43 protein-coding genes (1 of these 43 running past the window's edge) are annotated in these 57,671 nt (G+C 67.1%); 16 read left to right on the plus strand and 27 right to left on the minus strand.

The genetic code is table 11. From position 1 onward, the window contains the following. Positions 1-212 precede the first annotated feature (212 nt). The 3 genes from ACQR1B_RS31030 to ACQR1B_RS31040 are packed head-to-tail and all read right to left on the minus strand — an operon-like array spanning position 213 to position 3,998. Positions 213-1,538 (minus strand): FAD-dependent oxidoreductase, encoded by a 1,326-nt coding sequence (locus ACQR1B_RS31030; protein WP_434834680.1) that lies wholly within the window; start codon positions 1,536-1,538, stop codon positions 213-215. Beyond that, positions 1,535-1,840 (minus strand): 4Fe-4S dicluster domain-containing protein, encoded by a 306-nt coding sequence (locus tag ACQR1B_RS31035; protein WP_434834681.1) that lies wholly within the window; start codon positions 1,838-1,840, stop codon positions 1,535-1,537. Before ACQR1B_RS31035 ends, ACQR1B_RS31030 begins: the two co-directional genes overlap by 4 nt. A 31-nt stretch (positions 1,841-1,871) precedes the next feature. Further along, positions 1,872-3,998 (minus strand): molybdopterin-containing oxidoreductase family protein, encoded by a 2,127-nt coding sequence (locus ACQR1B_RS31040; RefSeq protein ID WP_434834682.1) that lies wholly within the window; start codon positions 3,996-3,998, stop codon positions 1,872-1,874. 357 nt (positions 3,999-4,355) lie between these two features. On the opposite strand from ACQR1B_RS31040, the gene ACQR1B_RS31045 reads away from it, so the two are divergent. Further along, complete coding sequence (locus tag ACQR1B_RS31045; protein ID WP_434834683.1) at positions 4,356-5,261, plus strand: helix-turn-helix domain-containing protein; 906 nt, start codon at positions 4,356-4,358, stop codon at positions 5,259-5,261. Between the two features lie 27 nt (positions 5,262-5,288). On the opposite strand, the gene ACQR1B_RS31050 is transcribed toward ACQR1B_RS31045, so the two are convergent. From ACQR1B_RS31050 to pcaB, 7 genes are all read right to left on the minus strand, one after another. Continuing rightward, positions 5,289-6,182 (minus strand): NAD(P)-dependent oxidoreductase, encoded by an 894-nt coding sequence (locus ACQR1B_RS31050; protein ID WP_434834684.1) that lies wholly within the window; start codon positions 6,180-6,182, stop codon positions 5,289-5,291. After that, entirely contained in the window at positions 6,179-6,595 is a 417-nt protein-coding gene (locus ACQR1B_RS31055) for a carboxymuconolactone decarboxylase family protein (RefSeq protein ID WP_434834685.1), read from the minus strand. Before ACQR1B_RS31055 ends, ACQR1B_RS31050 begins: the two co-directional genes overlap by 4 nt. A gap of 39 nt (positions 6,596-6,634) precedes the next feature. Continuing rightward, positions 6,635-8,095: an aldehyde dehydrogenase family protein gene (locus tag ACQR1B_RS31060; RefSeq protein ID WP_434834686.1), complete on the minus strand. Its 1,461-nt coding sequence runs from the start codon at positions 8,093-8,095 to the stop codon at positions 6,635-6,637. A 170-nt stretch (positions 8,096-8,265) separates the two neighbouring features. Continuing rightward, positions 8,266-9,624: an NAD(P)H-dependent oxidoreductase gene (locus ACQR1B_RS31065; protein ID WP_434834687.1), complete on the minus strand. Its 1,359-nt coding sequence runs from the start codon at positions 9,622-9,624 to the stop codon at positions 8,266-8,268. Positions 9,625-9,786: 162 nt separating this feature from the next. Then, positions 9,787-12,372: an ATP-binding protein gene (locus ACQR1B_RS31070; RefSeq protein ID WP_434834688.1), complete on the minus strand. Its 2,586-nt coding sequence runs from the start codon at positions 12,370-12,372 to the stop codon at positions 9,787-9,789. Between the two features lie 368 nt (positions 12,373-12,740). Then, positions 12,741-14,027 (minus strand): cation:dicarboxylate symporter family transporter, encoded by a 1,287-nt coding sequence (locus ACQR1B_RS31075; RefSeq protein ID WP_434834689.1) that lies wholly within the window; start codon positions 14,025-14,027, stop codon positions 12,741-12,743. A gap of 112 nt (positions 14,028-14,139) precedes the next feature. Further along, complete coding sequence (gene pcaB / locus ACQR1B_RS31080; RefSeq protein ID WP_434834690.1) at positions 14,140-15,513, minus strand: 3-carboxy-cis,cis-muconate cycloisomerase; 1,374 nt, start codon at positions 15,511-15,513, stop codon at positions 14,140-14,142. Positions 15,514-15,627: 114 nt separating this feature from the next. Here pcaB and ACQR1B_RS31085 point away from each other — a divergent pair, with 114 nt between their 5' ends. Both ACQR1B_RS31085 and ACQR1B_RS31090 read left to right on the plus strand, forming a co-directional pair. Continuing rightward, positions 15,628-16,362: a GntR family transcriptional regulator gene (locus ACQR1B_RS31085; RefSeq protein WP_434834691.1), complete on the plus strand. Its 735-nt coding sequence runs from the start codon at positions 15,628-15,630 to the stop codon at positions 16,360-16,362. Between the two features lie 427 nt (positions 16,363-16,789). Continuing rightward, positions 16,790-19,357 carry a spermidine synthase gene (locus ACQR1B_RS31090; protein WP_434834692.1) on the plus strand — a complete coding sequence of 856 codons (2,568 nt, stop codon included), beginning with the start codon at positions 16,790-16,792 and terminating at the stop codon, positions 19,355-19,357. A 7-nt stretch (positions 19,358-19,364) separates the two neighbouring features. Here ACQR1B_RS31090 and ACQR1B_RS31095 read toward each other — a convergent pair whose 3' ends face one another. The 3 genes from ACQR1B_RS31095 to ACQR1B_RS31105 form a co-directional block, all read right to left on the minus strand. Further along, complete coding sequence (locus ACQR1B_RS31095; protein ID WP_434834693.1) at positions 19,365-19,988, minus strand: 2OG-Fe(II) oxygenase family protein; 624 nt, start codon at positions 19,986-19,988, stop codon at positions 19,365-19,367. A gap of 93 nt (positions 19,989-20,081) precedes the next feature. Continuing rightward, positions 20,082-20,381, minus strand: a complete 300-nt coding sequence (locus tag ACQR1B_RS31100; protein WP_434834694.1) for a hypothetical protein — start codon at positions 20,379-20,381, stop codon at positions 20,082-20,084. 140 nt (positions 20,382-20,521) lie between these two features. Next, the gene (locus ACQR1B_RS31105; RefSeq protein WP_434834695.1) at positions 20,522-22,546 is read right to left on the minus strand and encodes a hypothetical protein; all 2,025 of its coding nucleotides are present in this window, start codon (positions 22,544-22,546) and stop codon (positions 20,522-20,524) included. A 260-nt stretch (positions 22,547-22,806) separates the two neighbouring features. On the opposite strand from ACQR1B_RS31105, the gene ACQR1B_RS31110 reads away from it, so the two are divergent. Genes ACQR1B_RS31110 through ACQR1B_RS31130 form a run of 5 tightly spaced genes read left to right on the plus strand, consistent with a single transcriptional unit; the run spans position 22,807 to position 26,490 of the window. Further along, positions 22,807-23,721 (plus strand): peptidyl-prolyl cis-trans isomerase, encoded by a 915-nt coding sequence (locus tag ACQR1B_RS31110; protein WP_434834696.1) that lies wholly within the window; start codon positions 22,807-22,809, stop codon positions 23,719-23,721. After that, on the plus strand, positions 23,718-24,698 hold the full coding sequence (locus tag ACQR1B_RS31115; RefSeq protein WP_434834697.1) for a HupE/UreJ family protein: 981 nt from the start codon (positions 23,718-23,720) through the stop codon (positions 24,696-24,698). Before ACQR1B_RS31110 ends, ACQR1B_RS31115 begins: the two co-directional genes overlap by 4 nt. A 14-nt stretch (positions 24,699-24,712) precedes the next feature. Further along, complete coding sequence (locus ACQR1B_RS31120) at positions 24,713-25,324, plus strand: HupE/UreJ family protein (protein ID WP_434834698.1); 612 nt, start codon at positions 24,713-24,715, stop codon at positions 25,322-25,324. Then, positions 25,321-25,956: a HupE/UreJ family protein gene (locus ACQR1B_RS31125; RefSeq protein ID WP_434834699.1), complete on the plus strand. Its 636-nt coding sequence runs from the start codon at positions 25,321-25,323 to the stop codon at positions 25,954-25,956. The genes ACQR1B_RS31120 and ACQR1B_RS31125 overlap by 4 nt, the downstream gene beginning before the upstream one ends. Before the next feature lie 45 nt (positions 25,957-26,001). Beyond that, on the plus strand, positions 26,002-26,490 hold the full coding sequence (locus tag ACQR1B_RS31130) for a prepilin peptidase (RefSeq protein WP_434834700.1): 489 nt from the start codon (positions 26,002-26,004) through the stop codon (positions 26,488-26,490). Between the two features lie 17 nt (positions 26,491-26,507). On the opposite strand, the gene ACQR1B_RS31135 is transcribed toward ACQR1B_RS31130, so the two are convergent. The 10 genes from ACQR1B_RS31135 to ACQR1B_RS31180 form a co-directional block, all read right to left on the minus strand. Beyond that, positions 26,508-27,059 (minus strand): hypothetical protein, encoded by a 552-nt coding sequence (locus tag ACQR1B_RS31135; RefSeq protein WP_434875144.1) that lies wholly within the window; start codon positions 27,057-27,059, stop codon positions 26,508-26,510. Between the two features lie 74 nt (positions 27,060-27,133). Next, entirely contained in the window at positions 27,134-27,694 is a 561-nt protein-coding gene (gene gspM / locus ACQR1B_RS31140; RefSeq protein WP_434834702.1) for a type II secretion system protein GspM, read from the minus strand. Beyond that, positions 27,691-28,764, minus strand: a complete 1,074-nt coding sequence (locus ACQR1B_RS31145) for a PilN domain-containing protein (RefSeq protein ID WP_434834703.1) — start codon at positions 28,762-28,764, stop codon at positions 27,691-27,693. The genes gspM and ACQR1B_RS31145 overlap by 4 nt, the downstream gene beginning before the upstream one ends. After that, positions 28,761-29,705 carry a general secretion pathway protein GspK gene (locus ACQR1B_RS31150; RefSeq protein WP_434834704.1) on the minus strand — a complete coding sequence of 315 codons (945 nt, stop codon included), beginning with the start codon at positions 29,703-29,705 and terminating at the stop codon, positions 28,761-28,763. The genes ACQR1B_RS31145 and ACQR1B_RS31150 overlap by 4 nt, the downstream gene beginning before the upstream one ends. After that, complete coding sequence (locus ACQR1B_RS31155) at positions 29,705-30,424, minus strand: PulJ/GspJ family protein (protein ID WP_434834705.1); 720 nt, start codon at positions 30,422-30,424, stop codon at positions 29,705-29,707. The genes ACQR1B_RS31150 and ACQR1B_RS31155 overlap by 1 nt, the downstream gene beginning before the upstream one ends. Then, positions 30,424-30,828, minus strand: a complete 405-nt coding sequence (locus ACQR1B_RS31160) for a prepilin-type N-terminal cleavage/methylation domain-containing protein (protein ID WP_434834706.1) — start codon at positions 30,826-30,828, stop codon at positions 30,424-30,426. The genes ACQR1B_RS31155 and ACQR1B_RS31160 overlap by 1 nt, the downstream gene beginning before the upstream one ends. Next, positions 30,821-31,285 (minus strand): pilus assembly FimT family protein, encoded by a 465-nt coding sequence (locus ACQR1B_RS31165; protein WP_434834707.1) that lies wholly within the window; start codon positions 31,283-31,285, stop codon positions 30,821-30,823. Before ACQR1B_RS31165 ends, ACQR1B_RS31160 begins: the two co-directional genes overlap by 8 nt. Continuing rightward, complete coding sequence (gspG, locus tag ACQR1B_RS31170) at positions 31,278-31,766, minus strand: type II secretion system major pseudopilin GspG (protein WP_434834708.1); 489 nt, start codon at positions 31,764-31,766, stop codon at positions 31,278-31,280. Before gspG ends, ACQR1B_RS31165 begins: the two co-directional genes overlap by 8 nt. Before the next feature lie 21 nt (positions 31,767-31,787). Beyond that, entirely contained in the window at positions 31,788-32,996 is a 1,209-nt protein-coding gene (locus tag ACQR1B_RS31175) for a type II secretion system F family protein (protein WP_434834709.1), read from the minus strand. An 8-nt stretch (positions 32,997-33,004) separates the two neighbouring features. Continuing rightward, a complete protein-coding gene (locus ACQR1B_RS31180; protein WP_434834710.1) occupies positions 33,005-34,660 on the minus strand; it encodes a GspE/PulE family protein in 1,656 nt (551 codons plus the stop codon). A gap of 251 nt (positions 34,661-34,911) precedes the next feature. Here ACQR1B_RS31180 and gspD point away from each other — a divergent pair, with 251 nt between their 5' ends. The 8 genes from gspD to ACQR1B_RS31220 all read left to right on the plus strand — a co-directional run bounded on the left by gspD (position 34,912) and on the right by ACQR1B_RS31220 (position 53,031). Then, a complete protein-coding gene (gene gspD / locus ACQR1B_RS31185) occupies positions 34,912-37,212 on the plus strand; it encodes a type II secretion system secretin GspD (protein WP_434834711.1) in 2,301 nt (766 codons plus the stop codon). After that, positions 37,184-37,723 (plus strand): tetratricopeptide repeat protein, encoded by a 540-nt coding sequence (locus ACQR1B_RS31190; protein ID WP_434834712.1) that lies wholly within the window; start codon positions 37,184-37,186, stop codon positions 37,721-37,723. The genes gspD and ACQR1B_RS31190 overlap by 29 nt, the downstream gene beginning before the upstream one ends. 415 nt (positions 37,724-38,138) lie before the next feature. Continuing rightward, positions 38,139-43,637, plus strand: coding sequence for a multicopper oxidase domain-containing protein (locus tag ACQR1B_RS31195; protein ID WP_434834713.1), 5,499 nt, complete (start codon positions 38,139-38,141; stop codon positions 43,635-43,637). Further along, complete coding sequence (locus ACQR1B_RS31200; RefSeq protein ID WP_434834714.1) at positions 43,634-45,583, plus strand: YncE family protein; 1,950 nt, start codon at positions 43,634-43,636, stop codon at positions 45,581-45,583. Before ACQR1B_RS31195 ends, ACQR1B_RS31200 begins: the two co-directional genes overlap by 4 nt. Before the next feature lie 33 nt (positions 45,584-45,616). Then, positions 45,617-49,318, plus strand: coding sequence for a LodA/GoxA family CTQ-dependent oxidase (locus ACQR1B_RS31205; RefSeq protein ID WP_434834715.1), 3,702 nt, complete (start codon positions 45,617-45,619; stop codon positions 49,316-49,318). Positions 49,319-49,335: 17 nt separating this feature from the next. Next, positions 49,336-50,493, plus strand: coding sequence for a tryptophan 7-halogenase (locus ACQR1B_RS31210; protein ID WP_434834716.1), 1,158 nt, complete (start codon positions 49,336-49,338; stop codon positions 50,491-50,493). Further along, positions 50,490-51,596 carry an SCO family protein gene (locus ACQR1B_RS31215; protein ID WP_434834717.1) on the plus strand — a complete coding sequence of 369 codons (1,107 nt, stop codon included), beginning with the start codon at positions 50,490-50,492 and terminating at the stop codon, positions 51,594-51,596. The genes ACQR1B_RS31210 and ACQR1B_RS31215 overlap by 4 nt, the downstream gene beginning before the upstream one ends. A 4-nt stretch (positions 51,597-51,600) precedes the next feature. Continuing rightward, on the plus strand, positions 51,601-53,031 hold the full coding sequence (locus ACQR1B_RS31220) for a cytochrome c/ABC transporter substrate-binding protein (RefSeq protein WP_434834718.1): 1,431 nt from the start codon (positions 51,601-51,603) through the stop codon (positions 53,029-53,031). 156 nt (positions 53,032-53,187) lie between these two features. On the opposite strand, the gene ACQR1B_RS31225 is transcribed toward ACQR1B_RS31220, so the two are convergent. The 4 genes in view from ACQR1B_RS31225 to ACQR1B_RS31240 are tightly spaced (at most 49 nt apart) and all read right to left on the minus strand, a layout consistent with a single transcriptional unit that may run on beyond the window. Next, complete coding sequence (locus tag ACQR1B_RS31225; protein WP_434834719.1) at positions 53,188-54,648, minus strand: aldehyde dehydrogenase family protein; 1,461 nt, start codon at positions 54,646-54,648, stop codon at positions 53,188-53,190. Next, entirely contained in the window at positions 54,645-55,922 is a 1,278-nt protein-coding gene (locus tag ACQR1B_RS31230; RefSeq protein ID WP_434834720.1) for an NAD(P)/FAD-dependent oxidoreductase, read from the minus strand. Before ACQR1B_RS31230 ends, ACQR1B_RS31225 begins: the two co-directional genes overlap by 4 nt. A 49-nt stretch (positions 55,923-55,971) precedes the next feature. Further along, positions 55,972-57,123: a DSD1 family PLP-dependent enzyme gene (locus tag ACQR1B_RS31235; protein ID WP_434834721.1), complete on the minus strand. Its 1,152-nt coding sequence runs from the start codon at positions 57,121-57,123 to the stop codon at positions 55,972-55,974. A gap of 10 nt (positions 57,124-57,133) precedes the next feature. Then, positions 57,134-57,671 carry the 3' portion of a GNAT family N-acetyltransferase gene (locus tag ACQR1B_RS31240; protein WP_434834722.1) on the minus strand. Its footprint extends 332 nt past the window's final position, so 538 of the gene's 870 nt are visible here — the last part of the coding sequence; its start codon lies beyond the right edge, outside the window; the stop codon is at positions 57,134-57,136.

The raw sequence follows: 57,671 nt of genomic DNA on the forward strand, positions 1-57,671 counted from the left end.
GCACAGCCGTCACGTCCATCGCAGCCCACCTCCACGTATCGTGACGACGCGTACGTCCCTCTGCACGAGGCGGGTTGTCGGCATATAAGCATGATTTCCGAAAAACAGCAATCAAAATATTCATCCGCCGATCCGCCGCGGCGCCCGGCGCCTCGTCCTGAACGATGGCCCCCGCGCGGTCGCACCCGAGCCGCCGCGCAATCGGCGACGCTTCAGCCGGCCGCGGCGGCAAACATCTCGTCGACGGCCACGAGCTTCTCGCGCGGCTTGCCGCTCGGCCTGCCGCGCACCACCTCCGCAGCGTCGATGCGGCCCCAGCCACGATAATCGACATGGCGCGGGATGGCGACGCCGCCGAGCAGGCTGTCCGGATGACGCGGCGGCACGGCAAGCTGCGGCAGATCCGACAGCAGATGGGCGATGGTTTCGACGCTGCAGGCCCGGTTGGTGCCGATCGTCCCCTGCGGACCGCGCTTGCCCCAGCCGCAGACATACAGACCGGGCACGGCCGCGCCCTCGGCTATGATGCGTCCCACGACATTGGCATGAACACCGTGGCGGTCGTCGTAGGGAATGCCGCCGATCGGCGCGGCCCGCCGGCCGATGCTGGTGATGACGAGGCCGCACGCGAGGGCCACCCGTCGCGGCGCCCCCCCAGCGGGGTGCTCCGGATGATGATCGAGCCAGATGCGCTCGACACGCCCCGTGCCTTCGATCTCCTGCGGGCTCAGATCGAAGGCGAACACGCAGCGCCGCCGCCTCGTGACCGGGCGCGCGGCAAACTCCCGCAGCAGCGCGAGACTCGCCGCGTCGTCATCGTCCGCGGCGGGGAAGGAGACCGCGGCGAGGTCACCGGCATCGACCACCGGCTCGCAATCCGAAAGGTCGGCAAACTCCGAAAGCTCCTTGGCGGCAAAGCGGGTGCGGTGCGGCCCGCGCCGTCCGATCACATGGATCTCGCGAATCCGACTCTCGGCCAGCACGTCGAGCGCATGCGCGGCGATGTCGGTCTGGCGCAACTCGTCGGCGGTCTTGGCGAGGATGCGCGCGATGTCGAGCGCGACGTTGCCATGGCCGATGACGACCGCCCGTTCGACACCGAGATCGAACTGCAGATGCCGGAAGTCCGGATGGCCGTTGTACCAGCCGACGAAGTCACCGGCCGTATGGCAGCCCTGCAGCGTCTCGCCGGGCACATCGAGGCGCCGGTCGACGGCAGCGCCGGTGGCAAGGACGACGGCGTGATAGCAGGCGCGAAGGGCATCGATCGTGAGCGCCCCGCCGAGTTCGACGCCGCCGAAGAAGCGGAAGCCCGGCATCTCGGCGATGCGGTCGAACACCCGCGTCACCTGTTTCAGCTTCGGATGGTCGGGCGCGACGCCGAAACGCACCAGCCCGTACGGAACCGGCAGACGCTCGAACATGTCGACATCGACCGGCTGTCCGGATCGCAGCAGTGCCTCCGCGGCGTAGAAGCCGCTCGGTCCACCGCCGATGATCGCGACGCGATGGCGCGACGCGGCTTCGTCGATGGTCATGAGAGGATGGCGCGCTTGCGCGCGTCCGCGCCGGGAAGCGGCGGCAACCGGCCGGTGACGACCGGCGTCTCGGCGGCGCGCCGCCGATTGATCTCGATCCATTCCGCCTTGTCGGGCGACAACCGATGCGCCGGCTTGATCGCCCCGACCGGGCACACCGGCACGCAGCCGCCGCAGTCGATACAGTGCTGCGGATCGATGTAGGTCATCGTGTCATCGATGTGGAAGCACTCGACGGGGCAGACGCTGACGCACTCGGTATAGCGGCAGCCGCTGCAGAGATCCGTTACGACATAGGCCATCAATTCATTCTCCGGTTGTAGGTCCTGCGGGCTAGGTCGCCGCCACCTGCACGAGCACGTCGGAGAAGGTCGGCGCGCGGCCGAGATCGGCGAAGGCCGGCGAGGTCACCGCGTGGACGGTGGCGCCCTTGCGGTTGGAGCGGTGCCAATAGCCGGCCGGTGCGACCACCACACCCGGCATGACGTCCGCCGACAGGGTGGCGAAGGCCTCGAAGGCGCCGCGCTCGTTGAAGACGCGGATCGGGCTGCCCGCTTCGATCCCGCGCGATGCCGCATCGCCGGGATGCAGGATCACCATCTGCTGCTCGCCGGCCAACGCCTGCTGCGCCGGCAGATTGCCGTAGTTGGAGTTCAGGAAGGCGTGGCTCTTCGGCGAGATCAGGCTCAGCGGGAACTGCGCGGCCTTGGCCCGCGCCGTGCGACCGCTCTCGTTCGGCGCGATGTAGTGCGGCAGCGGATCGACCGGCTCGCCCGCCTGATCGGCGCCGTAGCCTTGCCGGAACAGCGGCACGACGAAATTGCCGGCCTCGGCCATGCTCGCCTTGAACTCGCATTTGCCGGAGGGCGTCGGAAAATTGCCGTCGCGATGCGGCGCCCAGTCGTCCGCCGTCTGCAGCGCCAGCCGCGCGAAGCCGGTCGCCTTCAGCTGCTCGAGGCTGATTCCCGCGAGCGCCGGATTGCTCCAATCCATCGACGCTTCGATCATCTCGTCGTCGGAGCGGAAGAAGAACGGATCGTCGATGCCGATTGCCGCGGCGAGCCGCCGGAACAGCTCGGTGTTCGATACCGCCTCGCCGAGCGGCGCGATCGCCGGATTGTTGTAGGACAGATAGAGGTGGCCCCAGGAGAACATGATGTCCTTCTGCTCGAGCTGGGTGGTCGCCGGCAGCACGATGTCGGCATATTTCGCGGTGTCGGTCAGGAAGTGCTCGCTGACCACCGTGAACAGATCCTCGCGCGACAGACCGCGCTCGAGCCTGTCCTGCTCGGTGACCATCGCCATCGGGTTGGCGTTGTAGACGAACAGCGCGCGGATCGGCGGGCCCTCGGGCAGATCGCCGGTCAGCGCCGCGCCGAGCCGCCAGCTGTTGATGACGCGCATCTTCGGCGGCTGCAGGTCGGGGCGCATCAGGGTCGGCCAGTTCACCGGGAAGGCCCAGATCGGCAGTTGCAGCAGGCCGCCGCCGACATGCCTCCAGGCGCCGATCAGCGCCGGCAGGCAGGCAATCGCGCGCACGGTCTGTCCGCCGCCGGCATGACGCTCGACGGCGACGCCGATGCGGATCACGGCAGGCGGCGTCGCCGCATAGTCGCGCGCGAGCCTGACGATATCCTCGACCGCAATGCCGGTCTCGGCGGCGGCGAACTCCGGCGTATACTCCTCCACGCGCGCTGCGAGCTCGTCGAAGCCGATCGTGTGGCGATCGATGTAGTCGCGGTCGACCAGCTTCTCCTTGATGATGACGTGCATCATCGCCAGCGCCAGCGCGCAATCCGTGCCCGGGCGGATCTGGATGTGCCAGTCGGCGAGGGCCGCCGTGCGCGTCTTCACCGGGTCGATCACCACCAGCCTGGCGCCGTTCTTCTTCGCCTGGTCGATGAACGGCCAATGATGCGAGTTGGTGCTGAGCGTGTTGCAGGCCCACAGGATGATGTATTTGGAATGCACGAAGCTTTCGGGATCGACGCCCGGCGTGTGGCCGATCGTCATCATGTAGGCGGTGCATGCCCCGGAATCGCAGAAGGTGCGCTCCGAGACCGAGGCGCCGAGCTTGTTGAACAAGGGATCGCCGACATTGAGGCCGTTGATGATGCCCTGGGTGCCGAGATAGCTGTAAGGCAGGATCGCCTCGGCGCCGCTTTCGGCGATGATCGCCTTCCAGCGCGCGGCGATCTCGCTCAGCGCGTCGTCCCACGAGATGCGGCTGAAGCTGCCGCTGCCCTTCGGACCGACCCGCTTCATCGGATACAGCACACGCTGCTCGCTATAGACACGCTCCTCGTAGTTGTTGACCTTCACGCACAGCCGGCCCCGGGTGAAGGGGTGATCGGGGTTGCCCCTGACGGCGACGGCCTTGCCGTCCTCGACCGTGGTGAGGATCGAACACGTATCGGGACAATCATGCGGGCAAGCACCAACGACGATGCGCGTGGCCATCTCGGTTCTCCTCGGGGAACGATCATGTCGAGCCACAGTCTGCCAAACGGCGAGGGCCCGCGATTTTCCTCGCCTGCGGAACATTGTTCCTGTCCTGCGGAGATTGGCGCCGGCTCATCATACCGCAACGCAGCGGCAGCGGGGCTGAGTGCCGCGCAGCGACGCACGATGACGCCGCAACAGCCCGCGATTGCGGCGGGCTGCCGAACTTTGTTGCTGCGGCCGTCGATTTCGCGGCTTGACGGGTCCAGGGCGCGCCCCCAACAATGGGCACGAAAATTGCCCAACGATCATGCTTCGGTATTTCGGCAGTGCGACGTCACGCATCACGCGTGGCGATGCGCAGGGAGGAGTGCGATGGGCCAGCTACTCGGGCACTCGGCCGACAAATACGTCACCGGCCGCATGCGGCAGTCATCACGCGAGCGCGGCTGGTCGAACCTTCTGGTCGAGCGCTGGAGTCACGCCGCCGGCGTGCTGCCGCCGCTGACGCCGCGCGATACGGAGATCGCGGTGCTGCTGCGCGGCCGCGGCCTGGTCGGTCGCGTCGGCAGCGGCCTGCGCCAGGTGACGCGCGGCCAGCCCGGCACGGTCTGGCTCTGCCCGTCCGGCATCACCGAGGAATACATCGACATCGCCGAGCCGATGGAGGACGTGCTGCACATCTTCCTGCCGGGCCGGCCGTTCGAGGACACGATGCTGCGCGATCTCGACATCGATCCCCGGCGGGTGGAGCTGCGCTACGAGGCCGTTGCCCAGGACGCGCTGATCGATCAGATCGCCAGCCAGATCCTGCAGGAACTCAACTGTGAGAGCGCGTCCGGCCGCTTGCTGATGGAGGCGCTGGGCCATGCGCTCTCGGCGCATCTGGTCCATAAATATTCCGCCGTCGGCGCGCTGTCGCCGGCGCGCCCGATCGACAAGCCGCTGGATTCCCGCCGGCTCGCGCGGGTGGTCGCGTTCATCCGCGACAATGTCGACACCGAGCTCACCGTCAGCCAGATGGCGGCCGTCGCCTGCATGAGCCCGGCGCATTTCGCCCGCAGCTTCCGGCTGGCGACGGGATCTCCGCCGCACAAATTCGTCAGCGACGAGCGCCTCGCGGTGGCGAAGATGCGGCTGCTCGACGACGACTGCCAGATCGGCGAGATCGCCCTCTCGGCCGGCTTCTCCTCGCAGGCGAACTTCACCAAAGCCTTCCGCAAGGCGGTCGGCGTCACGCCGGCGCAGTTCCGCGCGCAGAAGTCGCGCGCCTTGTCATAGCGGGGCAGAACCTCGCGACGGGCGGCATCAGGCCTTCAGCGCGATGCCGGCCAGCGCCTCGCTCAGTTTCGCCAACGCGGTGTGGTCCTGGCCCGGTCCGAGCAGGCCTTGCGCGCTGGCGCTCAGCTCGCGGCAGAGGTTGGAGAACGGCGCGGCGACGCCAGTGGCGCGCGCGACCTCGAGCGCGATCGACAGGTCCTTGACCATCAGGTCGAGGCCGAAGCCGCTGTCGAACTTGCGCGACAGCACGAACTGCTTGAACTTCTTCTGCGTCGAATTGTTCATGCCGGTCGAGGCGTTGAGCACGTCGGTCATCAGCGCCGGATCGATGCCGAACTGCTGGCCGATCAGGAGCGCCTCGATGCCGATCAGGAAGCCGCCGGCCGAGACGAGGTTGTTGAGCGCCTTCATCGCCTGCCCCGAACCGAGCCCGCCGATGCGGTGGATCGTGGTACCCATGGCCCGCAGCACGGGCTCGACGCGGTCGAGCGCGGCCGGCTCACCGCCCGCCATGATCGCAAGCTCGCCCGTCACCGCGCGCGGCACGCCGCCGCTGACGGGCGCATCGAGCACGGTCACGCCGAGCGGCGCGAGATCGGCCGCGATCGCCTGCGTCGCCGCCGGCGCGCCGGAGCTCATGTCGATCACGATGTGATCTTTTCTCAGACCGTCGCGCAACCCGGCGACGGCGCTGGCGACATGGGTGCTGGTCGGCAGCATCGTGATGATGACGTCGGCCTGATCAGCAGCGGCGGCGAGATCGCCGGCCTCGACGCCGCCGACCTTGGCGACGAAATCAGTAGCCCGCCCAGCGACGGCATCGTTGACGGCGACCGCAAAGCCGGCGCCGATCAGGCGCGCGGCCATCGGCCAGCCCATGTTGCCGATGCCGACGAACAGGATCGTCTTCGGCGCGCTCATGCGCCGTCCTTGGCGCCGTCTTTCCTGGCGATGGCGCCTTCCGCGACCAGCACCTCGTGCGCGGCCTTGAAGGCTTCGAGGCCTGCGGGAATGCCGCAATAGACGGTGGCGTGCAGCAGGATCTCCTTGATCTCCTCGACCGTGACGCCGTTGGTGAGCGCGCCCTTGACGTGCAGCTTCAATTCGCTCGGCTTGCTCAGCGCCGTCAGCATCGCGAGATTGACGATGCTGCGGGTGCGCCGATCGAGACCGGGCCGGGTCCAGGCATAGCCCCAGCAGATCTCGGTGGTGATGTGCTGGAACGCCATCATGAAGTCGTCGGCCTTGGCGAGGCTGGCATCGACGTAGTCCGCGCCCAGCACCTCGCGCCGGACCTTCAGGCCCTTCTCGAACAACTCGTTGTCGTCACTCATCCGCGCGTCTCCTGGTTCAACGCTTCGCTGCGATCCATCTCAGCCGTGCTTGACGATCAGGGTCTTCATCGCCGCCAGCTCATACAGCGCCTCGAATCCCTTCTCGCGGCCATGGCCCGATTTCTTCATGCCGCCGAACGGCAGCTCGATGCCGCCGCCGGCGCCGTAGCCGTTGACGAACATCTGACCGACCCGGACCTTGCGCGCGACGCGCATCGCGCGCGAACCGTCGCCCGACCAGACGCCGGCGACTAGGCCGAATTCGGTGTCGTTGGCGAGCCTGATCGCATCGGCCTCGTCGTCGAACGGCATCGCCGCCAGCACCGGGCCGAACACCTCCTCGCGCGCCAGTTCGGAGTCGCGCGCGACATGCTGATAGAGCGCGGGCGCGACGTAGAAGCCTTCGCTGGGCACGCCCGCGGCGATCTTGCCGGAGGCGACGCGCTTGGCGCCGCCGGATTCGGCGCGCGCCAGCATGTTCTCGATGCGCTTCTTCTGCACCGCGCTGATGACCGGGCCGAGGTCGAGATCCATCTCCGGCGTGCCGGCCGTGATCCTCTCGAAGCGCAGCGTCAGCTCGGCCAGGAAGCGGTCCCAGATCGTGCGCTCCACCAGCACGCGCGAGCCGGCCGAGCAGGTCTGGCCGGCATTCTGCACGATGGCCGCCGCGACCGAGGTCAGCGCCGCGTCGAGGTCGGCGTCAGCAAACACGATCTGCGGCGACTTGCCGCCGAGCTCGAGCGTGCAGCCGATGTGGTTCCTGGCCGCCGCCGTCTGCACCAGGGTGCCGACCTCGGGGCTGCCGGTGAAGGAGAGGAAGTCGATGCCGTCATGCGCCGACAGCGCAGCGCCAGCCTCCTCGCCGAGACCGGGCACGACGTTGATCGCGCCCGCCGGGAAGCCGGCTTCGGCGGCAAGCTCCGCCAGCCGCAGCGGCACCAGGCAGGCCTCCTCGGCCGGCTTGATCACGGTCGCATTGCCCATCGCCAGCGCCGGCGCGACGGTGCGGCCGAACATCTGGCCGGGATAATTCCAGGGAATGATGTGTCCGGTGACGCCGAGCGGCTCGTAGACCGTGGTGACGAAGAAGCCGTCGAGGAACGGGATGGTGTCGCCATGCACCTTGTCGGCGGCGCCGCCGTAATATTCGAAATAGCGCGCGACCGCGACGACGTCGGCCTTGGCCTGCTTCATCGGCTTGCCGGTGTCGGCCGCTTCGAGTTTCGCCAGCTCCTCCGCATGGTCCTCGACGAGGCGGCCGAGCTTCGACAGCAGACGACCGCGCTCCACCGCCGCGAGCCGGCCCCACGGACCGTCGAGCGCGCGGCGCGCGGCAGCGACGGCGAGATCGATGTCCGGCGCGTCGCCGGCCGCGATCGAGGCGATCACCTGTCCGGTCGCCGGCGCCAGCATCGCGATGGTCCGGCCCGATTGCGCCGGTTGCCAATTGTTGTCGATGAAGACACCCTTGGCGGCAGGCAGTTTGACGTTGGCGTTCATGGCAAGCTCTCCGACTTCTCTCGATTCATCCGCCCCGGCTGTTGCAGCCGCTCCCGCAGCGCAACCATCGTCGAACGATCATCATCGAGACGCATTCCGTCTGGTTATCCGACAATCTGGTGGCCGTCCAGAATGCGCGCGGGCGCCGATGGTCGCGTTGTAGCGCGCCGTCACGCATGCCGGCTGAAGGTCGGCGCATAGAGGGCCTCCTGCTCGCGGCGCAGGCGGACCGCCGGCAGAGTGTCGTCGATCGCGACGTCCGACCAGGTGATGCACGCATCCTTGGCGACGGGCCGGACCAGGCGCACCTGATGAGCGAGCCCGAGTGGAAGATACCCCTCGGCCAACGACCGCTCTGCCGGCGTGAGCTTGCCGAAAACGGTGTAGCCCCCTTCGCCGTCGAGAATGTCGCCGGGCTTCAGATCGCGCTTCGCGGTCGCGGCGACGTCGGCATTGAAGCAGATCGCGATGCCGGTCGGCTCGCGCCGCAACGCGACCGATGCCACGGAGATGCCGAGCTCAAGACCGATCAGATGCCATTTCTTGTAGGAGCACATGTAGCGGCCGCTCGGATCGGTGACGACGTTGTACTCCTCGAAGCAGTTGCGGATGTAGTCGCTGTCGCCTTCGAAACAGACCCAGACGCCCTTGCGGATGTCGTTGGCGATCGGCCGTCCGTCCGGCGTGAGGCAGGACACGACCTCGACCTGCCCCTTGGCCTCCAGCACGCCTCCCTCTGCGCGCGGGCGCATCAAGGTCGGAATGTCGTCGACCGCGCCCGGCGGGAAGGCAAGCCCCTGCGACGGCGCTTCGAGCCCGGTCGCATTCGCGATCGCCGCGGATTCGATCGCCGGCTTGGATCCGTCGAGAAACGCGTTGAACATCTTCGGATTCATGCCGCCGCGCGCCGCCTGATCCGCGGTCAGGCCCCAATGATCCCACACCGTCTCCGGCGTCGACTCCCGATAGTGCGGCAGCCATTTGTGACCGCGCCCGGCCGCGACCACGGGAAAGCCGCAGGCCCGCGCCCAATCGACGAGATCGCAGGCGAGCGCCGGCTGATCGCCATAGGCGAGGCTGTAGACGACGCCGGCTTGCTTGGCCTTGTGCGCCAGAATCGGCCCGCAGAATGCGTCGGCCTCGACGGTGACGTTGATGACCGGCTTGCCGGCGGCGAACGCCGCGAGACAATGTACGACCGCGGCCACGGGGTTGCCGGTGCATTCGGCGATGACGTCGATTGCTTCACATGCGACCAAGGTCTGCCAGTCGTCGGTCAGCAAGGTCGTGCCATGCTTCAACGCGTCATCGAGGGAGGACGCCGCGTAACGCTCCTCGCTCCAGCCTACGCGCCGCAGGTTTTCGCTCGCCCGTGCCGGCGACAGATCGGCGATGCCGACGAGATGGATTCCCGGCGTGCGAAGAACCTGATGCAGATACATGGCGCCAAACTTTCCGGCGCCGATCAGACCCACCTTGATGGGGCGGCACGCGGCGTTGCGCTCCAGGAGCTTGGCGTAGAGATTCACCGGCAGATCTCCCTGACTGGAGCGAATGTGAAGGTCCAGTCAGGTTGTGTGCGCGCGCTTCATGAGAACTTCAAGGTATCCAAGATCAAGATCGCGTCCGTCGCGCGACGATCCGAAGGCACGCACTCCTGAACCGTCGCCCGCGGAAGGGGCGAAGGGGGTTCACCTTTTCGAGCCACCCAGGGCGAACACGATTGCTTCCGACAACTGACCCAGACGAAATGGTTTCGTGAGAAGTTTCGTATTGGCACGAAAATCCTCGGGCACCAGGGAGGGATCCGCGAAGCCGGACATGAAGAGGATGGGCAGGTCGGGCCATCTGCGGCGCACCTCGCGCGCGAGATCGATGCCGGTCATGTCGCTAGGCAACATGATGTCGGTCAGCAGCAGCGAGACCCGGTCCTGCCGTTCCAATTGGGTGATCGCCAAGCCGGCATTGACGACGACGACCGGGCTGTATCCCATTGCGGACAGCATGGTGGTCGCCATGGCGCCGACCAGGGGGTTGTCCTCCACCACGAGAATCCGTTCGCCGGTCTCTGGTCGCGACAGCCGCTCGGCGCCGGCGCCGGGCCGGGCGGACGGTCCCGGTCCCGCGCTCGGCAGATACAATGTGACGCGCGTCCCCTTCCCCTCCTGGCTCGCTATCACCGCGGTGCCACCCGACTGCCGCGCAAAGCCATAGACCATGCTGAGGCCGAGCCCGCTGCCCTTGCCGAACTCCTTGGTCGTGAAGAACGGTTCGAAGGCGCGGCGGGCGACGTGGGGCGGCATCCCGATCCCCATGTCCGACACCGCGATCGTCACATAGTCACCCGGGACGATGCGTTCGTCGCCGTCATCGAGCGGCTGATCGAGCACGGCGTTCCCGGTCGCGATCGTCAGGCGCCCGCCACCCGCCATCGCATCGCGTGCGTTGAGGGCCAGGTTGAGCAGCGCATTCTGCAATTGTGTCGGATCGATCAGGCAGTGCCACAATTGCGGATCCTGCGCCACGTCGACCTCGATGTTCTCGCCGAGCGTCCGCTGCAGGATCGTCGTCATTCCGCCGACCAGCTGGTTGACGTCGGTGAGCTGCGGCTGCAGCGTCTGCTTGCGGGCGAAGGCGAGCAGGCGGCGGTTCAGATCGGCGACCCGCTCCGCCGCCTCGATCGCCCGCTCGGCCATGCCGCGGCAGGAGGTATCGGCCGTCGGCAACGTGTCGAGCAGCATGTCGAGGTTGCCGAGGGTCGCCGCCAGCATGTTGTTGGAGTCGTGCGCGATGCCTCCGGCCAGCTGTCCGATGGCCTCCATCTTCTGCGCCTGGCGCAGTTCATCCTCGATGCGCTTGCGCTCGGTGATGTCGACCGACAGCACGAAATAGCCGCGCACCGTGCCGTCCTGGCCGCGATCCGGCACCCGAATGGTCTGGCACCAGCGTTCACGGCCGTCGGGAAACGCCACCTTCTCCTCGCCGCCGATGGTTCGCCCGGCGAGCGCCGCCGCAATCCGCAGCTTCACCTCATCCGCGCGCACGGGATCGATGAAATTGTCGATCCTGCGGCTGCGGACGGCCTCGGCCGGAGCCTCGGCATACCACTCGCGCGCCACACGGTTGGCGTAGCGGATATGGCCATCGGCATCGACATGGACGATCAGTGCGGGCACGTTTTCGGTGACCAGCTGGTGCTGCTCGAGATTGTCCCGGAGGGCCTGTTCCGAGGTCGCGCGGAGCTGCCATTGCCGCGCAAGTCCGAGGCCGAAGCCGATGATCAGCAGATTGAGCCCCGCGGCGGCGGCGCTGTAGTACAGCGCATTGTTCTTCCAACCGGCCAGATACTCGACCGGATGGCGCGCCACGGTCACCACCAGCGGCAAGCCGGCGACCCGCCGATAGCTGATGCTGCGCGAGACCCCGTCCGTCATTCCGCTTCCTTCGAAGCTCCCGTGAGGCGTTTGGGGAAGAAAATGCGTGAACAGGCGGTTCGATCGAGCGTCGCGACCGGCGAACTCGTCCGCGTTCGGCGTGCGAATCAGGATCGTGCCGTCGTCACGATACAGCGTCACGGTGCCGCGCTGCCCCACGTTCAGCGATAGAAAGAACTGCCGGAGATTCTCGTAGTCGATCGGCACGAAGACGACGCCGCCGAAACGTCCGTCCGCGGTCGAGAAGGCCCGGCTCACTGCAATGAAACGAATCTGGTTGACGCGCGCGGACGTCGGCACATCGATGAAGAGACCGCGGCCTGGATCGTCTCGCTGGACCTTGAAATAGTCGCGATCCGCGAAATTGTTCTCGCGGCCGGGAACGCCGTTCCCCGCACTGTCACCGAGCAGATTTCCCTCCGCATCGAGAACGACGAGTCCGCTCGCGACCGGGTATGGCGCGATCCTGCGCTTAAGCTCGTTGACCAGGGCCGGATTGCCATGCGTGAGCAGGGATGGATTCTGCGCCAGACTGTCGATCGTCGTGCTGAGCAGCACGTCGACGCCCTGGATGTTGCGCAACATGTATTCTTCGAGCGCGCGGGCGAGATCGCCGTTCGCGGTTTCGGTCGTCCGATAGGTCTCCCAATAGTTGACGGACAGCATGTGCGCCACGAAGGCATCGCACAGCAGCGCCAGCACGAGGCCGCTCAGCACGATGATCCGGGGCGTCCAGCGCCGCTCGATGCCGGACGGCCGGTCCAGCCGGGACGAGGCGTCGATGACGCCTCCCTGCCGAGGACCTCGCCCTTGCTCGACTGTCGTTTGGGTTTGGTCCAACATGGCGCCAGTACTTCGGGAGGTGACCGAGCAGGGTCTATCGTGAATGATCGCTGCGCGAGTCCCAGTCGATCTCCGGTCGGCCAGACGTTCGGTGGGAAAGTACCCCGCGGGAAAGTGCCCGTGGGACCATGGTCCCGAAGCCTCGCATGGGCCAGCCCCTCGGCGCCAACGCCTCGCGCGCCATCGCGGTGGCTGAATAGCACGTTCGGCGGGAAGATGTCATCCTCGGCATCCGGTGGCGGCCACGGTCGTCGGACCGGGGCCGCCGCCGCCGAGCGGATGCCACGCTGACGGCCATCCCGCGAAGACGGAGACGAACCGCCCGGCGGAAACGGTCATGAAGCGATTCGGCATGACGGCATTCCCACTCAGGCCATCTCCTCGCGCAGGGTCCGCGACAGCAACGTCTCGTCGAACTCGCCGCAGATCTTCGCCGTCACGACCGTGGCGACGCTGTTGCCGATCACGTTGGTGGTCGCGATCGCAATCGACATGAAGCGGTAGACGCCGAACAGCACGGCGAGACCTTCCAGCGGCAGGACGCCGGTCGCCGCCACCGTTGCCGCGAACACCACGAAGCTGCCGCCGGAGACGGTCGCGGCGCCCTTGGAGGTCAGCAGCATGATGGCGAGAATGCCGAGCTGCTGGCTGAAGTCGAGCGGCACGTTGTAGGCATTGGCCAGGAACAGAATGCCCATGGACATGTAGATCGACGTGCCGTCGAGATTGAAGGCATAGCCGGTCGGCAGCACCAGGCCGACGCTCTGCTTCGAGCAGCCGTAGGCCGGCAGCTTCTCCAGCAGGCGCGGCAGCACGCTCTCCGACGACGCGGTGCCGAGCACGATGAAGATCTCGTCCTTGATGAAGGCAAGGAAGCTGAGGATATTGATCCGGAACATCGCGCAGATGCCGCCGAGCACCACGACGATGAACAGGATGACGACGGCGTAGAAGCTGAGCACCAGATAGATCAACGACAGCAGCACCGCGGTCCCGCTCGAGCCGACGGCAAAGGCGACCGCACCGAAGGTGCCGATCGGCGCAACCCACATGATCAGATGGATGAACTCGAAGAAGACGTCCGAGATGGCGTTGAGCCCGCGCTCGATCGGCAGCCGCTTGCTTTCCTTGAGATGCAGCAGCGCCGCGCCGAAGATCAGGGCGATTACCAGCACCTGCAGCAGTTCGCCCCTTGCGAAGGCGCCGACGAAATTGTCGGGAAAGATGTTGAGGATGAACTCCAGCGTCGAATGCGGCGCGCCGGCGGCCGACGGCGGCTTGACGCCCGACGCCGCCGTCGTCGCCGACATGCCCTGGCCGATACCGAGCAAATTGCCGGCCACGAGGCCGAAGGCGAGCGCGATCGACGACACGATCTCGAAATACAGCATCGCAACCAGGCCGACCTTGCCGATCCGCTTGAAGTCGCCGGCCGACACGACGCCGATGACGACGCAGAGGAACACCAGAGGCGCGACCGCGGTCTTGATCAGCCGCAGGAAGATGTCGCCGAGGATCTTGAGCTGGGCGGCAAAGGACGGAAACAGCAATCCGACCAGCGCGCCGAGGATCATCGCGATGACGACCTGGACACCGAGATTCTTCCACAGCGCCTTCCTCGCCGGCGGTGACGCCGACGCGACAGCAACAGACATTCCAACCTCCCTTTTCGAATTTGGCCATGACTCTGCCATTCCCGGCTCCTGGCCAGGGCCAACAGTGTCGATGCGGCGGACGCGAGCGCTTGATTGCGCTCGTCGTCGATCGTCAGCCCCGGCGCTCGTCGGCGCCGAGCACGCGGTCGACCATCTCGGGCGCAAGGCCGAGATAGTTGCGAGGGGACGTCAGGCGGTCGATGGTGGCGCGGTCGATGCGGCCGGCCACCTCCGGACTCGCGGCAAGGGCGTCGGCGAGTGTGCCGCCGTTTTCGTTGACGACGCGGCAGGCGTCGTAGACGACGTCATGCGCCTGCTGCCGCCCGATCTGCGGCGCCAGGCCCATCATGACAGCCTCGGCCACGATCAGGCCGCGGCTGATGTCGAGATTGTCGGCCATCCGCTTCTCGTCGACGATCAGGCCGCCGAGCGCGAACTTCGCCTGGTGCAGCGCGCCGGCGGTGAGCACGAAGCTCTCGGGGATCGCCATCCATTCGGCGTGCCACGGGCCGGTGGCGCGCTCGAAATCCTGGACCATAGCGTCCAGCATCAGGCCCGCATGCTGGCGCACGCCCTTGCAGGCTGCGAGCATCAGCTCCGAGGAGATCGGGTTGCGCTTCTGCGGCATGGTCGAGGACGCGCCCCGCCCCTTGACGAAGGGCTCGTAGACCTCGGCGAACTCGGTCGAGGCCATGATCATGATGTCCAGCGCGATCTTGCCGAGCGAGCCGGTGACCAGACCGAAGAAGTTCACGACCTCAGCAAGCCCGTCGCGCGCGACGTGCCAGGTCGAGACGGGAACGCCGAGCCCGAGCTCGGCGCAGAGCGCGGCCTGCACTTCGAGGCCCTTGTCGCCGAGCGATGCGAGCGTGCCGGCGGCGCCGGCGAACTCGCCGACGAGAACGCGCGGCTTGAGCTGAGCGAGACGCTCGGCGTGGCGATCGAACATCGCGAGCCAGATCGCCGTCTTGTAGCCGAAGGTCACGGGGAGCGCCTGCTGCAGATGGGTGCGGCCGGCCATCGGGGTGTCGCGATAGCGCCGCGACAGGTCGGCCAGGATGCGCCTGAGCTCGGCGATATCGGCTTCGATGATCTCCAGTCCGGCGCGCACCTGCAGGATCACTGCGGTATCCATGATGTCCTGCGTGGTCGCGCCCCAATGCACGTAGCGGCCGGCGTCGCCGCACTGCTTCACCATCTGGTGGACCAGCGGCAGAATCGGGTAGCCGACGATGTCGGTCTCCTGGCGCAGCAGGTCGAGATCGAACGCGGCGATGTCCGTCAGCCGCGCGATGTCGTCGGCGGCCTGCTGCGGAATGACCCCGCAACGCGCCTCGGCCTTGGCCAGCGCGATCTCGACCTCGACGTAGCGGGAGATCAGCGCATGATCGGAGAACACTGCGCGCATGCGCGGCGTGCCGAAGGCATCGCGAAACAGCAGAGAATCGAAGACGGTGGTGGCTGCAGGGGAGGCCGATCGGTCCATGGGGTGTTCCTCGTGCCGGGTATTATGTCCGGACATAATCCTTCGTAATTTATGTCCGGACATGAAGTCAAGGGGTGATAGCGTGGCAGTCGGATTTGTTTGGGCGGAATGTTCATGAGCGAAACGCGCTATGCCCGGGTCGCACGCGACCTGGCGGAGGGAATTGCCAGCGGGCGTTTTCCAGTCGGCTCGGTGCTGCCGACCGAGTTCGAGCTGTGCGACCATTACGGCGCCAGCCGCCACACGGTGCGCGCCGCCATCAAGGAGTTGCAGGACCTTGGGCTGGTCTCCCGCAAGAAGAAGCTCGGGACCCGGGTCGAAGCCGCCACGCCGGCGCAAGGCGGCTATCGGCCGTCACTGACGTCGGTGGCCGATCTCGTCCAGTTCGGCGCCACGCACACCCGCGTGGTGCAGGAGATTGCGGACGTCGTCGCCGACCGCCCGCTCGCGAAGATGCTCGGTTGCGCGGTGGGCCGGCGCTGGCTGCGCATCTCCAGCCTCCGCCTCGACGGCGACGCAGGATCGGCGCCGATCGGCTGGACGGATGTGTATGTCGATGCCGCCTATGAGAGCCTGCGCGACAGCGTCCGCGCGGCGCCGGACGTGCTGATCAGCGATCTCATCGAGGCGCGCTTCGGCCGCCGCGCCGCGGAAATCCGCCAGGACATCGAGCCGGTGCTGATCCCTGACGAACTCGCACCGCCGCTTCGGGTCGACCGGGGAACGGCGGGACTGCGCATCATCAGGCACTATCTCGACAGCGGCGGCGCCTGCTTCGAGACATCCGTCAGCATCCATCCGGCCGGCCGCTTCATGATGTCGATGCGGCTGAAGCGCGAACGGGAATGACGCCGGAGGCGTAGGTCCCAGACGATAGCGACGGGCACCTGAACCAGCCCGATGGCCGCGAGCGCGATGGACGCTCAAAAGATGCACACTTATAAGTTGCATCGCATCTTCCAACCCTTCCCGACCACCGTAGCCCATGCATGATCGCCCGGCTGACGCTGTCGGCCGAGGGCAAGGCAGCCCGATCCGCTCGCCACGCAATGGGCCGCCACGGTCGAGCCGATCGCGAATGGTCAAACCACCGTCATGAAACGCGACCACAGAGATAGCGTCTCGGCGCGTAAATGGCCGGCGTGCAGCAGGCTCGGTCGAGTGCCCGGCCTCCGCTCGGCGCGTTTGGCGCGACGACGGATCACGAGAACCACAGGCCCGGATATTGACCGAAGCACGTCATGCAGCCTCGCGCGGGGCGGATCTGATCGCGCAGATGCAGAGCGAACGCGCTGGTGACACCCTCGACCGCCGGAGCACGGTTCCGCTTCTGCCGATGAAGCTGCTGATCGCAGCATCCGGTCTGGCCGGGCTGGGCTACGAGATTGTCTGGACGCGCCAGCTCGCCCTCGCGTTGGGCACGGAGATGATGGCAGTCCTGGGCGCCATCGCCGGCTTCTTCGCGGGTCTGGCGTTCGGAGCCTTCGTGTTGGACGGCAGGATCCGCCGCGCCGCCAAGCCGCACCAGGTCTACGCCGTTCTTGAAGCGGTGATCGGCCTCTGGGGTCTCTGCGCGATATGGCTGCTGCCGGCAGGCGCGCGTGCATTGGCGCCGTTGCTGGGCACTGCGCCCTCGCCCATCCTGCTGTGGAGTGCGAGCTTCCTGCTTCCGACGCTGGTACTGCTGCCCGCCACCGTGGCGATGGGCGGCACGCTCACGGCGCTGGAGCGCATGATGTCGGCGGCACGCAGCGGCGGCGCGGTCGGCGCCGGCGTCTACGGCGTCAACACCGCAGGCGCCGTCGCGGGCACGCTGCTGTCGACCTTCGTGCTGATCCCCACGCTCGGATTGGCGACGACGCTGCTGTGCCTGGCCGCCGTCAACGCCGCCTGCGCGGTGGCCGCGTTTCATCTCGGTCGGACGCTTCTCATCGCGCCGCGCGAACCCATCCAGCGCCCGGTCGGAGTCCTCGGCCGACTGACCGCGAGTCTGTTCGTCACCGGCCTCCTCGGCATCGCGTTCGAAGTGCTGGTCGTGCGGCTGGCGGCGCAGATGCTGCAGGACACCGTCTATAGCTTTGCCTGCCTGCTGGCGGCATATCTGCTGGGGACAGCCGCGGGAGGCATGATCTGGCAGCGCATCAGACCGACGGCCGTGCTCGGCAGGACCGAGCTGGTCAGTATCACGGCCCTCGTCTGCCTGGGCACGGCCATCATGGCTCCCTTTCTCGGCGGCCTCGCGGATCGCGCGGCGGGCCTCGGCGTCGGCGGCGAGCTCGGCATCGCGCTGCTTCTGTTTCTGCTGCCGTCGATGGCCATGGGTGCGCTGTTCGGCCAGCTGATGCAGGAGGTCCGCGACATCAACGGATCGGTCGGCTGGGCCGTCGGCATCAACAGTGTCGGCGCGGCCATTGCGCCGCTCGTGGCGGCGCAGCTGCTGATCCCGACCTTCGGCAGTTGGCTGGCGCTGGTTCTGGTCGCGCTCGGATATCTGCTGCTGTTACCCGTCCGGGGTGCAGCGCGGCGCTGGGCCCTTGCACCATGCGCGCTCGGGCTCGCACTCCTGGCAATTCCTGCCCCCACGCTGGTAAAGGTGCCACCCGGCGGCAAGCTTCTGGCGTTGCGCGAAGGACCGATGGCGACCGCGAGCGTCGTCGACGATGCCTCCGGCGCACGCTATCTCGAGGTCAACGGACACTTCCGGATGGGCGGCACCAGTTCGGTGCGCTCCGATTTTCGCCAGGCGATGCTGCCGCTGCTGCTGCATCCGGCGCCGCGCACCGCCCTGTTCCTGGGTGTCGGCACCGGCGCGACCGTGCTCGGCGGCGCCGAGATGCCCGACCTCGACGTGCGGGCGGTCGAACTGTCGGCAGAGGCCGTTGTGCTGCTGCCCTGGTTCGGCAACCCGGCGGCGAAGCAGGCGATGCCGCCGATCTCGATCGCCGATGCGCGACGCTTCGTCGTCGCGGATGACGCCCGCTATGATGTCGTCGTGGCCGACCTGTTCCACCCGGCGTTGGATGGCAGCGGCGCGCTCTACACGACCGAACATTTCGAGGCCGTCAAGCAGCGGCTGGCGGCCGACGGCTTGTTCTGCCAGTGGCTGCCGCTGTATCAGCTCGATGCGCCCTCGCTGCGCGCCATCATCAGGAGCTTTCTCGCCGTCTTCCCTCGAGGCTCCGCCTGGCTGAACCATTACAGCGTGCGCACGCCGATGCTCGCTCTGATCGGATCGCGCAAGCCGCAACCGCTCGATCCCGATCGGCTCGGCGACCGCCTGTCGGACCCCCGGCTTCGCCCCATTCTTCGTCCTCTCGGTCTCGACCAGCCCATCGACCTGCTCGGTCAGTACGTCGCCGGCGCCGATGCGCTGGCGAGCTTCGCCGGTCCTGGACCACGAAACACTGATGATTTCCCGTTCGTCACCTTCGATGCCCGGCGCAACGTGACCGCGCTGACATCAGCGCCATGGGAGTTGCTGCTGACGGTCATCGGTCAAATCAAGACCGATCCGGCTGACCTGATCGATCCGTCACGGCGCGCAGCGTGGACTGAACGTCTCGGCCCGTATTGGCAGGCGCGCAACCGTTTCCTTCGCGCCGGCGCAGCACTCACCGGCGAGCCACGGGGCGCGGCGCTGATCGCAGCCGCGGCACCCGGCCTGCTCGACTCGATCCGCCTCAGCGCCGCATTCGAGCCCGCCTATGCTCCGCTCATGAGCATGGCGCGATCGCTGCTCGCATCGGACCGCGCCGCCGCCGAGCGTCTGCTTCTGGACATCGAGCAGGCCGCTCCCTCGCGTCGCGAGGCGCGCGATCTGCTGGCGCAGGAATTCGGACGATAGGCGTCCTTCAGGAGGCGAAGCTGACGCGGTAGCCCCAGCAATCGAGATGGTCGGGAATCGCGTTGAAGGCGATCGTGATGCGCTGGTCGCCCTGATTGCGCGGCACCTCGTGATAGAGATAGCTCGGAAACAGCACGAGATCGCCGGGCTCCGCTTCCGGCAGCACATACTTGCCGGCGTTGAAGGGACCGACCGCGGCGCTGCGCGTATGGTGACGGAATGAAAAATCGTTGCCGCCAGGCGGGCGCACGAACACGGTGCGGCTGCCGGGATGCGACGGCGTGAGGTAGAAGATGCCGGAGATGAAGCTGTTGGCATGGGCGTGCAGCGTCTGATTGCCGCCGGTCTCCAGCATGTTGGTCCACATTTCCTTGACCGTCCAGCGCAGCTTGTCGCCGAACAGCAATTCGCCGAAATCGACCAGCTTGGGCACCGCAAGTTCGGCGATGCTCTGAAACAGATTGTTGTTGCTGGGATCGGCCACTTCGGTGTGGAACAGCTGACCGGACCGCAGGTTGCTCTCGATCTTCGAATTGCGGATCGCCGCCACCGCAGCGTCCTTCAACTCGGCGCTCAACAGTCCGGGTGAGCGCAACAGCGGAATCGGGAAAAGCGCTTCGATCTGGTCCATGCCTCACTGCCCTGCACATGTCGGAACGGAGCCGACAATGTGCCGACTTGCGTGACAGAGCGATGACGCGGCCCGCGATCGCCTTTGCGCCGATCAGCGTGGTGGCACTTCGTGCGCGCCGAGAATGTCGAGCCGCTCTCCCGGCTTCAGACGGTGGGGCCGCTCGCGTAATTCCAGCATCGCCCGCTCGGCCTTCTCGAGACAGTCGTCGAACTCGCCGTTACCGGCCTCGACCAGCGCCTGTTGTATGTCGCGCTCGGCGAAATAGCGCGCTACATCCTCGGCCGGCAACGCGGCCGCCTGCGTGCGCGCCTCCGCAACGGCCGCATCGCAGGCCTCCTGCGTCGGCTCGACGTCATGCGCCAATGCCTCGCCAGCCAGTGCGAGCAGCATGAAAGCAGCGGCGCACCCGCCCTGCATCCGACGGCTAAAGTCCAACGAAAAACCTCCACGAAAAAGCGCCGGTTCGCAAACCGGCGCCGATGGTGAAAGGTGATCCGGGGCGCGATGCGTCACCGGATCACGCGCAGCAATCAGTCGCGGTTGAACGCCCAGCGGCCCCAATGGCCCCAGTGACCCCAGTGGTCCCAATCGTGCCAGTGATGATGGCTGTGAGCCAGCTTGCGCGCCAGCTCATGGTTCTTCTCAACCAGCAACTCGGGCGCGCCATAGGGACGGACGAAGATCGGGTTCGCATAGAACCAGACGTTCGACCACGCCTGCACGTCGTTGGTCACCTTCTTCACGCCGTTCACCGTTCCCAGATGCGACGGGCACGCCGCATCGGTGCAGCTGACGCTGGCGTTGTTGAGATCGAGCAGCGGGTTGCCGGCGCTGTCGGACACGTTCGGCGTCGCCGGCGGAATGTTGGTTCCGCGGGCGCGAATGTAGAAGGGCTTCGTGCTCGCGATGAAGGTGGTCGTGAAGCTGAAACGGGTCGATCCGTCGCGCAGCCTGTAACTCGTCATCTTGGCGGTCTGGATCTGCTTGGCGATCTTGGCCGAGGCGTTGTAGACGACGGCCGCCCCGGCGACACCGGCCGCATTGGCGACGGCGTAGCCCGTGGCACCCGGCGCGATCGGACCGGTGATGTCGCTCGTGATGAGATCGACGTGGTCGAGATACGGCTTGTTCAGCGGCCGTTTGATGCCGACGGGGAGCAGCAGCGGATTGTTGAAGCTGTACGGGCTGTTGTTCGAGACCGGAACGGTCATCTCCATCTCGAGCGTGACCTTCTCGCCCGGACGCACGAGGAGCGTCTCGCCCATCGTCTTCCAGTCGTAATCCCACTCTCCCTTGGCGCGGAACACCATGTCGGAGTCGATGATCTGGGCATTGACCGAGTACGAGTTGCCCGAGCGCATGCCGTCGATGATGGACTGCTGGTTGAAGCGCCGCTCATTCGGCACATAGAGCCGGGTATACTCGCCGGGGATGAAGTCCGCCGTCGTGCTGGCGTCGCGCGCGCCGTAAACGCCGCGGCTGTGCCAATCCGAGCTCTGGAAGACGAACACGTTGCGGCCTTCGCCGAGCAGGCCGTCCCACAGGCCGCCGACCTTGGCGGTGTAGACGCCGTGCATGCCATAGGTGCCGCCACCCACCGCGCCCGAGCCGTAGGAGCCCGAACCGCCGTTGAGGCCGCCCTCGGCCATGTGCCCGGGAGCCTCGATGCCGAATGCCACCGTCGGGCCGGCATTGTTGAAGTCGCGGAAATGCTCGATGTTGTAGCCGGCCGTGCCGGTCGGGTTGAACGGTCCCTGGCGCTCGGTGTGGGTCGGGATCGCGTAGGACTGCAGCGGATGATTGGCCTGCAGCCAGGCGATGCCGGCGACGGCCTTCTGGTGGCCGGCCGTACCGGAGTTGTTGACGTTGTCCTTGCCGGTCCAGATCGGATTGCTCTTGGCGTCGACCGGACCGATCGCGTCGGTGTCGGCGCGGTCGAAGCGATACTCGAACTCGGCCATCTTGTCGGCATTGCCGTAGCCACCGGGATTCTGGCCGGCGATCACGGCGACGTCGCCATGTTCGTGACCCGGCAGGATCCATTCCAGGCCCTCGACGAGCACCTTGTTGTAGGTCGCGGTGCGATTGACGATGGTCGGATACTCGATCTCCTGGATCGACTGCCAGCGCCACATCTTGGCGTTGGTGTCGGTGCCGTTGGGCGTGCCCTTCAGGCTGGCGATGGTGATGCCGTCGATGGTCTTGCCGAGCGTCTGGCTCCAATAGGTGGTCGTGTTGTCACCCGGAATGTTGGCGCTTGCGTCGCTGAAGCGGCAGTCCCGATTGCCCGAGCCGCCGTGGTTGCCGAGCGTGAACCAGTCGAGGTCGAAATTGGTGCCGCCCGCGGCCGCGGTGCCCTTGCCGACCGCGCGGTCGATCGAATAGCCGGCGGCCACCGAACCGTCCGCGCACGTATTGTGATTATGCATGTCGCCCGCGACATAAGGATTGTTCTTGCTGGTCTCGCCCCAGCGCTCGCCAGCGTCGGCGCTCTGCGACAGAGCCAGCGATACCGAGGCCGCTGTCAGCAGGATCGTCTTGGTGGATGGAACCATGTCGTCGCCCCTGAGAATTCAATAGAGTTCGAAACCGAAATCACAACGCAGTCTTGGTGCGCTTCGCGCGGCGAACAAACCAAAACTCGGAGACAGTTTGTTGAAGGATTTATTTTTCACGACGGTTGCCCTCGCAAACATCGTCGCCCCGGCCCGTTGCGAAATTTTTGTGACACCGCCGATTGCCCGGTGACAACTCCGAGCGTGCCGTTGCATATACGCGCCGCGCCTCGAGCGTGGTCTGAATTTGTAAAGAACCGATGTCAGCTCCTGCCATGTCGAATGCGGCGCAGACCTTCGAAGGCGCCTCTGCACACGCCGTTCTGCGAGACAGCGACAGTCACGTACACGCTCAGGATGCCGCCCCGGCGCGACCATGGCGCGCAACGGTTCGCGGGCTCGTGAGAGAGCCTCTCCTGCACTTCCTCGTTCTTGGCAGCTGCATCTTTGCAGCCGATGCGATCATGCATCCGCCGGCCAAGGAGGAGAAGGTCATCACGGTCACCAAGGCGCTGCGACAGTCCTTCATCGACACCTTTGACGAGGACAAGCAGCGCACGCCGAGCGAGGCCGAGCTGCAGAAGATGGTCGAGGCCTGGGTCGCGAGCGAAATCCTCTACCGCGAGGGCAAGGCGCTGGGCGTCGATCGCGGCGACGAAATGATCCGCGAGCGCGTCGCCTTCAAGCTGCAATACCTGATCTTCGATCAGGTCCGCGTAGCGCAGCCGAGCGAGGAGCAGTTGCGGGCATGGTTCGCCGAGAACCACGCCCGGTTCGACGAACCGGAGCGCGTCAGCTTCTTCATGACGCCGCCCGTGGACGAAGCCACGGCCCGCCGGCAGCTCGACGAAATTCGCGACCAGCGTGAATCCGAAGAACTGAGCGAGCAGACCCGCGCCATTCTCGATCGCCCGGTTCCGAGCCTGTCGCCAGGGTTCGGCGACGGCTTCGCGGATGGCCTGCTCAAGAGTCCTTTGAATCAATGGACGGTGCTGCAGTCGAAGGACGGCTGGCACGTCGTGCGGCTCGACGCTCGAAAGCCGGGCGCGCCGGCGAAATTCGAGGACGTGCGCGATGATGCCGCCAAGATGTGGCACACCGAGGAGACACGCAAGCAGGCGTGGGAAGCCGTGAGCCGGCTCAAGACCAACTACACGATCAGGTACGAGCCGTGACCGGCTTGCGCGCCCTGCTGCTGATGCTGGCGGCGTTCGTCGCGCTGCTCGCCCCGCGGCCGGCGGCGGCGCACCAGGCGACGCTCGGCGTCCTCGAGTTCCGGGAGATGCGCGCCGGCGTCTATATCGGGCGCTGGACGACATTGCCGAAAGACGGCGCCAACCGGATCGAACTCAAGATGCCGCCGCATTGCCTGCTGCGCCTGCCGGAGCTCAATTGCGGCGACAAGGGTCTGGTCGGGCAGATGACGATCGCCAATCTGGGCGAGGACATGTCGGCGGCCATCATCCGCGTGACGTCGATGACCGGCGAGACGCGCAGCTATACGATCTCGGCAGCTAATCCGGTGGTGACCGTCCTCGGCACCGACGCTCCCACGCTCGACACCTGGCTGGAGCTCGCGCGCAGCTACGTCAATCTCGGCATCGATCACATCCTGCTCGGCGCCGACCACCTGCTGTTCGTACTCGGCCTGATCTGGATCGTGAATGGCGGCTGGCGTCTGCTCAAGACCATCACGGCCTTCACCGTCGGACATAGCGTCTCGCTGGCGGCAACGGCGTTCGGCCTGATCGGCGTGCCCGAGGGCCCGCTCAACGCCTGTATCGCGCTCAGCATCGTGTTCGTGGGTGTCGAGATCGTCAAGCAGCAGCGCGGCGAGGTCGGACTGACCGCACGCTATCCCTGGGCCGTTGCGTTCAGCTTCGGCCTGGTGCACGGCATCGGCTTCGCCAGCGCGCTCGCCGGCCTTGGGCTGGAGCGGCGAATTCTGCCAGCCGCGCTGCTGTTCTTCAATGTCGGCGTCGAGATCGGCCAGATCCTGTTCGTGCTGCTGGTGCTGGCACTGATCTGGGCGCATCGGCAGCTCAAGGCGGAGTTGCCGCGCTGGGGCGCCGAGCTGCCCGCCTACGCGATTGGCTCGGTATCGATGTTCTGGTTCCTGGGCCGGCTCGTGCGCGTGCTGGCAGCCGCATGATCAATGAGGGAATCATGACCGCTCGCAAACGCCTGCAAGCCGTGCTGGGCCTTGCCCTGCTGTCGGCCGCCAGCGCGACTCCTTGTCTGGCGCATGAGCAGACGGGGGTCGGCGGCGGGTTGGCCAGCGGCTTGCTGCACCCCTTGACCGGAACGGACCACCTCGTCGCGATGGTGGCCGTCGGCATCTGGGGCGCGCAACTCGGCGGCGCAGCGATCTGGGTGTTACCGGTCGTGTTTCCGCTGGTGATGGCGCTCGGCGCCGTGGCGGGAATCCTCAAGATCGCACTGCCCGTTCCAGAGCTCGTCATCGCGCTCTCGGCGCTGGTGCTCGGACTTGCGGTCGCCTTGCGCGTCCGCGTCCCGTTCGCGGCCGCCGCTGCGATCGTCGCGATCTTCGCCATCTTCCATGGCCATGCGCATGGCGTCGAGCTTCCCACCGCGGCGAACCCGATGGCCTATGGCTGCGGCTTCGTCGTCGCGACCGGTCTGCTCCACGCCTGCGGCATCACCATCGGCGCGCTGGCGCGCTGGCCCGGCGGCGAACGGCTCATCCAGGGCGTCGGAGCGGCCATTGCCGCGCTTGGTAGCTACTTCGTGGCGGCGAGCCTTGGGGCGATCGCATGAGGAACGTCCATCTGAGCACGCGTGTGAGCACGGCCCTGCTGGCAGCGCTGCTGCTGCTCACGCAGGCCGGCGTCGCCGACGCGCACATCGTCTCGGCCCGGCTCGGCGACTTCTATGCGGCCGCCCTGCATCCGCTGCTGACGTTGCAGGACATCGTCCTCTGGGGCGCGCTCGGGGTCCTGGCCGGCTCTCTGGGCGCTGCACGTGGACGCTGGCTCGTGGTCATCTTTCCGCTCGGCCTGTGCGCGGGACTTGGGCTTGCGATCACGATGAACCTTGCTCCCCCGCCTCCCGTCGTCGACGCGGCCACGATCCTCGGTCTCGGACTGCTGCTGGCGACAGCGCTGCGGCTGCCTTTGGCCGTTCTCGGCCTGGTCGCATTCGGCCTCGGCCTCATGCGCGGCGCCGCGAATGCCGGCGAGCTCGTGCCACAGACCGATCTGCTGCTCTACGTGGCCGGGCTCGCCACCGCGGGCTACGTCGTCATCACGCTGGTGATGGCCCTCACGCTCATCTTCAGACGTCCGGACACCGAACCGGTCTCGCATTGGCGCGGAATTGCCGTGCGCGCCGCGGGCGGTTGGGTCGCGGCAGTCGGCCTGATGATGGCGGGGCTATCGCTCGCCGCCTGAGCATGCCTATGCTGCGGTGATCGAGGGCTTGCGAATCCGGGCTGCGTGGCGACCACCATCAACATCCTCTGTCTCGTCGTGCTGATCCTCGCCGGCGCCGGCCTGATCCGGGCCGATCTGCGCGACGGCATCCTGCCGGACTGGATGAATGCGCTGGTGGCGGCAAGCGGTTTCATTCGCACGCTGGCGCTGGAGGATCTGGCGCAGGCCTTGTGGGACATCGCAGCCGGGCTGGCGGTCGGCGCGGCGCTGCTGCTGCTGCGCCGGCTCTATGCGATGCTGCGCGGCAGGCAGGGATTGGGTCTCGGCGACGTCAAGTTTCTGATGGCGGCCACGCTCTGGACGGGACTGACGGAGCTTCCGATCGTGCTACTGATCGCGACGACGACGGCGCTCGCAGCCGTCCTGGCTCTCTCCATCGCCGGGCGAAGCATGACCGGGCAGACCGCGCTGCCATTCGGTCCATTTCTCGTCATCGGCCTCGCGGGTGCGCTGCTGTTGCAGGGCGAGGGCTGGTCGATCATGCCGCTCTGAGGACCGTGGCGACACGTTCAGCGCGCACGTCGCGCCCCCCTGTCCCGTCCGCCAGTCGGAATCGATGCCGTGCCGGCCTCGCTACCGGCGATGGATCCGAGCTGCGGCATCATCACGTTCACCGTCTCCAGATTCTTCTGCAGCATCGCTTCCCGAGGCTTCAGGGAATGCAGCAGCCACCCCTCATACGACGCACCGACCCGCAATCGCAGCGGCTTCTGCGATGCCGGATCGACGAAGATGCCAAAGCTTTCCTCGTCGCCGATCACGGTCCCGACGAGCTGCAGGCTCGGCCGTTCCGGTTCGGGCGGCGGCGGAGGCGGCGGTAGCTGCATCACAGCAACCGGTGCCGCCACCGCAGGCGGGCGGCGCGATGCCGAGAAGATCGGGCGGTCGCGGGTCGCCGACAGCGCGGTGAGCGGAACGTCCCACAACGGATTGGCGCTCCGCGCAACCGCCGCTGCGGCGGGCGCCTGCGCCGGATCGGCCGTCGGCGAGGCGAAACCATTGCTGCCAGGCAAGGCTTGCGCCGACGACGCGGGTTCGGGCGCACCCGGCTCCTCGGCCACTGCGCGCGTGGGAGAGCCTTCGGCCAGCAAAGCAATGGCGAGCGCAACGGCGCATGAGGTGGCGGGCGATCGCATCACACTTTTCCCTGCCATTGACCCGAGACCGTGACCAGCACCCGCAGCCGCCCTGCTCCGCTCTCGGCCGCCGCCAGCGGCTGCTGAACGTGCAACTGGTCGACGAACAGGAACGGCAACCCGGCCTCGATGTCATAGAGCAGCTGTTGCAGCGCCGGCTGTTCGAGCTCGCAGCTGGCCACGACGCTGATCAGGCTCGTCGTCGCGCGCGCCGCCGGGAGATCGACCTGGGTCGACAGCACGCTGCCGCCAACCCTGGTGACCGCCTCCGTCAAGCGCTGCACCAGCGCGGCGCCGGCGACCGTGACCGTGGGGCCCTCGACGAACACCGATCCGCCGGGGGACGAAGTGCTCGTCGCCGCACCGCCGCCGGGGCGTTTCCGCACCGAGAACTGCGCCAGCTGCGCGTTGGCGTCATTGAGCTGGGCGCGCTTGTCGAGCTGGTCGATGATGGCGGCGGCGCCGAGCCAGATCAGTCCGATGATCGTTCCGACATAGAGCGCTGCAGCCGCAGCCGGTGAGCTCACGAAGTTCTTGCGCAGCGAGGTCGACCAGCTCATGCCGGGTCTCCGAAATAGGCGTTGATGCGCGCTTCGACGTGGAAACGTTCACCGGCCTCCCCTGGACTCCGCGTCGTCGGCGCGTAGAAGGTGGCCCGGCTGAATTGCGGCGACTGTTCGATCAGGCGGATGAGGGCGGGTGCGTCCTGGGTCACGCCCGATATCTGCAGCCGGTCGTTTTCGACGTGCAGCTCGGTCACATACGTATCGTCCGGAAGGATCTTCGACAGGGTGTCGAGCACCATCACGCTCGCGGGGCTCGTCTGCTTGCGCTTGGCGAGAAGCCCGTCCGCGGCGGAGGCGGCTCCGATCGCCGGCCGCAGCGCCGCGCGCAGCCGCGTCACCTGCGCCTGCGCATCCTCGAGCTCACCATCCATCAGCGCGCCCGTCAGGGTCGTGGCCACCAGCAGCACAGCCGTTGCCGCGGCGACAGACAGCCAGCCGAGTTTGAGCACGTGGCCGAGATCACGACCACCTGCGAACGCCGAGCGCAGCGACGCCTTGTAGATCTGGACCGGCGCCGCGTCGGGCGAGCCATCATCGGCCGAGATGGCGATTGTCGCGGCGCCGACATCGGCTGCGAACGCGAGCAGCGGCTCGGTCGATGCGCGCCTGGTCGCAACCAGCGTCAACGTGATCCGATCAGGCGCCGCGGCGCGGGGAGCACTGAAGCCATAGACGGCCTGGTCGAGGGTCCAGGGCGTGAACCTGCCGATCTGGGTCCGGATCATGCCCTCCAGGAACGGCTCGGCCTGCCTGGGAAAATCGAGCGGACGGACCAGCACCATTTCCGCGGTGAGATGGACTTCGAGCGTGCAACCGCGCAGCGCCTTCAACCACTCCGCCGGGAGCGCGCCAGCACCGCCGTTCGCCAAATTCATGGAAGTCTGCGAGAGCGCAGGCCTGCCTTGCGGCGGCGGCTGCATCGTCAGGGCGATATGATCGGGCCGATCGTAGCTGACGCGGACGCGTGGGCGCCGGAGCTGCCAGTCGGCGACCGCTTCGATCGCGGTGGCCACCGTCGCCGTCCACGCCGTCAGTCCGCGTTCGAGCATCTCGGTCAGCTTCATGGCAGTCGCCGCGCCTGCAGCGCGCTCCTTGGCTGCGGCCCCTCGTCCTGCCGCGCCAGCAGCCGGTATGGCTCGTCGCCTTCTCCAGGCACGATCACCGCCGTCGCGGCATGGTGCAGTCCGCCCGCGGGACCGACGAGGATGCGCAGCCGAACCGCCTTGCTCTTGCCCTTGGCGGATTCCGTCGCGGCCGGCCCCAGCGCCCTGGCGAGTGCATCGCCGTCCTGCGACTGCGACGTCCGGGTCTCGAGGAAATCCTTCAGGACCAAAGGCGTCATTCCTGGCAGTGCCGCCACCGCTTCCGGCGCGGCAAGCGTCGCATCGATGCCCGGAGAGCCGTTGAAGACCGTCACCAATGGGAGCACGCGATCGACCAGCGACGCGGGCATGCCGAGGACGAGCGCGAGTTCGCCGACATGCGCGAACGGCGCAAGGCGCGGCACCCGCTTGAGGCCGGCCGCGGCATAACGCGCCTCCTCCGCCTGCGCCTTCGCGGCATCGGTCGGCTTGGAGCGCCACGCGACGACGCGCTCGGCATAGTCCTTCGCAGCATCGCGCTCACTGCCCATCGTGACGAAGAGATTCTCCAGCATGTCCTTCGAAGCCGCGTTGAGATCGATCCGCGCCGCCTCGCTCACGAACGACACCGCGATCTCGTTGCTCCCGAGCATGAGCCGGAAGCCGCCCTGTCTGGGCCGTTCCTCTTCTTTCGAGAGCATCAGTCGATAGGCGGACAATTCGATCGCCGCCGTCACCAGCGCATCGGCCGCGACGGCCTCGTCTTCGAGCCGCAGCAGCCGCGCCGAGCTTCCCAGTTGCTGCGACACGATCACAACGAGGGCCGCGAGTGCTGCCAGCATCCACAACGCAGCGATGAGGATGAAACCATCCTCATTGCTGTGCCGACCGACAGAGCCATGGCTGAGAGGGTGCCGCATCATCAGTCGATCGGGTCGTTCTGGTTCGGCTTCGGCGGTTCGGCCGTCGCCTGTGGACGGTTCGCATTCGCCGCCATTCCACTGACCGCGGGGCCGGCCGGCGTATCGACCGCGATACGGACCGCGCCGACCACAACAGGCAAGCCGCCGCGGCTATCATCGACGACGGTCATGCGCACCGCGAACGGCAGCTTGGTCGCATCGCGCCACTCGGTAGTCCAGGTCATCGTCCGATCCGCATAAGCAAAGGACATCCGGAACGGCGGCGACAGCAGCATGACTGGATCTGTGAAACGGTATTGCTCCGCCACGGTCTGACCGACCGGCACCGGCGCGAACGCGGCATGAGAGCGCCGCAATGCGCGGTCACCCCCGGCGCCCTCCTCCCCGATGCGCACGACGTCGAGACCATGTCCGGCGTTGGGGCCGATCTCCGTGCGGACAAACATCGCGGAGAATTCCTGGCCTATGAACAACGGCCCCTTCTGCTCGCGATCGGCCGGCACGAACAGCGCAGCAGCAAAATCATCGCCGGCCCGGCGCAGCGCTGCGGCCACCATCTCGGCCCGTTGCACCCGATCCAGTCCGCGCGTCCAGGCCGGCAGCCATTGCGCGGTGACGGCGACCAGCGCCGACAGCACGATCCCCGCAATCGCCAGCGCGCCGAGCGCCTCGATCAGGGCGAAGCCCGCCTTGCTGCCAGGATCGAATCGCGTCGTCATCAGCGCGCTCCCCGCGCCAGCCGGACCGTCTGCACCTCGGCGACGGCGCCCGCCCCCGTTCGCACGCGCAAGGTGACGGCCTCGGGCATCCAGCCCTGCTGCCCGGCCGGCTGTCCCCAATCGCCACCGAGCGGGTCGATCTGCAGCACGACCGAACCGGAGCCCGAACGTTGCTCGATGACGCCCGGCTGCAGCCGCGCGCGATCGGCGAGCGCGGTGGCGACCGCGAGCCTCATGTCGGCGACGAGTGTGACGTGCTGCTCCAGCTTGCGGACGCTGATGGCGTTGCGCGACACGACGGCCCCGATCGCGGCGAGCGACACGCTGACGACGGCGAGCGCGACCAGCACCTCGATCAGCGTGAAGCCGGCCTGGTCGTGATCCGCCGTGTTGCGATCAACCATGGGCGAGTGCGCGCGGAACAATGTCGACCCTCCCCGTCAGCCAATTGACTCTGATCTCCAGGCTAAGATCAGCGTGCGATAATGTGATCGCCCCTCCGCAGGACAGACCGTCGGGAAGGAAGCTGATCGCCGCCAGCGCCGGACGGTGCTGACAGCTGCGCGGCAGCACCGCCTGAAAGCCGACATCCTCCGGCAGCCTCAGCGCGGCCCTGCCGTCACCGGAGCGGATGAGCCGGCGCGCCGTGTCGATCTGCGTATCGACGCGCAGCCCGATGCGCATCGACATCGCACGATCGGACTTCAGAAGCGTCACGGCCTGCAGCGCATAGGCCTGCAGCCGCGGGCGCGACGTCTGCCGCGGCAGATCGGGCAGCGCGACCGACGCCAGCAGCGCGACGATCGCGAGCACGCAGACCATCTCGAGCAGGGTGAAGCCGCGCTGCGCTTCGTCATTCATTGCGTGCGCTCGTCTGCGTCCCGAGCGTGATGTCCGCCGCGCTGCCGCTGCCGCCTTCCTGTCCGTCCGCGCCATAGGACAGGATGTCGTATGGACCGCGTTCGCCCGGCGCGCGATAGACGTAGGCCGCATTCCACGGATCCTTCGGCACGGCGCCGCCCCTGAGATACGGTCCGTTCCAGGCGGTCTGGCCCGGCGGACGCTGCGCCAGTGCGGCGAGTCCTTCCGAGGTCGAGGGATAGCGGCCGACGTCGAGGAAGTAGAGGTCGAGCGCGCTGGAGAAGCTCTGCAGCTGAATCCGCGCCGCCTTGGTCTTGGACTCGCTCAGATAGTTCAGCACGCGCGGTCCGATCAGCCCCATGATCAGCCCGATGATCGTGATCACGACCAGCATCTCGACCAGCGTGAAGCCGCGCTCGTTATCGCGCGATCGCAGCGCGCTGATCGGCCGAGCCGGTCGGTCTTGCGTGTCTGAACTCATGTCATTCTCCTGGATGTGCGGTCAGCCGACGAGTTGCGTCACGGAAAGAAGCGCCGTCATGATCGAGACGATCAGTCCGCCGACCACCACGCTGATGAGGAGGATAGCCGCGGGACCGACGATACCCACGATGCGGTCGAGGCCGCGCTGCAGCTTGGCTTCGTAGAACTCGGCGATGCGGGCGGAGAGCGTCGGCAACTGCCCGGTCTCCTCGCCCAGCCGCAGCATGCGCAGCGCCATCGGCGGCAACATGTTGTCGGCCGACAGCGCCTGGGACAGCTTGCCGCCATGACGCACGCGATCTGCGGCCGCGGACCAGGGAGCGCGCAACGATGTCACCGCCATCACGTCGACGAGAATGCGCAAGGCCGCGGTCAGGGTGACGCCGCAGCCGAGCAGCAGGCCGAGATTGCGGCAGAACAGGCTGGTCCGATAGAACATCAGGATGCTGCCGATCCCCGGCGTCAGCGCCAGGATCCCGGTCAAGGCGGCGCGAACCGCGGCTTGACGTAACAGCCACCAGCCCGATGCGAGCAGCGCCGCGCAGCCGAGCGCGATCGCGGCCGCATTGGCGCGCATGATGTCGGACAGCGTCATGAAGAAGCCGAGCGCGGTATCGGCGCGTCCGCCGAAATCCCTGAGCACCGCGGAGAATTGCGGCAGGACCGCCACCAGGAAGAACAGCATCACGCCGATCGCCGCGAGGAAGACGAAGGCGGGATACTGCATCGCATCGGTCAATTTCCGCCGTGTCGCCTCGGAGCGCTCGCGTTCGCCGGCCAGCGCGGTCAGGACCTGATCCAGCGTGCCCGACGCCTCGCCGACGCGCATCAAGGCGACATACATCGGCGAAAACAGCCGCGGCTGGGCCGCCGCCGCGTCGCCAAAGCTCTCACCGGCCATGATGGCGGCGCGCAGCCGCGCCACCACGGGACGGAGACGACCGATATCCGAATCGCTCGACAACAGGTCGAGCGCATCGTCGAGCCGCGCCCCAGCCTTGAGCAGCAGGGCGAGATCGCGCGTGAAGGTCGTCACCTCGGCCGCAGACGGACCGCCGAACGATAGTCCAACCGACGAAGCAGCGCCCGCCTTCTCCTCGACGGCTTCGATCGGCAGCAGTTGCAGATAGGAGATGCGCCGCTCGACCTCGCCGCGCGAGGGCGCCTCGAGCGAGCCGACGACGATCTCTCCGGACTGGGTCAGGGCGCGATAGCGGTAGTTCGGCACGATCCACCTCAGCGCGCGACCAGGACACGAAGCAGCTCGGACGCCGAGGTGACGCCGGCGCGGCACTTGGCGATGCCGTCGTCGAGCATCGTCGTCATGCCCTCCTGAATGGCCCGCCGGTCGATGGCGAGACCGTCGGCGCTGTCGGCGATGAGTTCGCGCACTCCGCCGGTCAACTCGAGCAGCTCGAACACACCGACACGGCCGCGATAGCCCGCTCCGCCGCAGCGCTCGCAGCCCGTCGGATGCCAAATGGTCTCGCCGGGAGCGAGGCCGAGATGGCCGAAGCGCGGATCGTCGCGACACGTCTCTTCGTCGAGCGGCTTCGGCGTCTTGCAGTGATCGCAGAGCTGGCGCACCAGGCGCTGGGCGATCACGGCACGCAAGGTCGATCGCAGCAGAAAGCCTTCGACGCCGAGATCGAGCAGCCGCGGCACCGCCGCCGCCGCCGTCTCGGTATGCAGCGTGGTCAGCACGAGGTGGCCGGTCAGCGCGGCATGAACCGCCACATGGGCCGTCTCACTGTCCCGGATCTCGCCGACCATGATGACGTCGGGGTCCTGACGCACGAAGGAGCGCAGCGCGCTGGCAAAGGTCAAACCGATCGCCGGCTTGATCTGCGACTGGTTGATGCCGGGGATCTCGTATTCCACCGGATCTTCGACGGTCAGGATCTTGCGTTCGGGCGTGTTGAGCATCGACAGGATCGTGGCGAGCGTCGTGGTCTTGCCGCTGCCCGTTGGTCCCGTGATCACAATCATCCCGTGCGGCAGGGTCATCAGACGCCGCAGCGCCGCGTCGTCGCGCGCGGACAGACCGAGCCGGCTCGCGACCAGTTGCGAGCGATCCTTCGGCAGGATGCGCAGCACCGCCGATTCACCGTGCTGGGTCGGCATGATCGCGACGCGGACGTCGATGTCGGTTCGCCCGGCCCGAATCCGAGCGGCGCCATCCTGCGGCAGGCGCCGCTCGGCGATGTTGAGGCCGGCGACGATCTTGATGCGCGAGATCACGGCCTGCGGAAGCACGCCGGCTGGCGCCGTGATCGGACGCAACAGGCCGTCCACTCGCAGCCTGACGACGAGCCCGGTCGAGAACGGCTCGATGTGGATGTCGCTGGCGCGCATCTCCACCGCCTTCTCGATGAGATCGTTGACGGCGCGCACCACCGGCGCGCCGCTCGCGAGATCACGCAGACTTTCGACGTCGTCGTCGCGGAGGTCCTGGGTGGGCGTGATCCCGGCTTCGTCCGCTTCGCCAAGCCTCTGGTCGAGGACGACGGCAATGTCTTCGTGGGACGCGACCTTGACGATCGTGTCCGCGCCGAGCACGAGTTCGGCGGCCCGGCGCACCGCCTGATCGGTCGGATCGGCCATCGCGAACACGGCCGTGCCTTCGGACGTCCTGTAGGGATAGCCGAGCACCTCGCGCAGGAAGCGGTCGGAGAATTCATCGACTGCCGGCGCAGCCGCCATCAGCTCGCGCAGGCTCGCGCGCTGCAGGCCGGTGAACCGAGCCGCCTCCTCCGCGAAGACCTCGGCGGTGAGGCCGAAGCAGTCCCACAACGCCGCCTGCGGCTGATCGGCCGCCCCACCGCTGCCAGGCGCCGACGGATGCCGCTGTCGCAGATGGGCCTGGAACTGGGTCGACAGTGTACCGCTCATGGCGTGATCCGGATGCCGCCAGGGCGGCACGACGTCTCGGCCCACGCAACTGGCTACCAACCTTATCGATCGCGAACATGACGGCTGTACGAATGCAGCCGACGCCGACAAATCCGACACACATGCAGCGCAAAGGCCGGCGGCCCAGGGCTGCGATACATAAGTGTCATCTTGGACCGCTATGCAGCTGCGAGGTCCAAACGAGACGCGTTCCTGTTTCGACCCGTCAACACGAGTAGATCGGCAAGTCCATGTTTCGTATCGGCAATCGAAGCCGTTCCGCTGCGGTTGTCAGTCCTGCCCTGTTGCTTGCGATCGGGGTCCTGGTCGCGTCCTGCAACATGGCGACGCTCGGCACGCAGGCGGGCGCGCCGGCGGATGTCGATGTCATCGACAAGGTTCGCTCGCTCGATATCCTGCCGCGCGATAGCCAGCCGGTCGGCTCCATCCAGGGCCGCCCCGAAGTCGAGCGCGCCACGGCGCGGACCTATCAGGGCACCGTGGTCCAGGAGGTCGCAGAGATCAGGCCGCAACCGGCGGCTGACGGCAAAGGCTACGACCTCAACTTCGAGAATTCGCCGATCGCGCTGGTTGCGAAGGTCGTGATCGGCGACATCCTCGGCGCCGGCTATTCCATCGATCCGCGCGTGCAGGGCAGCGTCAGCCTGGTTTCGGCGCGGCCGGTGCCCAGATCTGATATCCTGTTCGTGCTCGAAAGCGCGCTTCGCCTGTCGGGCGTCGTCCTGGTGCGCGAAGGCGGCGGCTACAAGCTGACGCCGCTCGGCGACGCCATCGGCGCCGGCAGCGTCGACAGCGAGGCCGCCCGCGCCCAGCCAGGCTACGGCATATCGGTCGTGCCGCTGCAATATGTCGGCGCGCAGACCATCCTCAAGCTGATGGACAGTTTCGCCACGCGCGCCGGCAGCGTCCGCGCCGATGCGACGCGCAACCTGCTGCTGATTCAAGGCACCGGCGCCGAGCGCCGCACGGCGATCGAGACCGTGTTGAGCTTCGACGTCGATTGGATGCGTGGCCAATCCGTCGGCATCTTTCCGATCAGCAATTCGGCGCCGGAGCCGCTGGTCGCCGAGCTCGAGAAGATCATGGACACCGGCGACAATGGCCTCAGCCAGAATCTGGTGAAGCTGCAAGTCGTGAGCCGCCTCAACGCGATCATGGTGGTGACGCGCAAGCCGGCCCTGCTGCAGGCCGCGGCGACCTGGATCCGCCGGCTCGATCAGGCGGACTCCGGACGCACCAGCGTCCACGTCTACCGGATCCGCTACGGCGATGCGCGCCAGCTCGCAAAAGTCCTCACCGACATGTTCGGAGGCGCCTCCTCCTCCACCGACAGCGCCGACGGCCAGGTTGCTCCGGGCTCGGACGGCGCGACGACCTCGGTCGCCGACCGGCTGTCGTTCAACACCAACGCGACGGGATCGTCGGGCTCAAGCACGAATGCATCGAGCCGGGCGCAAGGCGCGACCGGCCTGTCCGGCATGCAATCGCCGAGCAGCAGTTCCGGCAGCACGCCAACCTCTCCCTCGACCGGACTGGAATCGCGCAGCGGCGGCAGCGGCCAGGCGCTGATGCCGAACGTCCGCATCACCCCGGACACCGTCAACAACTCGCTGCTGATCTACGCCGACCGCGAGAACTACCGCATCATCTCCAGCACCTTGCAGCAGCTCGACCAGCCGGTGCTACAGGTCGGCATCGATGCCACCATCGCCGAGGTGACGCTGACCAACGAATTGTCCTACGGCGTCCAGGCCTATCTTTCGAGCAAGGCGCTCGGCCTCGGCACCGACAAGGGCTCGATCACCAACACCCAGACCACGTCGGTCGCGACGGCCACGACGTCGGCGGCGGCGACGGCGCTGATCAACCGCGCCCTTCCCGGTTTCAACTTCCTGATCGGAAGCGAGTCGTCGCCCAACATGATCCTGGACGCACTCCACACCGTAACCAGCGTCAAGGTCCTCTCCAATCCGTCGCTGGTGGTGATCAACAATCAGACTGCGACGTTGCAGGTCGGCGACGTCGTGCCGGTCTCGACCGGCAGCGCCACGGTGCTGTCGTCGAGCAACACCGTCGTCAACACCATCGACTATCGCAACACGGGCATCATCCTGCGCGTCGTGCCCAGGATCGCCGCCAACGGCAATGTGCGGCTGGAGGTCGAGCAGGAGATCAGCAATGTCGCGGCGCAGTCCGCATCGAGCCTCACTCCCACCGTCTCACAGCGCAAGGTCAAGAGCGCGATCTCGGTGGCCAACGGCCAGACCGTGCTTCTGGCCGGCCTGATCAGCGAGCAGCAAAACGGCAATCGCAACGGCATTCCCGGATTCGACGAGATTCCCGTGCTGGGCGATGCGTTCTCGCATCAGGGCAAGAAGGGTACGCGGACCGAGCTGATCATCTTCATCAGGCCGCAGATCATCCGGGACGGCAGCGATGCGCATCAAGTGGCTGAAGAACTGCGTTCGAAGCTCCGCGGATCGGTCGGAGCGAGTATCACGGATGATCTGCGTGTCCGCACCAGCCGCTGATCTCAATCGTTCGACGATCCGGCGCCGCATCCTGGCGCTGGCCGCGGCCTGCCTGCTGCTCGGACCGCTGTCGTCGGGCGCGAAGGCCGACTCGATCGGCGCCGCCCGCAGCGCCTATGCGCGCGGCGACTTCGTGCGCGCCGTCCGGGTATTGACGCCGCTCGCGCTGCGCGGCAATCCGCAGGCGCAGGCCATGCTCGGCTTCATGTACGAAAACGGCTTCGGCACGCCGCAGGCCTACGTCGTCGCCAGCGATCTCTACTGTCAGGCCGCAGCCGCCGGCAATCCGTTCGGCCAGGCCATGCTCGGCCTGATGTACGACAAGGGCCACGGCGTTCCGCAGGATGTCGTGCTGGCCTACAAATGGCTCGATCTCGCGGCCGCCCACGCCAGCCGTGCCCAGCGCAGCTACTACCTGCGGCTGCGCAACGCCATAGCCTCCAAGATGTCGACGAGCCAGATCGCGCAGGGACAGGCGCTCGCGCTGGGGTGGATTCCCGGGCAGCTCTGAGCCGCAGCGCCGAACAGGGACGTTCGCGCCAACGGCACGGGCGCCAAACACATGGTGAAGCAACGACAGCCCTGAGCGCCGCGTGATCGCCGACGCTTGCGGCCGGTTGCTCGCTGACGCGTGCCTCCGAGCGGGCATCTTAGCTAAAATGCAAGACGGATTTTATTGGCCTTCCGCCCGTCGGCGCCCTCGAGTCACATGTTTCATTTGCGTTGACGCAGTCCGACGAGGCTCCGAGCCCGCCGCTCATCGAAAAATTCAATCAGTTCTTGTTCGTTAGACGAATATCACCTATGGTTGCGTCATTGCGAGATACCGCGTCATTTCATTGCGGGAGGAAGCTATGCGGGGGATGGTCGAGTCCTGTTCAAAGCTTCATGATTTCGGACAGATATTTCGAACGATCCTGAGGCTTGTGTTTGGTGCGCTCGCCGCAAGCCTTGTAACGCCGGCCGCGGCCGCGGTCTGCGACGGCCGTCGCACCCTGCATGCCGACGTCGTCGCCCTCGACCAGCCGATGATGATCAACCGCCTCGGCACCAATCGGCCGCAGGGCATGATGTACGCATTGCGCCGCGACATCGTCGCCATCGATCCGGCGCGAGGTCTGATCCCAGGCAATGTTCAGCTCCGTTCCGACAAGCGCCCGCGCCCCCTGGTGTTGCGCGTCAATGTCGGCGACTGCCTGAAGATCGACTTCCAGAACCTGCTCGCCGCAGCGCCAAAAAGTCTGCAGCAGCCGGTGACGCGGACCGCGTCCATTCATGTGACCGGCCTCGAGCCCGCGGCCGCGATCGCCGATGACGGCTTCGATGCCGGCTCCAATCCCGACGGACAGGTTGCGCCAGGCGGCCGGCGGACCTACACGCTGCGCGCGCCGGCCGAAGGCACGTTCCTGATGTACAGCCCAGCGGGCGACTTCAATGGCTTCGCCACGACCCAGCAGATGGCGGGTTTGTTCGGCGCGGTCAATGTCGAGCCGGCCGGGTCGGAATGGTATCGCAGCCAGGTCACCCAAGCCGATCTCGCGCAGGCGACCAAGGCGATGCGGAACGGGCAACCCCTCATCGACTACGAAGCCCGCTACCGCGACGGGCCGCGCCGTGGCCAGCCGGTGCTGGCCATGACCGACCGTGACGAGATCATAGCCTCCGACCTTACCGCGCTGATTACGGGGCCGCGCCACGGCCGCTTTGCCAAGGGCAGCCGTCCCACCGCCAATCCGACATTGTTGCCGGATCGCGAGGCGCCGTTCCGCGAGATCACGTCGATCTATTCCGAATCGCTCGACCTGGTCCAGGCGTTTCCCGACTACTACACCACGCCCCTCACCAATCTGGTGGTGAGCGGCGGAGGTGACGGCTTTGCCATCAACTACGGTGCCTCCGGCATCGTCAACGAGGTCCTCGCCAATCGGCTCAAGATCGGACCTGCGGCCGACTGTCCGGAATGCAAGTTCGAGGAGTTCTTCCTGAGTTCATGGCCGGGCGGCGATCCCGGCCTCGTCGTCGACATCCCGGCCAACCTCAACTGCGTGGACGATTGGCTGTCGAACGTCGCGACCTCCACGCCCACGGCGCAGACGGCGAACGCGTCGATCACGAGCCCCAGCTGGGGGACGCAGGGCTGCCGCAACGCCGATACGCCGCGCATCAAGCCGACCAAGGCGTTCTATCCGGACGATCCGTCGAACGTCTACCACAGCTATCTCGGCGATCACGCCATCTTCCGCGTGCTGCACGCCGGTGCCTCGGTTCATCACGTGCATCATCACCACGCCCACCAATGGCTGTTTGCCCCGGACCAGCCGGGCAGCAACTATCTCGACAGCCAGGCGATCGGTCCGGGATCGAGCTACTCGATGGAGCTGGTCTATTACGGCTCCGGCAACCAGAATCTCACCGCCGGCGATTCGATCTTCCATTGTCATTTCTATCCGCATTTCGCCTCCGGCATGTGGGCGCTGTTTCGGGTCCACGATACGCTCGAACTCGGCACGGAGCTCGGCCCCGACGGTCGTCCACGGCCCGGCAGCCGCGCGCTGCCGGATCCTGAGATCATGGCCGGCACGCCGACGCCCGCCGTAGTGCCGCTGCCGACCTATGCCATGGCGCCGGCTCCGTCTGCCGTGGAGATCGCGCAGGGCCAGGTGCATTTCGCACGGAAGCCGGATCGAAACCCAGGCTATCCGTTCTTCGTGCCCGGGCTCGCCGGCCACCGCCCGCCGCATCCGCCGCTGGCCTTCGCGCAGGACAAGGGCAGCGAGCTCAATGGCGGCCTGCCGCGCCATCTCGTGCTGGGCGGCCACGTCGCGACCGAAGTGCACAGCCAGACCGACTACACCAAGAATCTCGATCGCATCGACGCGCTGCGCCTGCCCGAGAAAGGAACCGTGGTCGAGCAGCTCGCCATGGCCGCTCATGAGCAGCGCTTCCATCCCGGCATCACGCCCGAAGGCACGCCGGGCAACTTCGTCGAGACCGGGGCGCCGCGCGCGTCCGGCGCCCCCTTCGCCAATCCGACGCCGCTCGATCAGCAGACGGTTCCGAAGCGCCGCTACAAAGGGGCGGACGTGCAGGTCGACACTGTCTTCAACAAGGCAGGCTGGCACTATCCGCAGCAGCGCATGATGGCGCTGTGGCAGGACCTCAAGCCGTTGATCCGCGGCGACAAGCCGCCGGAGCCGCTGTTCGTGCGGGCCAACAATGGCGAGACGGTGGAATATTGGCAGACCAACCTGGTGCCGTCCTACTACGAGCTCGACGACTATCAGGTCCGCACCCCGACCGACATCATCGGCCAGCACATCCATCTGGTGAAGTTCGACGTGCTCGCGGCCGACGGCGCCGCCAACGGCTTCAACTACGAGGACGGCACGTTCAGTCCGCAGGAGGTGCGTGATCGCATCGACGCGCTCAACAAGCTCGGAGGCATGTGCGAACCGCAGCCGGGCTTCGTCGATGTGCCTGCGACCTGTCCGCCGGGCGCGCCTCGCGTTCCGAAGACCGTCACCTCCATTCCCGAACTCGGCGACGGTCCGGCCTCAGGCAGCCAGGAGTGGAAGGGCGCTCAGGCCACGGTCCGGCTCTGGTACGTCGATCCGCTGAAGGATCTGGCGCGGGAACGCTCCTACATGACCGTGTTCACGCACGACCATTTCTCGCCCTCGACGCATCAGGAGGCCGGGCTGTATGGCGGCGTGCTGATCGAGCCGGCGGGCTCGACCTGGACCAAGCCGGATGGCGCACCGCTCGGCCGGGGGCGCGACGATGGCGGGCCCACCAGCTACGCGGCCAACATCCTGCCGCCGGCCGGCAGTGCCGCGACCAGCTATCGCGAGTTTGCACTGGCCTGGGCCGATACGCAGCTGGTGTACGGCAACACGAGCCGGGCCCGGCCCGACTGCTATCCGACGCCCCCGAGCGCGCCCGGCTGCGTACCGCCAGTTGCTCCCGACAGCTACAGCGGCTGGACCGACGGTCCCAACGCCATCAATCCGGCCACGAACAGCGCCGGCAACCAGCCGCTGGTGATCGCCGATTTCGGCTCCGGAATATTCTCGATGAACTATCGCAACGAGCCGCTGCCGCTGCGTCTCGCCGACACGACCGACCGGCGCGCGAGTGACGCGGCGTGGGCCTATTCGTCGGTTCCTGGTCGCAATCCGCAATTTTCGGTGCAGCCGCCACTCGGCGGCCGGATCGATCCCGGCTGCACCGGCAGCGCCTGCTTCATCTTCCCGAAGACGCCGATCTCAGGCGGCATGAACGACGAGGATCCCTACACGCCGTTGTTGCGCGCCTATCCGCAGGACCCGGTGCAGATCCGGCTGCTGTCGGGCGGCTTCACCACCATGCACGATGTCATCACCCACGGGCTGCCGTGGAAGTTCGAGCCGTACAACCCGAATTCAGGCTGGCGCGAGAGCCAGCTCACGCTGCTGAGCGAGCATTTCGAACTGCACTTCACCGTGCCGCGGGCCGGCGACTATCTGTACAGCACGAGCGCCTCCTATGAGGGCATGACGAACGGGCTGTGGGGTCTGTTGCGCGCCGACGACGCGCTGCAGCCCGACCTCAGGCCGCTGCCGTCCAACCCCGCGCCGAAGAGCCTGCCCTTCACGCTGCCCGAGGTGTCGGCGACATGCCAAAACGGCAAGCGCTGCCTGCGCAAATTCGGCGTCACGGCGCTCACCATCGGGCAGGCGCTCGGCAATGGCGCGGCGCTGATCTACAACGGCCGCGGCCTGACCTTGAAGAACGGCTTCGCCAGGAACGAGCAGCTCACCGATCCGCAAGCCATCATCTATGTGCGCGACGATGATCTCTGCCAGCCCGGGTCGAGCAACTGCGTTCCCGGCGGCCTGCTCAAACGCGGCATCAAGGTGGAGCCGCTCGTGCTGCGCGTGGCGGCCGGCGACGTGGTGGAGCTCACTCTGACCAATGGCGTCGATCCCGCGGCGTCGACCTTCACCACGAGCATCTCGGGCGCACGCACCGGTGTTCCCTACTCGAATCCCTACGGCAAGATCAATCTCCTGCCGTCGACCCATGTCGGGCTGCATCCGCAGCTTCTCGCGCTGGATGTGACGCAGAACGACGGCGTCAATCTCGGCAACAACCCCGCCAGCACCGTCGCTCCGGGTGAGAAGCGAACCTATCGCTGGTACGCCGGGACACTCGAGGCCGGCCCGGGCGGCGCGCCAAAGGCGACGCCGGTCGAGTTCGGAGCGCTCAATCTGATGCCCGCCGATCCGCTGAACCATCCCTATCGCGGCCTGTTCGGCGGCCTGGTGGTCGAACCGGAAGGCTCGACCTTCGTCGAGGATCCGGACAGCCGCATGTCGGCGACGGTGTTCCCGCGCGACGGCTCGGCGTTCCGGGACTTCGTGCTGATCGGCCAGGACGACGTTGACATTCTCCTCAATGGCAACTCGAACTACGCAGCCGGCAACGCGCTCTCGGCCGTGAACTACCGGACCGAGCCGGCGATCTACCGCTACGGTGAACTGCTCACGACCTATCCCAACGCGCTGAGCGCGACCGTCAGCAATTGGAGCAGCCTCACGAGTTCTGATCTGGGAACGCTCGGAGGTGTCAATTGGGCCAATGTCGACACCAGCCGCTACATCGCCAATGCGCTCGCGGGCGGCGATCCGCAGACGCCGATCTTCCGGGCTCCTGCCGGCATGCCGGCGCGTTTCCGGCTGCTGCATGCGGGCGGCAATGGCGACAATCAGCAGGTGTTCGAGCTGAGTGGTCATGCCTGGCAGGCCGAGCCCTACATCAAGAACTCGACCGCGATCGGCGACAACAAGACCTCGCCCATGATCGGGGTTGTCAGCGGCTATGGCGTGACCTCGCATTTCGACGTCGTGATCCCGCTGTCCGGTGGCGCCGGCAAGGTGCCGGGCGACTATGTCTATCGCTCCTGGACGGCTGATCAGTTCCAGGTCGGGTTCTGGGGTTTGTTCCGCGTATCGCCCGCAACCCAGTCCGTGCCCGGCGGCTTCCCCGACACGGTGGCGGTGACCGACGTCTCGGAGCCGGCCGGCGACGGACGCGTGACCGTATCCGGCCACGTCACCATCCGCCCTGCAAAGGAGGAGAAGGATCGCATCTCCGCCTCCGAGGTGCAGGTGACGGCCGACGGCAAGCAGATCGCCGCCAAGGTCGAGGCCGACGGCCATTGGTCGGCGACGACCGACAGCGTGCCGGCACGTATCGAGGTGAGTTCGCCGCATGGCGGCATGGCAACCTGGCAGCGCCCGACCAACGAGGCGGCGACCAAGCCAGCGGCCACGATGATGGCCACGCCATCGCCCGAGCTTGCCGCACAGCGAACCGGCGTCGCGCTCATGGTGCCGCCGCGGATGAGGGCAACCAACCGGCGGCGGGTCGGACTGCTGCCATGATGCCCCGGACCCCGCGGCCGGTTCGCGCGGCGCCCATTCTCGCGGCGTTGGCGTCGCTGCCGCTGGTCTGGCTGGCGGCGTTCGGCTCCGTGCGGGCCGAAGAGCCGGAGACGGCCGAGCGCCCGCCCGCCGGCATCACTGTCCCCGGACTCCATGTCGGGTTCAGCCTGTCGGCGACCAGTTCGAACCGGCCGCCGGCTGCGGGGCGCGAGGCCACCTTCACCTTCTCGCTCGCCACCGGCGCAAGCGAGTCGCCGCTGCGCGGCGCAAGGCCGGCTGCGTGGCTGGTGCCGCATGCGCCTGGGTCGAGCCTGGACGAGCGGCAGTGCCGACGTCTCGCCGCAAACCTCGTGAGCGGTGCCAGCCTCGCGATGCCCGCGCTCGACCTCAACACCTTCTACGTCCTGTCGCTCGGCGGCGATGCCACCGTCTCCGTCATCGATCCCCGGATCGGATTCGGCGGCTCACGTCTGATCGGACTCGCAAGCCTGCAATCTGCGGGCTCCGACTGGGTCCTGACATCGGACCAGAGCGTCCTGGCCGTGGCGCAGCCGTCGGCGGGACGCATCGCGCTGATCGATACGCGCGACTGGAGCATCGCGGCCTCGATCGATCTGCCGGGAGCCGAACGATTGATGCTGACGCCGGACGGCCGCCTCCTGATCGCCTCCTATCGAGCGATCTCAGGCGGGGTCGAGACCGGCGGCGGTCTCGCGCTGATCGATCCTGCCAGACCCGAGACTCCACCGGTGCGCATCGAAACCGGCAGCGGCGCCCACGACATCGCCGTCGACGTCGACGGCCACTTCGCTTTCGTCAGCCATGCAAATGCCGACAGCGTCAGCGTGATCGATCTCGCAACGGCCCGGCTCGTTCGCACCGTGCCTGCCGGGCATCGCCCGGTCGCACTCGCCTACTCGGTCCTGGCGCGACGGGCCTATGTCGCGGCGGAGGATGGCCGCATCACCGCATTGGACTCGGCATCGCCGCGTCCCCTGGCCAGCATCGCAGGACCTGCCGGGATGACGTCGCTGCGCTTTGCGCCCGGCGGCCGCTTTCTGGTCGCAACCAGTCCCGACGCGGGCGAAGTCGTGGTGGTGGACAGCGCAACGGATCGGATCGTGCAGCGAATCGCGCTGGACGGCCAGCCCATGACGGCCGGTTTCTCCGATCGCTTCATGTACGTCGCCCGTCGTGCCAGCGAATTCGTCGACGCGTTTCCGCTCGACCAGATCGGCACGGAAGGCCGCACGCCGAATGCGATGAGCATCGGGATCGGACAACTGGCCCTCGGTGCCGTCTCGGTGCCGAGCCGCGCCGACATCATGGCGCAAGCGCCGGGCGGCGCGAGCATGGTGATCGCCAGTCCCGGCGAACGGACCATCTATTACTATCGCGAGGGGATGGCGGCACCTGCCGGCAGCCTTTCCACCTATGGCCGCGAACCGCGTGCGGTCAAGATGCTCGACCGTCGGCTGCAGGAAGTCGAACCCGGCGTCTATCGGACCACCGCGCAACTGCCGCGCGCCGGTGACTACGACGTCGTGTTCTACACCGACTCGCCGCGGACCGTGCAGTGCTTCGTCACGCGCATCGCACGCGACGCCACTGGCGGAAGCGAGACCGTGCGGACCCCCGTCGTCACCGATCTGGTTCTCAGCAGCCCGCCGCGCGCCGGACAGCCGCTCGCGCTGCAATTCCATCTCGTCGATCCCGACACCGGCGCGCCGGTCGACACCGTGCAGGACGCGAGCATCGTCAGCTTTGCCATTCCCGGCCGTGACGCGGCGCGAAGCCCGGCTCGTCCGCTCGGCGATGGCAGCTACCAAGCCGATCTCAGCGTTCCCGCGGCAGGCACCTATTACGTCTTCGTCGAGGCGCCATCGGTGGCACTGGCGCCGATCAAGGGACGGCTGCTTTCAGTTGAGTCCGAGGACCGCCGGTGAAGCATTTTTTTGAACATTGCATTGGAGACCGTCATGACCCAGATCGACATTGGAAAAATCAAATATTGCCGCATCTATCCAGGCCTCGGCATCGCGCGGATCGGCAATAGCCCGACCGAGTTCTTCATCGGCCCGGAGACGCCGGGACAGGTCGTCTCGCCGGCCGGCGGCTTCAAGGACGAGGCGGGACGGATCAAGCGGCAGGCCGCGCGCTTCCGGATCTATGCATTCGCCAAGGACGACGCCTGCCTCGGCGAACTCACCGCCGGTGACGACGTCGACATCACCTGGACGGTGCATCTGGCCAACGCCAAGGCGAGCTACAACACGTTCCTGGGACGCTTCTGGCAGAGCCAATATCCGAACTTCTACAAGTACAATCCGAACGAGACGCCGCTGCGCAACCAGGAGATCATGGACCCCGCGCAGCGGCAGAAGCTGCTGGTCATCGACCCCGGTCCGCGCTCGATCAAGCCCGGCGGCGCTCCCGTCGAATTCGACACCGGCACCATCGGACCGCTGCCCTATTCCGACATTCCGCCCGGCCAAGGCACCGATCCGCTGGCGGGCACGCGCGACGGCTGGTGGAACTGCCCGACCAAGGATCGCCTGCCGGCACCCGTGAAGATGAGCGGCAAGCAGACCGTGCCGCTCGGCACGCTGCGGGTGGACGGCAACGGACGGCTGCTGGTGCTCGGCGGCTACGGCCGCAGCGAGTCGCTGGTGCCGGAGAATCCTATCGGCCGGCTCATGGACAACAACTACTATGCCAACAACGACTACTGGTTCGACGATACGTCAGATGGTCCGGTGACGGCGGACGTGCGGCTCGGCGGCAAGGTGATCGAGGTGCGCGACAGCGCGTGGGTGATCGTGGCGCCGCCGAAATTCGCGCCCGACTCCGAGATGATCACGACGCTGTACGACACGGCGATGGAGACCTGGGACAAGAAGCAGAACGGCGGCAAGCTCAGCCCGCGCAAGGTGTCGTTCACCCGCGACGTCTATCCGATCCTCGCCCGCCTCGACGGCATCACCTGGCTCAATCGCACCGCCTATCAGCATCACGGCGCCAACACCAACAACGACTTCGCGATGGTGCACAGCCGGCTGTTCGCGCTGCTGCACTCGAAGGCGAAGAACGAGGAAGTCGAAGCCGCCCACGAGCGGCAGCACATCTTCAAGCGGATCCGGCCTCCCGGGCTGGTGGCGGCCACGCCGCAGGCCGCCGACACGCCGGAGAGCCTGCCCTACGCCAGCTATCGCTTCATGCCGCAGATGTCGGGCGACGGCGGTGAGCCTCAGACCACGCAGGACATCCCGGGCACCGTGACCAATCCCGGCGTGATCAACGACAAGGTGTTCGACTGCGCCACGGGCAAGGAATGGGAGGTGACCAAGCCGACCGTGCCGATTCCCGGCGGCTACTACGTCACCTGGCTGACGCTGTCGGAACGGCAATACGACAACATGAAACACTGGGCCGCGGGCGAGTTCGAGGATGATTGGACCGGCGTGCCGCAGCCGGTGCCGTTCGACCGGCTGCCGGTCGCGGCGCAGCCCGAGGCCCTCGACAAGGCGGCACTCGAGCCGTGCATCGGGGCGCCGTTCTATCCCGGCATCGAGATCACCTATATCGCCACCGATCCGGACCTGTGGTCGGGCCCGTGCCGCCTCGCCGCCAAGAACCTTTCGCCAGGCGGCATCACGCGGCACATGGCGCTGCCCTGGCAAGCCGATTTCGCCGAATGCAATACCAACTGGTGGCCGACGGCGCGTCCCGACGACGTGGTGTCCGAGGATGAGCTGGCGAAGATCAAGCAGAGCGACCGCGCGGCCGAATCCGGCACCCTCGCCCGCGAGCTCTCGGTCAGGCTGCCATGGGCGCGGGGCATCCCGTCGACCTCGCCGCAGCTCGACAATGCGATGGTGAAGGCCTGGTCGCATTTCGGCTTCGTGGTGAAGCGCGAGGTTCGCGGCGAGCCGGTCTATGTCGAGACCGAGCGGTCGCCCTATTTCGGCAGCACCGAACGCGACTTCTTCTACTATCTGATGAACATCGACGCCTATCCGGATTTCGTGCCGCGGGCCCATCAACTGGTGCACCAATATCTGGCCCAGGGCCGCCAGAACATGCAGGAGGCCGATCCGGACGAAGTGTGGAGCTTCTTCCCCTTCAGTCCGATCGCCTTCAATGCGCGGATGGAGTTGATCTACGCCAATTTCGTCCGCGACAACCAGACCACCGCCAATCCCAATCTCCTCAGCGACAACCGTACGCCGAACGAACCGAGCAGCCAGGGCTTCCAGCCGCAGACCTATCTTGCCGACAGCAACCGCGCCCGGCAGGCCTACCAGTTGCTGCAGATGGGACCGTTCAACCAGCTCGACGGCGCCTGGCTGCGGCGGGCGATTCCCGACGGGCCGGTCGACGAGGTCGGCGAGCTCCTCGCCCAGATCCGGCAGGATGAGCTCGGTGACGGCGTCGCGGCGCAGAATCACGCCAACGTCTATACCGACCTGCTGAAGAGCCTGAATTTCTATCTGCCGGATCTCTACACCCGTGCCTATGCCGACGATCCGCGGCTGCTCGACGAGGCCTTCACCCAGCCCTGCTTCCTGCTGGCGATCTCGCAATTCGACGACGAGTTTTTGCCTGAGATCCTCGGCATGACGCTGTACCTGGAGTGGTCGTCGATCGGGCTGGTCGGGACCGTCAACGTGCTCAAGGCGTTCGACATCAATCCCCTGTACTACGCGCTGCATGTCGGCATCGACAATGCCTCGGCCGGCCATGGCGCGCTGGCCAAGCGCGCCGTCGAGATCTACCTCGACCGGGTCAGGGCCAACGAGGGCCCCGAGGCGATGCAAAGGGCCTGGAAGCGCATCTGGACCGGCTACGTCACCTTCGGCACGCTCGGCAATCTCGGCGATGCCATCAACGCCTATCTCAGCAGCATCGACAGTCTCGACCAGCAGGTCGAGGCCTTGATCCAGAGGAAGGCCCCTTACGCAAGCCAGACCCACGGCGAGAAGACGCTGGGCAATGCGCCGATCAACGATTGGTTCGAGGATCCGCCCGGCTTCATGAATCAGTTGCAGGACTCCGGCCTGATCATTCCCGGACAGCCGGAGATCAGCCCGTTCTTCCAACTGCTGTCGTTCAACGGCCCGATGTACCACGTCTTCACGGCGGACGAGGAGCAGCTGCTGCGCGACTGGTGCAGTTCGCTCGCCAACAAGACGAAGCCGCCGAAGAAGACCCTGCTCCAGGCCATGGACTACGTCATCGACAAGCTGCGCCAGCGACAGATCGGGCAGGACGGCCACAACATCCGCATCACCGGACCAGACCCGGACAAGAAGGGCAGCAAGCGGACCGAGACGGTGCATTGGTGGTTCGACAAGGGCAATCGCGCGCTGATGTCGGCGCTGGCCAATCCGGAAAACGGCTGGATCGTGCCGTTCGATTCGGTGGCAAGCCCGATCATGCCGAGCCTGCTCGCGGGCAATGGCGCCATGGCCACCGACTTTCGCTCGATCGTCCCGGACTCCGGCGGCAAGACCTTCGGCAACGTGCTGGCGCAGTGGATCGACAAAGGCTGTCCCCTCGAGGAGGACCGGGTCGCGCCGCTGATGGTCGCCTATCGAGCGCGCCCGGCCGCGTCGCAAGTGCAGCATCGGATCTATCGCCGCAAGGACGACAAGGTCTGGGGCATGGGCACGCCGCACTGAGCAAGGGAGCGCGCGACATGCAGCGGCAGTCATTTTCGCCGCCGTCAACGGATGTCGTGATCGTCGGCGGCGGTCCAGCCGGGGCCGCCGCAGCGCTGATGCTCGCGCGCTCGGACATCAGCGTCGTGCTGCTCGACGGCGGACAGCAGCGGCTTGCGGTCGGAGAGACGCTGCCGCCGGCGGTTCGGCCCGTCCTCGACAGTCTCGGCGTGCGCGCGCAACTAACTGATGAAGGCCACTGCGCCTCGGTCGGCAGCTGGTCGGCATGGGGCAGCGCCGAACCGTGGGGGCGTGACTTCATCTTCAACCGCTTCGGCCATGGCTGGCATCTCGACCGCCGCCGGTTCGACGCGCTGCTGCGGGCCGCGGCCCGCTCCGCAGGGGCGCGGCTTGCCCACGCATCACTCGTCGCCTCCGAGCCGCTGCCGGCCGGCGGCTTCCGTCTGCATCTTGCCGGAGGACGGCATCTTGATGCGCGGATCGTGCTCGATGCCTCGGGCCGCAGTGCCGTGTTCGCGCGGCAGCGCGGCGTCAGGCGGATCGCCGTCGACCGGATGGTCGCCCTCGTCGGCTACGTCGCGCGGCGCCCCGACGCCGGCGCCGAGCCGGCCGCGTCATTGGTCGAGGCGACGTCCGCCGGGTGGTGGTACTCCGCGCCGCTGCCACAGGATCGCCTGATCGTCGCGTTCATGACCGACGCCGATCTCGCGCGCGGCGGCGGAGACCTCACGGACGGCTGGCTCGACCGGCTGGCCGGGGCGCAGCACACCGCGGCACGGGCGCTGCGCTTCGGCGCGGGGCTGGCCGGGCCGCCGGTCATCGTCTCCGCAGTGAGCGGCCGGTTGGAACGATTCGGCGGCGCCGACTGGCTCGCGCTCGGTGATGCCGCCGCGACCCAGGACCCGCTATCCTCGGAAGGCATCCTGCTCGCAATGCAGAGCGGGATCGACGGCGCGCTGGCGGCCCGCCAGGCCCTGCATGGCGAGAGCGATGCCCTCGCTGGCGCGGCGAAGCGGCGCGAGGCCGTCTGGTTCAACTATCTCGACGAACGCGATCGCAACTACGCCGCCGAGCGGCGCTGGCCGAAGGCACCGTTCTGGCAACGGCGCAGCCCTGAGCCGGCGCAGGGATCACGTCACATCCACCGGACGCAAGAACAAAGGAGTTCCGCATGAGACGCTCGATGGCGGCCGGGCTTGCAGCGATCTGGCTGGCAACGTTCCCGGCCAACGCACATGACACGGCGCACGACATGGCACATGACATGCCCCGCGCGAGCGCCGCGGTGGCGCCGGTCGCCAAAGCCGCGATCACCGTGCCGGATATTCCCGTGCTCGATCAGGATGGCCGGCGGTTGAACTTCTACCGCGACCTGGTGCGTGGCCGAACCGTCGCGATCGATTTCATCTTCACGTCCTGCAGCACCTTCTGTCCGATGCTGACCGCCAACTTCCGCACCGTGCAGCAGCAACTCGAAGCCCGGGTCGGCAAGGACATCGCACTGATTTCCGTCTCGATCGATCCGTTCACCGACACGCCGGCGCGGCTCAAGGAGTTCAGCGCGCCGTTCGAACCGGGTCCCGGCTGGACTTTCGTCACCGGAAGCCAGCCCGACATCGCCATGCTGCTCGACAAGCTCGGCCAACCGCTGGGCAGCCCCAACGATCACGGACAACTGGTCCTGGTCCACAACGACAAGGTCGGCGGCTGGACCCATGTCGATGGCGACGATCCCAAGCTCGTGCACGACGCGCTGGTCGATGCGGCGGGCCCTGCGCCGAAGGCCGACGCCGCAGGCGCGGCGCGGGCCTACATGCAGAACCCGCAATTGCTCACGCAGGACGGCCGGGAGGTGCGTTTCTTCGATGATCTGCTGAGCGGCAAGATCGTCCTGATCAACTTCATGCTGACGACCTGCAACGACATCTGCCCGATGCTCACGGAAAACCTCGCGCGCGTGCAGACCCTGCTCGGCGACAATGTCGGACGTTCGATCAACATGATCTCGCTGTCGGTCGATCCGCAGCATGATGATCCGGCAAAACTGAAGGCGTTCGCCGACAATTTCGGCGTCAAGCCAGGCTGGTACTTCCTGACGGGCGCGCCGCCGGAGATCGATCCGCTGCTGCGGCGTCTCGCCGGCTACACCACCGACCGTCTCGACCACAGCAACGTCGTGATCATCGGCAATGTCGAGACCGGCGTCTGGACCAAGGTGTTCGGCATGGCCGAGCCGTCCGTGATCGCACGCGCGGCGCTCGCTCTCGCCTCGCGATGAGGCCATGGGACAGGCGCTGCTGAAAGCGTGGTGCTGGCTGGCCCTGGTGACGGCGTCGGCGACATCCGGCCTCTCGGACGACGCAGCATCCGGCCGGCGCATCTTCGTTCAAGGCGGGACCTCGGATGAGCTCAGCGCGACGTTCGGCGCGGGCACGACACCGCTGCCGCCGCGGCTGCGCCGCTGCGCCGGATGCCATGGCGCGGATGGCCTCGGCCGGCGTGAGGGCGGCATCGGTATTCCCGCGATCACATGGCGCGCGCTGACGGCGCCGCGAGAGGCAACCGCGGCGCGGCCCGGCCGTCCGGCCTATGACCGGCCGGCCCTCATCCGCGCCTTGGGGGAAGGAATCGATCCAGCGGGACGTCGGCTTGCGTCCGGCATGCCGCGTTTTCGACTGTCGCCGACGCAGGCCGCGGCGCTGATCGACTATATCGGCATTCTCGGCACCGAGGCTGATCACGATCCCGGGGTGACTGCCGATGAGATCCGCATCGGTGCCGTGCTGCCGCTGTCCGGTCCAGCGGCAGCGGCGGGACGGGCCATTCGTACTGGCCTGGAGAACGCGCTGGCCGAGGCAGGCGCCATCTACGGCCGCCGCTTGCGCTTGATTGCCGCCGACGGCGGCAACGACGTCAACGCCGCCTTGCATGCGCTGACGGCCGACGACCAGGTGTTCGCCCTGGTCGCGACCATGCTCCCCGCAGGCGTCGAGCGCATCGAAGACGAGGACGTCCCCGTGATCGGACCATTGCGGCCGAGCGTGACTCACCCGGCGTCCAACATGTTCGACCTCCTCGCACCGCGCGAAGATCAGATGCGCGTGCTGGTCGACGAACTCACCGCCGACGTGACCCGGGCACGGCGCCTCGTCATCTGCGGCGCTGACGGAAGCATTGCGGACGCCGTCGCCGACCAGGCGCGACGTCGAGGCGCGACAATCATTCGAATTGCAGACGCTGCCGAACTTCCGGCTCTCCTGTCGTCCCGCGCCCCACCATCTCCCGATGCCATCATTGCCTTGCCCGATATCGACTTCGGCCGCCTCGCCATGGAGCTCGCGGATCAACCGGGCGGCTGGCTGATCGCCGGAGCGGCCGAGGCTCTCACACCCGCACAGGCGACCGACGAACGTCTACGGCTCGTGCTGCCGATCTGGCCGGCCAGCCCGCACCATGCCGACTCGTCACCGCTGGCAACTGCGGCGTCGATCGTTCTGATCGAGGGGTTGAAGCGGATGGGGGCACGCGCAAGTCGTGCGGGTCTAATCGCCGCGCTCGAGAGCCTGCGCGAGTTCCCGACCGGAGTCTTGCCGCCGCTGACCTTCAGCAAATCCCGGCATACGGGCAGTTCTGCCAGCGTGGTGATCCGGCCCGACCGCAGCAGCGGCGCAGTGACGCTCGGCACGTGGCGCGCGCCGCGCCCCTTCGATTGAGTTGCCGGCGATGTCTGCTGGCACCAAGCTTCCCGCGGTCGCTTGCAGCCGCGCCGCGCGCCTGCGCGCTGGATTATTCGTGGTCAACATATTAGCCAGCTAACGGGCGGCTGGACGATGGCGACTGGCGTTATGTAGCCCTGACCTATTGCTGACTCACGGCGTGTAGAAGCCGAGGACCGCCTTGGTCTCCATATACTCTTCCATGCCCTCCGGACCGTACTCGCGTCCATTGCCGGACCGCTTGTAGCCGCCGAACGGGGCCTGCGGGTCCCAGGCCGGCGCGTTGATGTGGACCTGGCCCGCGCGGATCTGCGCGGCGACGGCGCGCGCCGCGTCGATGTCGGCGCCATGCACATGCGCGCCGAGGCCGTACACCGTGTCGTTGGCGATCTCGATCGCCTCGTCCACGGTGTCGTAGGGCATGATCGCCAGGACCGGACCGAAGATCTCGTCCTGCGCAATGGCCATCTCGCGTCGGACACCGGAAAACACGGTCGGGCGGGCATAAAGGCCGACCTGGAGCCCCGCCGGACGGCCGGGTCCGCCAACGACGAGTTTGGCCCCTTCCGCGACGCCGGTCTCGATCATGGACTGGATGCGCTCGTATTGCGCGCGGTTGGCGATCGGGCCATGCGTCGTTGCCTCGTCGAGCGGGTCGCCAATCACGAACGACGCTGCTGTCTTGCGGGCCAACGTCTCGACCTCGGCGAGGCACTGGCGCGGCACGAGCATCCGGGTCGGGGCGCTGCAGGACTGGCCGACATTGCGCATGGCGGCGGCAACACCGAGCGGAATGCAGCGGGCGAGGTCGGCGTCCGGCAGCACCACATTGGGGGACTTGCCGCCGAGCTCCTGAGCGACGCGTTTGACCGTGGGAGCGGCAGCCCGAGCCACGAGCACGCCCGCCCGCGTCGAGCCGGTCATCGAGACCATGTCCACCTCGACATGGGCAGCGAGGGCCTCGCCCACCACCGGCCCGGTGCCCTGCACGAGATTGAAGACGCCGGGCGGACAGCCCGCCTCGTCCATGATCTCAGCGAACAGAAGCGCGTTCAGCGGGGAAAGCTCGCTGGGCTTGAGCACCACCGTGCAGCCGGCGGCCAGCGCCGGGCTGACCTTGGCCGTGATCTGGTAGAGCGGCCAGTTCCACGGCGTGATCAGCGCGCAGACGCCGATCGGCTCCTTGAGGATGGCGGTGGCGCCGCGTTGCGCGATGAAGGGGAAATTCGTCAGATTGTCGCGCGCGACGCGGATGTGCTCGGCCGCCAGCGGCACCTGCGCCTGGCGCGCGGAAGTGATCGCAGCGCCCATCTCGCAAGTCATTGCCTGCGCGAACAGCTCCTGTCGTTCGAGGATCAGCGCATGAATGCGGGCGAGAAGTGCGGCGCGCTCCTCGGGGCGCGTGCGGGCCCAGCCGGGAAATGCGCGGCGCGCGGCGGCCACCGCGCGCTCGACATCGCCCCCATTGCCGAGCGGTATCTCGGCCACGACCTCTTCCGTCGCGGGGTTGATGATCGCAGCCCGCTCCGCGCCGTCCGGCTTGCGCCAGCCGCCATCGATGAAGAAGGAGCCGAGATGGCCCGCCTCGGTCAGATGGCGGATGGGGTCACTCATTGAAATCTATCCTTGATGCGATAGTAGGCGCCGACGAGGGGCAGGAACCAGGGCTTGCCGAAATGGCCGGGAATGGCGGGCCAGGCGAAGTCTCGCCAGGGGTTCAACGCGGCGCGCCCGTCCATGACCTCGGCCATGATCGTCCCCATCAGTGTCGACATCTGCGTGCCATGGCCGCTGTAGCCCATGGAGTAGTAGATGCCATTGCGTTCGCCCGCGCGCGGCAGGCGATCGCGCGTCATGTCCACCATGCCGCCCCAGCAATAGTCGATCCGTGCGCCGCGCAGTTCGGGATACACGTCATGAAGCGCAGCGCGCAGGATCGCGCCGCTCTTCTCGTCGGAAGCAGGGTTCGACACGGCAAACCGGGCCCGGCCGCCGAACAGGAGCCGGTTGTCCGGCGTCGTGCGGAAGTAGTTGACGAGGTTCTTGGTGTCGACCGCGTTGCGCCGGCGAGGGATCAGTCGGTCGAGAAGATCAACGGGCAACGGCTCGGTGACGATCAGGAAGGCGCCGACGGGGACGATGCGCCGGCGTATCCAGCCGAGTGGCCCCACCTGCGAGATTCCGCTGGCGAGAAGAACCTGCCGGGCCGTGAACCGGCCCTTGCGTGACTCCACGAGGTGGCCGCCGCCGGGCGCGGCCGTCAGGCCAAGCATGGGTGTGTGCTCATGGATGGCCACGCCGCGGCGCGCGGCGGCTTCCGCGAGGCCTCGGACGAAGCGGCCGACATGCATGGCCGCACTCTTGCGATAGACGAGGCCGCCATAATAGCGCTCCGACCCGATCTCCGATGCAAGCTCCTCGCGCCGGACCATGTGCGTGTCGGGATCGGCCTCAGCTGCAAGCAATTCCTGCCCGCGCGCCAGCTTGTCGTAGTGCTCGGGCTTGGCTGCGAGCTTGATCTTGCCGACGCGGGCGAAATTGCAGTCGATGCCTTCTTCGGCGACGAGGCGCTCGACCATATCCACCCCGGCGTCGAAGGCGCGGTAGAGCCTGTTGGCCGCTTCAGGACCGAGCTTATCGGACATCATCCCATAGTCCTGGGCGAAGCCGTTGTTGCACATCGCGCCGTTGCGGCCCGAGGCGGCGTGGCCAATCGTCTCTGCCTCGAGCACGATGACGCGTGCGCCCTTCTTGGCGAGCGCCAGCGCCGCCGAACAGCCCGTCAAGCCGCCGCCGATCACCGCGACATCGTAGGGACCTTCGATCGGCCCCCTCGCACCACCCGAAAAGGGCTCGGACGTGTCCAGCCAGTAGGATGTGAGCTTCATGTGTCACCGGACGCGAAGGGGCAGGAGGGGTCCGTCGTGCCTGAAGCCACTACCAACCGCGGATGCGCGGCCACTGGGCTTCGATCGCGGCGTCCTGGCCGGCGACCACGTGGTAGCGCTCGTGCTGGGAGCCGGTGGCGCAGGCGTGGTTGGGCAGGATGCGGACCTTGGTGCCGACAGGCAGGTCCGGCAGCGACCGAGAAGAGCCGAGGCGGATCGTGAGCGTTCCATGCTCCTGGTTGGCATGGGCGACGATCAAGTCGGGATAGATCCGGCCGGCAAGATCGCAGACGACGCCATAGCCCTGGTCGACCCGCTGCCCCGCGGTGCCGCGGTCGCGCGAGAGAGCCATCCACCCCGCGTCGATGATGATCCAGCCCTTTTCAGGCTTGGCGCCGATCACGGTTGACAGCACCGAGAGGGCGATATCGTCGGTCGAGCAGACGCCGACACCGTGCATCACCAGGTCGAAGAACATGTAGACGCCGGCTCGCACTTCCGTCACGCCGTCGAGCGCGGCAGCGAAATGAGCCGTCGGGGTCGAGCCGACGCTGACGGTGGGGCATTGATGTCCGGCAGCGCGCAGACGCTCGGCCGCCTTCACGGCGACGGCCCGTTCATTCTCCGCCGCGGCCGTGAGCGCCTCGGGCGTATGCAGCGCGTAAGATTCGCCCGCGTGGGTCAGCACGCCCGCGAGCACCGAGCCGCTTTCCTTCAGCGCCGCCGCGACCTTGAGAAGGTCGTGATCGTCGACCCGCAGCCCGCCTCGATGGCCGTCACAGTCGATCTCGATGAAGGCAGCCGGCGTCACGCCTGACGCCTGCCCCGCTTCGGCGAGGAAGGCGGCCTGCTCCACCGTGTCCAGCAGCACCTTGATATCCACGCCTGCCTTGCGAAGAGCCATGGCCCGGCTGGCCGTGTGAGGCGCGATGCCGACCGCATAGGTGATGTCGCGGTGGCCGTGCCCCGCGAAGTATTCCGCCTCGGCCAAGGTGGAGACAGTCACGGGCCCGGGCCCGTTTGGAAAGGCGCGCCGAGCGACGTCGATCGACTTGGCGGTCTTCATATGCGGGCGCAGCGCGACGCCGAGATCGGCCATCCGGGCGGCGAGACGCGCGAGATTGCGGTCCAGCCGGGTCCTGTCGAGAATGGCGGCCGGAGTGGCCAGGTCTTCGAGGCTCGTCGTCGTGGCGTGCAGCATGCCGGTTTTCCTAATTGAGCGACTGGTTCGAGAGCGCGAAGACCCGCGACGGTCCGCTCGGCGGCATCGTGCCTCGAACCATGGTGAGGGCATCGCTGACCTGGGACAGGCCGATCGTCTCGAGCCAGGGGGATAGACCGGTGTCGGCCGCCGTGTCTATGCGCACGAAGCGGCCTTCCAGACGCGTCAGGGCCGCCTCGATCAGGAGATGCGCCTGATCGGCTGTCGGCGCAATGACGGGACCAACGACGTGGCCACGGCCGAACAGACGCGAGATCGCATAGCCGGCGACTTCGCCCTTTCGCAGCAGGACGTGGGCCTCACCGACGTCCAGCAGGCGCTCGAGCAGCGGACGTCGCTGGAAGCCTGTGGCCTCACCGTCGAGACGCGCGACGGCCTCGACGTCGGACGCTGCCATAGGGCGGACCACATCAAGGGGCGGCACCTCAAAACGGCCGGCGGGAATGCCCTGATGCTGGTGGATCGTGCCAGCCGGCCGGAAGCCACGCCGTGTATAGAGCAGCTGCCCCTCCGCAGTGGAATTCAGG

The sequence above is a fragment of the Bradyrhizobium oligotrophicum genome, from assembly GCF_051168495.1.
GTDB lineage: Bacteria > Pseudomonadota > Alphaproteobacteria > Rhizobiales > Xanthobacteraceae > Bradyrhizobium > Bradyrhizobium oligotrophicum_A.

What these genes read in the sequence shown, in the direction of transcription:
- ACQR1B_RS31090 (WP_434834692.1), top strand. Translation starts at nt 16,790, where the DNA reads ATGCAGAGCGAACGCGCTGGTGACACCCTCGACCGCCGGAGCACGGTT.
- ACQR1B_RS31220 (WP_434834718.1), top strand. Translation starts at nt 51,601, where the DNA reads ATGGGACAGGCGCTGCTGAAAGCGTGGTGCTGGCTGGCCCTGGTGACG.
- gspG (WP_434834708.1), bottom strand. Translation starts at nt 31,766, where the DNA reads ATGAGTTCAGACACGCAAGACCGACCGGCTCGGCCGATCAGCGCGCTG.
- ACQR1B_RS31070 (WP_434834688.1), bottom strand. Translation starts at nt 12,372, where the DNA reads ATGTTGGACCAAACCCAAACGACAGTCGAGCAAGGGCGAGGTCCTCGG.
- ACQR1B_RS31035 (WP_434834681.1), bottom strand. Translation starts at nt 1,840, where the DNA reads ATGGCCTATGTCGTAACGGATCTCTGCAGCGGCTGCCGCTATACCGAG.
- ACQR1B_RS31100 (WP_434834694.1), bottom strand. Translation starts at nt 20,381, where the DNA reads ATGCTGCTCGCACTGGCTGGCGAGGCATTGGCGCATGACGTCGAGCCG.
- ACQR1B_RS31150 (WP_434834704.1), bottom strand. Translation starts at nt 29,705, where the DNA reads ATGATGCGGCACCCTCTCAGCCATGGCTCTGTCGGTCGGCACAGCAAT.
- ACQR1B_RS31190 (WP_434834712.1), top strand. Translation starts at nt 37,184, where the DNA reads ATGATCTGCGTGTCCGCACCAGCCGCTGATCTCAATCGTTCGACGATC.
- ACQR1B_RS31205 (WP_434834715.1), top strand. Translation starts at nt 45,617, where the DNA reads ATGACCCAGATCGACATTGGAAAAATCAAATATTGCCGCATCTATCCA.
- ACQR1B_RS31200 (WP_434834714.1), top strand. Translation starts at nt 43,634, where the DNA reads ATGATGCCCCGGACCCCGCGGCCGGTTCGCGCGGCGCCCATTCTCGCG.
- ACQR1B_RS31040 (WP_434834682.1), bottom strand. Translation starts at nt 3,998, where the DNA reads ATGGCCACGCGCATCGTCGTTGGTGCTTGCCCGCATGATTGTCCCGAT.
- ACQR1B_RS31105 (WP_434834695.1), bottom strand. Translation starts at nt 22,546, where the DNA reads ATGGTTCCATCCACCAAGACGATCCTGCTGACAGCGGCCTCGGTATCG.
- ACQR1B_RS31230 (WP_434834720.1), bottom strand. Translation starts at nt 55,922, where the DNA reads ATGAAGCTCACATCCTACTGGCTGGACACGTCCGAGCCCTTTTCGGGT.
- ACQR1B_RS31055 (WP_434834685.1), bottom strand. Translation starts at nt 6,595, where the DNA reads ATGAGTGACGACAACGAGTTGTTCGAGAAGGGCCTGAAGGTCCGGCGC.
- ACQR1B_RS31120 (WP_434834698.1), top strand. Translation starts at nt 24,713, where the DNA reads ATGACCGCTCGCAAACGCCTGCAAGCCGTGCTGGGCCTTGCCCTGCTG.
- gspM (WP_434834702.1), bottom strand. Translation starts at nt 27,694, where the DNA reads ATGAGCTGGTCGACCTCGCTGCGCAAGAACTTCGTGAGCTCACCGGCT.
- ACQR1B_RS31165 (WP_434834707.1), bottom strand. Translation starts at nt 31,285, where the DNA reads ATGAATGACGAAGCGCAGCGCGGCTTCACCCTGCTCGAGATGGTCTGC.
- ACQR1B_RS31145 (WP_434834703.1), bottom strand. Translation starts at nt 28,764, where the DNA reads ATGAAGCTGACCGAGATGCTCGAACGCGGACTGACGGCGTGGACGGCG.
- ACQR1B_RS31225 (WP_434834719.1), bottom strand. Translation starts at nt 54,648, where the DNA reads ATGAGTGACCCCATCCGCCATCTGACCGAGGCGGGCCATCTCGGCTCC.
- ACQR1B_RS31210 (WP_434834716.1), top strand. Translation starts at nt 49,336, where the DNA reads ATGCAGCGGCAGTCATTTTCGCCGCCGTCAACGGATGTCGTGATCGTC.
- ACQR1B_RS31235 (WP_434834721.1), bottom strand. Translation starts at nt 57,123, where the DNA reads ATGCTGCACGCCACGACGACGAGCCTCGAAGACCTGGCCACTCCGGCC.
- ACQR1B_RS31160 (WP_434834706.1), bottom strand. Translation starts at nt 30,828, where the DNA reads ATGGTTGATCGCAACACGGCGGATCACGACCAGGCCGGCTTCACGCTG.
- ACQR1B_RS31045 (WP_434834683.1), top strand. Translation starts at nt 4,356, where the DNA reads ATGGGCCAGCTACTCGGGCACTCGGCCGACAAATACGTCACCGGCCGC.
- gspD (WP_434834711.1), top strand. Translation starts at nt 34,912, where the DNA reads ATGTTTCGTATCGGCAATCGAAGCCGTTCCGCTGCGGTTGTCAGTCCT.
- ACQR1B_RS31085 (WP_434834691.1), top strand. Translation starts at nt 15,628, where the DNA reads ATGAGCGAAACGCGCTATGCCCGGGTCGCACGCGACCTGGCGGAGGGA.
- pcaB (WP_434834690.1), bottom strand. Translation starts at nt 15,513, where the DNA reads ATGGACCGATCGGCCTCCCCTGCAGCCACCACCGTCTTCGATTCTCTG.
- ACQR1B_RS31215 (WP_434834717.1), top strand. Translation starts at nt 50,490, where the DNA reads ATGAGACGCTCGATGGCGGCCGGGCTTGCAGCGATCTGGCTGGCAACG.
- ACQR1B_RS31110 (WP_434834696.1), top strand. Translation starts at nt 22,807, where the DNA reads ATGTCAGCTCCTGCCATGTCGAATGCGGCGCAGACCTTCGAAGGCGCC.
- ACQR1B_RS31050 (WP_434834684.1), bottom strand. Translation starts at nt 6,182, where the DNA reads ATGAGCGCGCCGAAGACGATCCTGTTCGTCGGCATCGGCAACATGGGC.
- ACQR1B_RS31125 (WP_434834699.1), top strand. Translation starts at nt 25,321, where the DNA reads ATGAGGAACGTCCATCTGAGCACGCGTGTGAGCACGGCCCTGCTGGCA.
- ACQR1B_RS31180 (WP_434834710.1), bottom strand. Translation starts at nt 34,660, where the DNA reads ATGAGCGGTACACTGTCGACCCAGTTCCAGGCCCATCTGCGACAGCGG.
- ACQR1B_RS31060 (WP_434834686.1), bottom strand. Translation starts at nt 8,095, where the DNA reads ATGAACGCCAACGTCAAACTGCCTGCCGCCAAGGGTGTCTTCATCGAC.
- ACQR1B_RS31095 (WP_434834693.1), bottom strand. Translation starts at nt 19,988, where the DNA reads ATGGACCAGATCGAAGCGCTTTTCCCGATTCCGCTGTTGCGCTCACCC.
- ACQR1B_RS31075 (WP_434834689.1), bottom strand. Translation starts at nt 14,027, where the DNA reads ATGTCTGTTGCTGTCGCGTCGGCGTCACCGCCGGCGAGGAAGGCGCTG.
- ACQR1B_RS31155 (WP_434834705.1), bottom strand. Translation starts at nt 30,424, where the DNA reads ATGACGACGCGATTCGATCCTGGCAGCAAGGCGGGCTTCGCCCTGATC.
- ACQR1B_RS31030 (WP_434834680.1), bottom strand. Translation starts at nt 1,538, where the DNA reads ATGACCATCGACGAAGCCGCGTCGCGCCATCGCGTCGCGATCATCGGC.